The sequence below is a fragment of the Caldovatus sediminis genome (genome assembly GCF_014644455.1).
Classification (GTDB): domain Bacteria; phylum Pseudomonadota; class Alphaproteobacteria; order Acetobacterales; family Acetobacteraceae; genus Caldovatus; species Caldovatus sediminis.
Genome location: NZ_BMKS01000005.1, coordinates 285255 through 340085 on the forward strand (window position 1 = coordinate 285255; position 54831 = coordinate 340085).

The window sequence follows — 54831 nt, forward strand, 5'->3', positions numbered from 1 at the left end:
TGCTTTGGCAGTGCCTGACGCCGTGATCCTGGCATGCCAGGATCACGGCGCGGCGGCGGCGCCGGGATGGTTCTCATGCCTGCGGTCTCGCCCCTTTTCCGGCCGGGCACGGATCCGACGGGCTGCCGGGCGGCGGGAGGCGCCGCCTCGCGCGCCGGTCGCGGCGCCTGCGCGGGCGGACGGCCACTGTTCGCTTTACGCTTGCGGGATGTTTGCGCGATTATCGCCATGGTGGAACGAGGAGATCGGGATGCGCATCCCGGCTTTCACGATGGCGGCGGCGATGCTGGGCGTGGCCGGGGCGGTGCAGGCGCAACCCGGCCAGGCGGACACCCAGGCGATCATACCGGGCGTCTGCCAGTCGGTCGTGGTGTCCGGCCGCGGCGCCGCCTGCATGCCGAGTCCCCGCGTCCTCTACGTCTCGCTCGCCGGAGGCGGCATCACCTACCACATCGGCCTCGCCGACGGGCGGATCCTCTCCTTCATCGGCGACATCGAGGAGCAGCGCACGCTGAACGAGTACTGGCTCCACCTCGCGCTGGTCCGGGTGGGGACGCATGCGCGCTACCAGTCCGCGGAAGCCGAGGGCACCTGCAGGATCAACCTGACGACGACCGGCACGGTGGTGAACCGCATCCTGTGCGACGCCACCGACGTGGGCGGCAACCGGTTCGTGCTCGACTTCCGCGGCACCGGCGAGCGGGTGGTCTTCTCCCGCTCGCGGTAGGGCGGCGTCCCGGCCGGGCGTGGCGGCGCCGCCCCGCTCAGTTCAGCCGCAGCGCCTTGATGTGGCGCGGATCGGGCGCCAGCTCGCCCCGCTCGACCTTCCTGACGATCTCCGTCAGGGCGGCGTTGGCCGGGGTCGCGACGCCGACCTCCCTCGCCTTCTCCACGACGAAGCCGTTGAGGAACTCGATCTCGGTCCGCCGCCCCTTCACCATGTCCTGGCCCATCGAGGGCCGGTGGGCGCCGCCGCCCGGCCTGCGCGCCTCGGCCAGGCGGTGCTCGTCGTAGGCGCGCCTCGCCTCCGGGTCGCCCTCGCCGGCGCGGGCGATGATCTCGGGGTCGAGGTGGTGGATCTCCTCCAGCGCGTAGCCCAGCGCCTGGCCGGTGCGGATCGCCTCCGACCCCAGCCGCGCGGTGAAGTGGCGCAGCGCGTCGTCGAGCAGGATGTCGCGGCTGATCAGCCCGGTGCAGGCGGACAGGCCGTTGGCCATGGCGTTGGTCACCAGCTTCGACCAGCGCTCGCCCCACAGGTTCTCCGTCACCCTGGCGGAGTCCGAGAGGCCGACGAGCCGCGCCACCTCGCGCGCGCGGTCGGTGACGCGGCCGTGCACCTCGCCGACGCGGAACACGGTGTGCGCCGCGCCCCCCTTGCCCGCCGCGCGCCGCACGTGGCCGGGCCCGACCAGCTCGACCGTGATCGAGCTCGCGATCGCGCCGAGCGTCCGGCCCCAGCCGACGATGCCGGCGATGGTCTCCTCGTTGATGCAGTTCTGCAGCGAGACGACGAAGCCGCCGGGCGAGAGGTACTGCTTCATCATCATGGTCGCCCAGGCGGTGTCGTAGCTCTTCATGCACAGGAAGAGGATGTCCACCGGCGCCTGCTTCGCGAGGCCCTGCACCTCGGTCAGGTGCAGCGCCCGCACCGGGACGGTGAACTCCGGCACGTCGCGCAGGTGTGTGATGCGCAGGCCCCCGGCGCGCATCGCCTCAACGTGCTCGGGCCAGGCGTCGATGAAGGTCACGTCCTCGCCGGCCTGGACCATGTGCGCGCCGGCGTAGCCGCCGACCGCGCCGGCGCCGAAGATTGCGATGCGGGGCTTCATGCGACGTCTCCTGCGCGGCTTGCGGACGGGCCGCCCGGCCGGCCCTTCGCGTGCCCGGCCGGCGCCCTCGCCCCGAAGCTTTCCACGCCGGCGGCCGGACCGCAAACGGGCCTGCCCTCTCCGCCGCGCACGGATTCCGGCATTTTTTCGATGGGGCGGACCGGCCCCATGGCGTAGACTGCCCGCTGGCCGGCGCGGCGGGTCCGCCACGCCAGGCCACCAGGGCGCCGATGCGCCTCGATCCGCACGGTGCCCCACAGCAGTTGCGCGCGACGCGACGATCCAAGGGAGGCTACCGGCCATGCAGCAGCAAGCGCGTACCGACTGGCGTCTTCAGGGTGAGTGGGTCAAGAACTGCAGCTGCGCTTTCGGCTGCCCCTGCGACTTCAACGCCCGCCCGACCAACGGCTGGTGCAAGGGCATGCTCGGCATGCGCATCGAGCGCGGCCATTTCGGGCAGACGCGGCTCGACGGCCTCAGCTTCTTCGTCACGGTGGACTTCCCGGGGCCGCTGCACGAGGGCAACGGCACGGCGCAACCGATCGTGGACGAGCGGGCGACGCCCGAGCAACGCGACGCGCTGTTCCAGATCATGTCCGGCAAGCACTCGGACGAGGGCACGCTGTTCCACATCTTCGGCCTGATCTGCCCGAAGATCCTCGATCCGATCTTCGCGCCGATCGACGTGGAGTTCGACATGGACGCGCGCACCGCCCGCGTCGCGATCCCGGGCGTGCTCGTCACCGAGACGCAGCCGATCCGCAACCCAGTGACCGGCGCCCCGCACCGCATCCAGGTCGTGATGCCGGACGGCTTCGAGCACATCAAGGCGGAGGTCGCGAGCTCGCGCATCGAGAGCACGGGCGGCATCCCCTTCTCGGTGGCGGAGGGGCACAGTTCGCTCGCCATCGTGGAGCAGACGCCGGCGGGCGTCGCCGCCTGACGCGGCGCCGGGACGGGCGCGCAGGGACGCCGCGCCCCTCCGCCCCGCGGAGACCGCGCCTTTCCGGAGGGATGCCATGAGCGAGGCCGCCGGAACGCTCGACTGGGTGCTGCGCCGCGACCGCCGCGTGGCCATCGCGGCGCTCGCGGCCGTGGTCGTCCTGGCCTGGGCCTACCTGTTGCTCGGGGCGGGCATGGACATGGACGCGGCGATGGCCGGCGCGGCCATGGCAATGCCCATGCCCTGGTCGGCCGGCCAGGCCGTGCTGATGGCGCTGATGTGGGTGCTGATGATGGTCGCGATGATGCTGCCGAGCGCGGCGCCCGTGGTCCTCCTGCACGCCACGGTCTCGCGCCGCAGCGATCCCGCGCGCGGCGGCGGCCGCATCCTTCCCTTCGCGCTCGGCTACGTCGCGGTCTGGGGCGCCTTCGCCCTCGTCGCCACCGCGGCGCAGTGGGGGCTCGAGCGCGCGGCGCTGCTGACGCCGGGCATGGCCCTCGGCAGCGCCGTGGCGGCGAGCGTCGTGTTCATCGGCGCCGGGATCTATCAGCTCACGCCGCTCAAGCACGCCTGCCTCGAGCACTGCCGCTCGCCGGTGGAGTACCTCGCCGCCCACTGGCGCCCCGGGGCGCGCGGCGCCTTCGTGATGGGCGCCCATCACGGCGCCTATTGCCTCGGCTGCTGCTGGGCGCTGATGGCGCTGCTGTTCGTCGGCGGCGTGATGAACCTCGCCTGGATCGCGGGGATCGCGCTGCTCGTCCTGGTCGAGAAGCTGCTGCCGGGCGGGCACGCGGTCGGGCGGGTGCTCGGCCTCGGCCTGATCGCCTGGGGCATCGCCGGGCTGGTCGGGCTGGCCATCGCCTGACACTCGTCGCGCGCGGGGCGCGGGCGAGGACCGGGAATCCTCCAGCCATGCATCGGAGCCGCCTCCCGGACGGTCCGTTGCGCCTTCCTGTCCGCCCGGCCACGTTCGGACGGCGGGGCGACCGACGCCCCCGGCGGGCGTTGCGCAGCGGATTCGAGAGGCCGTGTCATGTCCAGCTCTGGGAATACCCCGTCCGCCCCCCGCGCGCCCCGGGGCCGGATCAACGCGACCATGGGCAAGTACCTGCCCGACTTCATCCTCGGGGCGAACGACGGGATCATCACGACGCTCGCGGTCATCTCGGGCGTCGTCGGGGCCTCGCTGTCGCCGCGGATCATCGTCATCCTGGGCTTCGCCAACCTCCTCGCCGACGGCTTCTCGATGGGCGCGAGCAACATCCTGTCGCGCCGATCCGAGACTGAGAACGAGCTGCCGACCATCAAGGCCGCCGGGCATCACGGCACCGCCACCTTCATCGGGTTCGTCGCGATCGGCGTCATCCCGCTGCTCGCCTACCTCCTGCCCTGGTTCGCGGGGGCGCGGTTCGAGGCGGCGGCGGGGCTCGCGCTGGCGACCCTGTTCGCGGTCGGCGCGGGCCGCGCCTTCTTCACGGACCGCGGCTGGCTGGTGTCGGGGATGGAGATGCTGCTGATCGGTACCGTCGCCGCCGTCCTCGCCTACGGCATCGGCGCGCTCGGCGCGGCGATCGTCGGCGAGGCGTATCCCTGAGCGCCCGCCCGCGCGCGGACGCGCGCGGCGGCCCCGCATCACCGCCGCGGCGGCTTGCGCGCCACCAGCATCACGTCCATCGGCCCGGCGCCGCGCGGCAGCGGGCGGACCGCATTGGCGAGCCGGGCGAGCAGATAGGCGCCGGCGAGGCTCAGGTGCCAGCGCCAGCGCGGCCGGAAATACGGTCCCTCGTCCGGCACCCGGACCGGCGAGAGCCGAGCCATCCAGTGGATCGGGCCCTGGTGGGGCGTCGGCGGCAGGCGCTCCACCGCGACGGGTTCGAGGGCAAGGACGCGCGCCAGCGCGGCGAAGGCGCGCTCGTTCCACCAGGTCAGGTGGTGCGGCGGCGCGTTCAGCGCGAAGTTCGGCACCCGCGTGATCGCCGAGGGCCAGAGCGGCGCGACCAGGATCAGCAGCCCGCCGGGCTTCAGGCAGCGCAGCATCGCCTCCGCCAGGGCGCGTGGCTCGGCGACGTGCTCGATCACCTGGAAGGCGCAGGCGACATCGTAGGCCCCGGGGTGGCGCGCGGCATGGTCCTCGACGGTCTCGGCGCGGATGCCCTCGGCGCCCAGGTATTCGCCGGCATGCGGGTCGAGGCCGACGTAGCGCGCGCCCGCAGGCAGGTGCCGGGCGAAGGCGGCGCTGCCCGCGCCCACCTCCAGCACCGCGTCGCCGGGCCGGACGTGTGCGGCGGCGGCGCGGTACTCGACGCGCTCGGCGGCGCTGCGGCCGATCCGCGCGTGCACCTGCCAGTAGCGGTAGAAGCCGCCATAGAAGGCGGCATCACCCTCGACGCGCGGGTGGAAGAACATCAGGCCGCAGGGCGAGCGGTAGAGGCCGGTGCGCGGCCCGTCGCGCCGCAGCGGCGTCGGCGCGACGCCGTGCGAGAAGCGCCAGAGGTCGTGCAGCAGCCGCGCCGAGACCGTCTGCACGCGGGCCTCGGCCGGCTCCCCCGTGATCGGGCAGGCGGGCGGCGGCGGGTCAGCCGGCATGGGCGAAGCGCCGCGCGACGCGCACCGAATCGGGGCCCTCGACCTCGTACTCGACATGGCGCCAGCGGATGCGCCGGGTGCGGAGGCTCGCCCAGAACAGGGCGCAGAGGAAGCCCTCGGCGAGCGGCGGCAGCAGCGCGATCAGCAGTTGCGCCGCGCTCCCGCCCGGCGGGTCCGCGACGCCGATCCGCCGCCCGACCCGCGCCATCACCCCCCAGCGCAGCGCGCCGCAGGCCGAGATCGCCGCGAGCAGCGCCAGCGCCGGCGGCGATCCGGCCGCCGCCAGCGCCGCCAGCCAGAGCCAGGAGGCGAGCGCCGCGTGCACCGAGGCCGCCGTCCCCCACCACCAGGCCGGGCGGTAGAGGTGGATGAGCTGCAACTGCCGCCGCATGAAGGCGAACACGGCGCGCGCCGCGCCCTCGGTCGGCGTCGGCAGCAGCAGGGCGCGCCGGGTCAGCACGCGCAGCCCCAGCGCCGCCGCCCGGGCGCCGATCGAGAGGTCGTCCGACAGCGCCCGGTCGAGCAGCCGCGGCAGGTCGAGCGCGGGCAGCGCGGCCGGCGCGATCGCCAGCGACCCGCCCCAGACGACGCGCAGCCGCCGGAGCTTGGGCATCAGCGCGATCGTCCGGTCGAACCAGGCGACGAGCTGCGGCACCGGCCCCGCCCGGTCGAGCAGGGGCCAGCGATAGCCGGTGACCAGCGCCGCCTCGCCGGCGAGGACGGGGGTGGCGAGGGCCGAGAGCCACCAGGGCTGCGGCCTTATGTCGGCGTCGAGCAGGACGAGGCACGCATCCCGCGCGTCCACCCGCGCCAGCGCGGCGATCAGGTTGGTGTTCTTCTGCGCCCGCCGGTCGCAGCGGCCGGCGAGCACGACCTCGACCGGGAAGGGCAGCGTCGGCGCCAGGGCGCGCGCGCGGGCGGCGGCCGGATCCTCCTCCGACTCGACGGCGACGAGCAGCCGGCGGGGCGCGAGCGTCTGCGCCGCCAGCGCGGCGAACAGCGCCTCGAGCCCCGGCGCGGCGCCGGTGAGCGGCAGGACGAGCGTGACGGGGCCGGACCCGTGCCGCGCGGGCAGGCGCAGGCGGCGGAGGTGCAGCACCGCCTGCGCCGCCCAGAGCAGCGCGTGCAGCAGCGCGACGGCGCCGGCGAGCAGCGCTGCGGGCCAGGCGGACATGCGCGCCGCTACCTGCCGGGCGGGGCGGGGCGCGGGGCGGCGGCGCTCAAGCGGCGCAGCCCTCCTCGCGCAGCAGCGCCTCCACCGCCTCGCGCGGCACGTCGGAGGCGGTGAAGGCGTCGCCGGGGCCGCGCAGCAGGACGAAGCGCAGCCGGCCCTCGCGCGCCTTCTTGTCCTTCGCCATGCGTGCGAGCAGCGCCGCGGCGGAGAAGCGGCGCGGCAGGTCGGCGAGGCGCGCCGGCAGGCCGCAGGCGCGGAGGTGCCCGATCACCCGCCCCGGCAGCGCCTGCGCGCAGTGGCCGAGCCGCGCCGACAGCGCCGCGGCGAGGCCGAGCCCGACGGCCACCGCCTCGCCGTGCAGCAGCGTGCCGTCGTAGCCGCACTCCGCCTCCAGCGCGTGGCCGAAGGTGTGGCCGAGGTTGAGCAGGGCGCGGCCGCCCTCGGCGCTCTCCTCGCGCTCGTCCTCGGCGACGACCGCCGCCTTCAGGCGGCAGGACTCGAGCACCGCGTGGGCCTGCGCGGCGCGGTCGCCCGCGATCACCGCCGCGCCGTGCGCCTCGCACCACGCCCAGAGCGGGCCCTGCAGCAGCCCGTGCTTCGCCACCTCGGCGTAGCCCGCGCGCAGCTCGCGCGGCGGCAGGGTGGCGAGGGTGCCGATGTCGGCCAGCACGATCCGCGGCTGGTGGAAGGCGCCGACCAGGTTCTTGCCCGCGGCGAGGTTCACCCCGGTCTTGCCGCCGACGCTCGAATCCACCTGGGCGAGCAGCGTCGTCGGCACCTGCACGAAGGGCAGGCCGCGCATCGTCACCGCCGCGGCGAAGCCGGCGAGGTCGCCGACCACCCCGCCGCCGAGCGCGACCACCGCCGTGCGCCGGTCCACGCCGGCGGCGAGCAGCCGCTCCAGCACCGCGTGCAGGCGGAAGAAGTCCTTGCTCGCCTCGCCGGGCGGGACCGCGATCTCCGCGGCGACGGCGAAGCCCGCCTCCGCGAGCCCCTCGCGCAGCGCCGGCAGGTGCAGCGCGGCCACCGCCTCGTCGGTGACGATTGCGACGCGGCGCGCCGGCAGCACGGGCGCGATCCGGCCGCCGGCATGGGCGAGCAGGCCCTCGCCGACGAGGATGTCGTAGCCGCGCTCGCCCAGGCCGACGCGCAGGCGCTGCGGCGGGCGGTGCGCCTCCAGCGCCTCGGCGACGCGGCGGGTGGTGGTCTCGGGGCTCTCGTCGGTGCAGTTCACCACGATGTCGGCCTCGGCGTAGAAGGGGTGGCGGCGCGCCATCAGCTCGGCGAGCACCTCGGCGGGGTCGCGGCCGACGAACATGGGCCGGTGCTCGCGGCCGGCGACGCGCCGGACGAGGGTGGGCAGGCGGCACTTCAGCCAGACCGAGACGGCGCCGGAGGCGCGCACCGCCTGGCGGGTGCGCGGATCGTCGAAGGCGCCGCCGCCGGTGGCGAGCACGAGGGGCGGGCCGGCGAGCAGCCGGGCGATCACCCGCCGCTCGCCGTCGCGGAAATGCGGCTCGCCGTAGCGGGCGAAGATCTCGGCGATGCTCTGGCCGGCGGCGGCCTCGATCTCGGAATCGGCGTCCCGGAAGGGCAGGCCCAGCCGGGCCGCGAGTCGCCGGCCGATCGCCGACTTGCCGGCGCCGGGCAGGCCGACGAGCACGACGCTCCGCGGCGGCGCCTGCGCCGCCGGGGGATGCGCCCGGGGGGCGGCGGGGGATGGTAGGATCGCCGGCGACTCGGTTCCTGCCGGGTCGGCAACGATGTCCGGGGCGGTGTTGCTCTGCACGATCGCGGAAGCTAGCACACCCCCTGCCGCGCGCGAGGGAGGCCTGCCGCCCAATGTTCCGCCGCCCCATGCTGTTGCTCGCCGCGATCGTCGGGGGGGTGCTGGCGATCGGGCTGCTGGCGATCGGCGCCTTTCCCCCCTCGGTGACGCCGCAGCCGGTCGAGCGGACCCTGCCGAACGAGCGGTTCCAGACGCGCTGAGCGCCGCGCCGAGGCCGCGCGCGATGGCGGAGCCGCTGCCCCCCGGCCGGCACGTCGAGGCCTTCCTCGAGATGCTCGCCGCCGAGCGCGGCGCGGCGCGCAACACGCTGGCGGCCTACCTGGCCGACCTCACCGACTTCGCCGGCTTCGCCGCGGCGCGCGGGGTCGCGGTGCACGCGGCCGACGCCGCGACGCTGCGCGCCTACCTGGCGCGCCTCACCGATGCCGGGCTTTCCGCCCGCACCGCCGCGCGGCGGCTCTCGGCGCTGCGGCAGTTCCACCGCTTCCTGGTGCGCGAGGGCGTGCGCGAGGACGACCCGACCGAGCTGCTGGAGGGCCCGAAGGCGCCCCGCAGCCTGCCCCGGGCGCTGACCGAGGCGGAGGTCGAGGCGCTGATCGAGGGCGCGGCCCGGCTGCCCGGCCGCCGCGGGCCGCTCGCGGTGGCGGTGATCGAGCTGCTCTACTGCTCCGGCCTGCGCGCGAGCGAGCTGATCGCGCTGCCGGCGGGCGCGCTGCGCCCGGACGCCGACCTGATCGCCGTGCGCGGCAAGGGCGGCCGGGAGCGGCTGGTGCCGATCTCCCGCCGCGCCCGCGAGGCGGCGCTGGCGGCGCGGCCGCAGCCGGGCCCGAAGGCGAAGCCGGGCGGCCGCTGGCTGTTCCCCTCGCGCGCCGCGAGCGGGCACCTGACGCGCCAGGGCCTGGGCCTGCTGCTCAAGGACGCGGCGCTGGCGGCGGGGCTCGATCCGGCGCGGGTGAGCCCGCACGTGCTGCGGCACTCCTTCGCCAGCCACCTGCTCGGCCGCGGCGCCGACCTGCGCAGCCTGCAGGTGCTGCTCGGCCATGCCGACATCGCCACGACGCAGATCTACACCAGGGTGCTGGAGGAGCGGCTGCGCCGCCTGGTGGCGGAGCACCACCCGCTGGGGCGGGAGGGGATGGCGGCCGGCTGAGCGGCGGCGGCCGGCCCGCCTGCCTTCCCCCGCCCCCCGCTTTCCGCTAGTCCCCGGCCCCGCCAAGGGGACCCGGATGCGTCATTTCCTGGACTTCGAGAAGCCGATCGCCGAGCTCGAGGGCAAGATCGAGGAGCTGCGCCGCACCACCGACGCGGGCGGCATAGACGTCGCCGAGGAGGTCGGCCGCCTGCGCGAGAAGGCGCAGGCGCTGCTCAGGTCCACCTACGCGAAGCTCACGCCGTGGCAGAAGACGCTGGTCGCCCGCCACCCGGACCGGCCGCACGCCTCCGCCTACATCGCCGCGCTGGTCGAGGAGTTCACGCCGCTCGCCGGCGACCGCGCCTTCGCCGACGACGCCGCGGTGATCGGCGGCATGGGCCGCTTCCGCGGCCGCGCCGTCATGGTCCTCGGCACCGAGAAGGGCAACGACACCGAGAGCCGGGTGAGGCACAATTTCGGGATGAGCCGGCCGGAGGGCTACCGCAAGGCGCGCCGACTGATCGAGCTCGCCGGCCGCTTCGGCCTGCCGATCCTCTCCTTCGTCGACACCGCCGGCGCCTTCCCCGGCATCGAGGCCGAGGCGCGCGGCCAGGCCGAGGCCATCGCCCGCTCCATCGAGGCCTGCCTGGAGGCGCCGGTGCCCTTCGTCGCCACCATCATCGGCGAGGGCGGCTCGGGCGGCGCCATCGCGCTCGCCGCCGCCGACCGCATCCTGATGCTGGAGCATGCGGTCTATTCGGTGATCTCGCCGGAGGGCTGCGCCTCGATCCTCTGGCGCGACGCGGCGCACGCGGCCCAGGCGGCGGAGGCGCTGAAGCTCACCGCCGAGGACCTGCGCCGGCTGAACCTGGTGGACGCGGTGGTGCCGGAGCCGCTCGGCGGCGCGCACCGCGACCCGGCCACGACCATCGCCGCGGTCGGGCGGCAGATCGCGGAGCTGCTCGCGCCGCTGCTGGCGCTGGACGGCGCGACGCTGCGCGCGCGGCGGCGCGAGAAGTTCCTGGAGATGGGCCGCAGCGGGGTGGTCTGAAGGCGCCCCGCCCGCCGTGTCCGGCACCGCCCCCCTCAGCCCCGCCGAGCTGCGCCGGCGCTTCCTCCGCCACTTTCCTGCCGCCGGCACGGCGATCTTCCTCGCCGCGCTCGACCAGACCATCGTCGCCACGGCGCTGCCCGCGATCGCCGCCGAGCTCGGCGAGGTGGAGCGGCTCTCCTGGGTGGTGGTGGGCTACCTGCTCGCCACCACCCTCGCCGCGCCGGTCTACGGCAAGCTCGGCGACGCCTTCGGGCGGCGGCGGATGATGCTGGTCGCGCTCGGCGTCACCGCGGCGGGGTCGGTGCTCTGCGCGCTGGCGCCGGGCCTGACGCTGCTCGCCGTGGCGCGGCTGGTGCAGGGGTTCGGCGGCGGGGGGCTGATCGCGCTCGCCCAGGCGCTGATCGGCGAGGCGATCCCGCCGCGCGAGCGCATCCGCTTCCAGGCCTGGTTCGGCAGCACCTACGTCGTCGCCAACGCGCTCGGGCCGCTGGTCGGCGGCATGCTGACGCAGCACTTCGGCTGGCGCGCGGTGTTCCTGGTGAACCTGCCGGTGGCCGCGGTCGCGGCGGGGCTGACGCTGCGCCTGCGGCCGCCGCCGGAGGCGGCCGCCGACGACGCGGCGCGGGAGGCGGCGCCGCGCCGGGCCTTCCGCGCCGACTGGGCGGGGCTCGCGCTGTTCGTCGCCTTCGTCGTGCCGACCATGCTGGCGCTCGAGCGGGCGCAGAAGCTCTCGGCGGAGGCGCTGCCCTTCGGCCTCGCCTGCGCGGCGGTGGCGGCGGCGGCGCTGGCGCTGCTGGTCCGCCAGGAGCGGCGCGCGGCCGATCCGCTGCTGCCGCTGAACCTGCTCGCCATCCCGGCGATCTGGCGCGGCGACGCGATCGCCGCCTCTGTCGGCGCGGCGCTGGTCGGGCTGATCACCTTCGTGCCGGTCTATCTGGAGGTGGTGCGCGGCATCGGCCCGGCGCAGATCGGCCTCGCCATGCTGCCGCTCGCCGCGGGCGGCAGCGTCGGGGCGCTGGCGATCGGGCGGCTGGTGGCGTGGAGCGGGCGGACGATGGTGTTCCCGGCGATCGGCATGGGCGTGGCGGCGGCGCTGCTCGCGGTGGTGGCGTTCGCGGTCGGCTCCATCCCGACGGGCGCGCTGCCCTGGGTGCTGGGCGTGGCGGCCTTCGGCCTCGGCACCTCCTTCCCGGTGGTGCAGACGACGGTGCAGGTGGCGGCGGGACGGGAGCGGCTGGGGCAGGCGGCGGCCTCGCTGCAATTCGCCCGCGCGCTCGGTTCGGCGGCGGGCACGGCGCTGATGGGGGTGGCGCTGTTCGCGACGCTCGCGGCGACCGATCCGGGAGCGGCGGCGCTGTTCGCGCGCCGCGTCGGCGGCGGCGCGGCGGCGCTGGCGACGATGACGGAGGCCGAGCGCGCGGCGCTCGCCGGGGCGTTGGCGGGCGGCTTCCGCGCGGCCTTCCTGGTGGCGGCGCTGGTGGCGGCGGCGGGGGCATGGCTGGCGGCGCGGGCACCGGACCGGCGGCTGTGAGGGCGGGCCGGGATCACGGCCGCCGTGCCCGAACGCCGGTCGCCACGAGGCGTCGCCGACTTCGGCGCGTGCCCAGGATTCCGGGGAGGGCGCCGGCAGCGCCTCGCGGAAGCCCGTCCCCGCCGCCCCTCCCTTGCGCCTTCCCCGCCTGCGGCACAGGATGCCCGCGCCGGGTACGATGATACGGGAACATCCGCATGCGCCATGCACTGCGCCAGGCGTCGCCCGGCTTCCTCGACCGGCTCCCGGGCGGCGCAACCGTCACTGCTCAGCGGCCGGCGCCCGCCGCAGGGGGCCGCGGCGCCGGATGAGGCTCGCGACCGCCTCCTTCGCGGCCTTGGCGGCGGGCTTCCGCCCGTGATGGGGGCGGAGGCCCCGAACCGGCCACCATCCGGCGCCGGCGACGGGTAGCCGGTCGCCCTGGCGCGCCCGCGCCTCGGCGCTCGACCTGCCTCCGGCCGGCCCGGCGGTCGGGCGCGCGGCCAATCCTTCTGCGGAGAGTCTTCAATGGATGGCGTCCTGGCGGCCCTGCCGCGATTCACGGAGATCCTCTGGCTGAACGTCGTGCTGTCGGGCGACAACGCGGTGGTGATCGGCCTCGCCGCCGCCGGCCTGCCCCGGCAGCACCGCGCCAAGGCGGTGATGTTCGGCATCCTGGCCGCGGCGCTCCTGCGCATCGGCTTCTCGGTCTTCGCGACCTTCCTTCTGGCGCTGTGGTGGGTCGCCTTCCTCGGCGGCGCGGCGCTGCTCTACATCGCCTGGGGCTTCTTCCGGGAGATGCGCGGCAGGGGGGCCGGCGAGGAAGAGCGGGAGGAGACCCGGCACGAGGCGGGCGACAAGACCCTCGTGCAGGCGCTGTGGCAGATCGTCCTCGCGGACGTGTCGATGAGCCTCGACAACGTGCTGGCGGTGGCGGCGGTGGCACGCGACGACCTGCTGTTGCTGATCTCCGGCCTCGCGCTCTCCGTCGTGCTGATGGGGATGCTCGGCGGCATGCTGGCGCGGATGCTCGACCGCTACCGCCTCATCGCCTATGTCGGCATCGCGCTGATCGCCTATGTCGGCATCGAGCTGATCTGGGACGGCGTCGCCGCCGCGAACGGGGCGCTGCACCTCGGCCTGCCCATCGCGCCGCCGGCGCACCACCACTAGCCCGCGTCGGCCGGGCTCGCGTCATGCCGGCCGGGGGCCGGGGCTTGCCGCGGCGGCGATCCGCGCCCCGGCGAGCGCGCCTTGGGCGCACGGCCGGGCGATCGCGGGCGGGGTTCGGGGCCGGCGCCGGTCATTGGCCCGGCTCCTCCTCGAGCTCCCGCCTCGCCCGCTCCAGCGCCGCCCGCTGCGCCTCGCCCATCCGCGGATAGTGCAGGTCCAGCGCCTCCATCGCCTGCGCCAGCGCGCCCGCCACGATCAGGTGCGTGAACCACTTGCGGTCGGCCGGCACCACGAACCACGGCGCGTGCGGCGCGGCGGTGGCGCGGATCGCCGCCTCGTAGGCCGCCTGGTAGGCGTCCCAGTGGCGCCGCTCCGCCACGTCGCGCGCCTCGAACTTCCAGTTCTTCTCCGGCTCCTCGATGCGCCGGAGGAAGCGCCGGCGCTGCTCCTCCTTCGAGAGATGGAGGAAGAACTTCAGCACCACCACGCCCTGGCGCGCGAGATACCGCTCGAAGGCGGCGATGTCCTCGAGCCGCTCCTGCCAGATCCGCTCCGTGACCAGTCGCGGCGGCAGCCTCTGGCGCTCCAGCAGCTCCGGGTGCACGCGCACCACCAGCACCTCCTCGTACCAGGAGCGGTTGTGGATGCCGATCCGCCCGCGCGCCGGCAGCGCCGCGGCGTGGCGCCAGAGGAAGTCGTGGTCGAGCTCGACCGGCCCCGGGGCCTTGAAGCTCGTCACCTGGCAGCCCTGCGGGTTGACGCCGGAGAAGACGTGCTTGATCGCGCTGTCCTTCCCCGCCGCGTCCATCGCCTGGAACAGGCAGAGCACCGCCCAGCGGTCCTGCGCGTAGAGCATGTCCTGGTCGCGGGCCAGCCGCTCGATGCCCTCGCGCAGCAGCGCCGCGGCCTCGGACTTCCCGAGGTCGAGCCCGCCGGTGTCGGCGGGATCGCGGGCGGCGAGGGAGAAGCCCGCGCCGTCCTCGACCCGGTAGCGCGCCACGAGCCGGCGCATGTCCCTGGCGTTCATCCCGTCCCGCTCCCTGCCCCGTCCGCCGGCCCCGGGCGCGGCGCGACCGCCAGCCATAGCGCGGAGGCGGCCTGCAGGGCTGCCGTCATCAGCAGCGCCCAGGCGTAGCCGGCCGGGTCCCAGCCGCCCGCGGCGGTGCGCGGCCAGAGGTCGAGGATCGCGCCGATCGCCCACTGCAGGGCGAAGACCAGCACCAGCATGGTGGCGTTGATCGCGGTCGCCACCCGGCCGGAGAGATCGGGCGGGAAGTGGTGCCCCACCGCGGCGAAGGAGGCGGGGCCGGTCGCGCTCACATAGGCGAAGGCGGTCCAGAGCAGGGTCAGCAGCAGCGGATCGGCCGGCGGGGCGAGCGCCAGCACGAGCTGCACCGCGATCATGGCGGCGAGGCCGGCATAGGGGACGAGCATCGGGTCGGCCCCGCGCCGCTGCAGCGCCGAGGCGAGGCGGCTGTTCAGCAGGCTGCCCGCCATCAGCCCGAGCGCGAAGCAGAACAGCACGCCCGCCCGCGCCTGGTCGTCGAGGCCGCCCACGTCGCGCAGCCAGGGCCCGGCCCAGAGGCCCTGGTAGGTGAAGGTGAGGCCGGTCATCAGCACCACCGCCGGCACCAGCCGCACGAAGGCGCGATGGGTGAAGATGCGGCCGAACTCCGCGACCTCGACGCCGAGCCTGCGCCGCCGCTGCCGGCGCGGCGGGGCGCCGGGCGGCGCCTCCGGCACCACCAGCCGGATCCACACCGCCACGGCGATCCCCGCCGCGGCGAGCAGCGCGAACAGCCCGCGCCAGCCGACATGGGGCAGCAGCCACTGCGCCGGCAGGGTGGCGAGCATGCCGCCGGCGGCGCCGATGAAGACGCCGGTGCCGGTCACGGCGGCGATGCGGTGGCGCGGATACCACTCGGTCGCGGTCTTGATCATCGCCATGAATCCGGCGGCGACGCCGATGCCGGTGACGAACCGCCCGGCGGCGAGCAGCCACGCCGCCTCCGCCACGGCGGAGAGGGCGAAGCCCGCCCCCGCGACCAGCGCGAGCACGGTCTGCACCCGCCGCGAGCCGTAGAGGTCGAGCGCCAGCCCCACGGGAAGCTGCGTCAGCGCGTAGGAGGCGAAGAAGGCCGCCGCCAGCATGCCGAGCTCGGTCGCGGAGAGGCCGAACTCCAGGGCGAGCAGCGGCCCGATCACCGCCACCAGCGCCCGGCTCGCCTGATTCAGTAGGTTGAGCGCCGCGAGCGGCAGGATGGTCCCGGCGAAGGGGGGCTCCGGCGGCGCGGCCAGGGGCGCGCGGGCGGGATCGCGCGGCGCGGTCATGGGATGCGCAGCCGGACGCTGATCGGACAGTGGTCGGAGAGGCGGTCGCGGTAGCGGCGGTCGCGCTCCTCGTAGACCAGCACGCGCAGGCTGTCCGGCACCACCCAACCGCGCGCCGCGCCGCCGGCGAGGATGTGGCTGACGAAGTGTCCCCTGCCCCAGCACGGATCGGCGAGGCCCTGGGTGGGGCGCAGCAGCGGCGCCGCCTGCTCCAGCGCGCGCATCAGGCCGTCGTCGTTGTCCGCCGGGATGCGGCGGTTGAAGTCGCCGAGGACCACGAAGGGCACGCCCTCGCGCTGCCGCTGCGCGACCCATCCCGCGAGCACCGGCACCTGACGCGCAAGGGTGCCGCATTGCGGCCGCCCCGACGTCTCGAGCGGATCGAAGTGGCAGCCCGCGGCGAGGTGGACCGAGAGCAGCCGCAGCCGCGATCCCCCCGGCACCTCCAGGGTGATGTCGGCGCCGCGGCGCAGCGAGAAGCGGGCCCTGGGGTACAGGTCGAGCCCCACCAGGTCGGGATTGCGGGTGACCTTCAGGCCGCGGCGCCAGGCGAAGCCGGGGCGCTGGACGTCGGTCTCGTCGGTCAGGTGGATCTCGTAGCGGCGGTTGTCGAACACCCGCGCCGCGGCGAGCGGCCCGTCCACCTCCTGCAGCGCCACGATGTCGGCGGCGAGGCGCTCCGCGTAATGGCGCAGCCGGGCGAGGTCCTGCGGGGTCTTGCCGGCGACGCCGCGCGGCAGGGCGGGATGGCCGGCCGGCTTGGTGGTGAGCCAGGCGATGTTCCAGGTGGCGATCTTCAGCTCGGTCTGCGCGCGCGGCGCGGCGGGCGCGACGAGGAGAAGGACCAGGACGAGGAGAAGGCGCATCGGGAGAGGGGCGACTCAGACGAGGGACCGGGCGGGCGCGCGCGCTTCGTGCCCCGGGCCGGGGGCCGCGTCCAGCGGGCGCGCGCCGCAGGCGAGGAGGAACGCGGCGACGGCGTCCATCTCCGCCGCCGGGCGGGTGCGGTCGTGCCAGGGATCCTCCGCCGGCGAGCCGCGCGGCACCCAGATCACCGTCTCGTAGCGCGCGCGGGTCAGCAGCACGCGGTAGGTGTTGCGGATGAAGCGCCGCTCCTCCTCGCCCCGCACCACCTGCCAGCGGTCGCCGGCGAAGCGGCGCGCCTGCCAGCCCGCTTCCGTGCGCAGGAAGTCGCCGCCCCAGGCGAGGCCGACCAGGTCCAGCTCCAGCCCCTGGCAGTCGTACTCGGTGGCGTAGGTCTCCAGCGCCTCCGAACTGCGCACGTCCGGCCAGCGGTTGAGGAACCAGTCCGCCACCTCCGGCACCTGCACGCCGAGCCCCTCGGCGCGCAGCCGCTTCGCCCCGGCCGAGGCGACCAGCCCGGCGCGCCGCAGCCCGCGGGCGAGGGCGCGCAGCCCCGCCCGCGCCGCGGCGAGGTCGCGGGTGAGGAGGAAGGGCACGCCGCCCGCCTCCCGCGCGATCGCGCGCGCCGCCGCCGCGTCGCCCCGCAGCACCGCGTCCACCCAGGGGGCGCCCGCGGCGTCGCGGATGCTGCGCACCGGCACGGCGAGGTCGAGGTCGTCGTCGAAGGTCAGCCACGGCGCCGGCCCGTCCGCCAGACGCTGCGTCGGCTCCGTCGCTTCCGCCACGCGCCGGGCCGCCACCGCCCGCCAGCGCGGGTCGGCGGCGATGACGCGGCCCCATTCGGCGAGGCCGGCCTCGCCGGTGTTGATCTCCTGCCCGTTGCCGATCAGCGCCACGATCACCGCCCATCCCGCGCGCCGCCCCATGATCTCCAGCGTGTGCGCCGGCTCGCTCATGGTCAGCCGGCTCGCGCGGCGCTGCGTGTCGCGCGTCGCCTGGCGCGCGTCCCAGGCCCGCTGCGCCTCGTCGAAGACGATGACGCGCTCCTCGGGGACGTGGTCCGGGCGGACGACGTAGTGCTCCAGGAAGCGGTGCACGTTCTGCAGCGCCGTGCGCGTCCGGCCGCGCGCGGCGGAGAGCGCCCTGCCGCCCTCGGGCGCCGCGTCGCGCGCCAGCGCCTCGCGCAGCACCGCCACCAGGGGCACGTTGCCGGTGAGGAAGGCGGCGCCGTGCTCGCGCAGCGCGCCGAACACGACGTTCAGCCCGCAGAGCGTCTTGCCCGCGCCGGGGATGCCGGTGACGAAGACGATGCTCCGCGCCCCCTCCGCCCGCGCGGCGCCGATGGCGCGGGCGATGGCGGCGGCGGTGCGGGTCAGGTTCGGCGCGTCGGCGCGGGCGGCGGCGATCTCCGCCACCGAGTTGCGGCGCCAGAGCAGCGTCGCCGCCTCCAGCACCGTCGGCACGGGGCGGTAGGGCGCGGCCTCCCAGGCGAGGGGATCGAGCGGGCGCGGGGGCGGGCCGATCGCCGCCTGCACCGCCGCGATCAGCGCGCCGAGCCCGGCGCCGTTCGCGCGCAGCACCGGCGCGACGCCGTGCCAGAGCAGCGGCGGGTCGAAGCGCGGCGGGTCCGGCGCCTCGGTCGCCACCAGCACCGGCACCACGGGATGGGCGCGGCTGCCGGCGTGGAAGTCGTGCAGGTCGAGCGCGTAGTCCTCCGCCTGGCGCAGGTCGGCGGCGGCGAAGCCGCGGGCGCCGTGCTTGAACTCCAGCACGAGGATCGCGCGGTCGGTCAGCAGCACCGCGTCCGCGCGCCTCTCCAGGCGCAGCAGGTCGTATTCCAGCAGCACGCGCCAGCCTTCGGGCGCCCCGGCGAGGGCGGCCTGCAGCAGCCGCGCCCCGGCCTCCCAGGCGTTGCGCTGCGCCAGCTCCAGCGTGGCGTGGCGCGCGGCCTGCGCGAAGGCGAGCCGCGCCGCCACGTCCCGCGGCGGCAGGGCCAGCAGTTCCGGCACGGACAGCGAGAGCCACGCCCTCATCTCCGCCGCGTCTCCCCCCTCCGCGGCCAGGTCGCCAGCAGCACGCTCCCCAGCATCAGCGCGAACCCCGCCGCGTGCACGCCCGTGAACGCCTCCCCGAGCAGCGTGACCGCCACCGCCGCCGCCGTCGCCGGCAGGAAGGCGGTGAACACCCCCGCGACGCTCGCCGGCGCCCGCCGCAGCCCCGCATACCACAGCAGCAGGCAGAGCACGCTCGCCGTCAGCGAATGGAACGCCAGCAGGCCGGCGAGGCGCGGCTCCGCCAGCGCCGCCACGGCCTCGACCCCGGGCAGGGCCAGCGGCAGCAGCATCGCCGCGCTCAGCGCCTGCATCCAGAGCGAGGCGGTCACCACCGGCAGCCGCCCGGCGAGGCGCTTGGCCAGCAGCACGTAGACCGCCTCGCCGCACACGCCGGCGAAGACGAGCGCGTTGCCGAGGACCGAGCCCGCCGTCCCCGCCGTCCCGACCCGCGCCAGCGTGATTGCCGCCATGCCGCCGGCGGCGAGCGCCACCGCCGCCCATTGCCGCGGCGACAGCCGCTCGCGCAGCCAGAGCGCCGAGCCGATGCCGACCACCGCCGGCAGCGTCGCCAGCACCAGGCCGCCCTCGAGCGCCGTCGTCAGCCGCAGCCCCGCGAGCAGGCCGACATTGTAGAGCACCGTGCCGAAGGCCGCCTGCAGCGCGAGGTTGCGCAGCGCCGCCCGGTCCGGCCGCACCGGCCCGTCCATCGCCCGCGCCAGCGGCCACAGCACGAGGCAGGCGAGCGCGCAGCGCAGGCAGGCGATCAGCGGGATCGGCAGCGCCTCCGCCAGCAGCTTCGCCACCGCGACGTTGGCGCCGACCAGCGCCATCGCCGCGGCGAGCTGGAGGTAGGCGGGAAGGAGCGGCACGACCTCAGGCGTCGCCGCGCCCGCTCTCCTCCTCGTCCCGCGCGGGGTAGTGCGGCGGCGCCGCGCCGGCGCGGGCGACGATCCTCGGATGCCGGGTCCGGGGCGCCCCTCGGCCGCTCCCGGTCATCGCGGGGCGGCACAGCCACGCGTCGCCGCAGTCGCAGGGGAAGGCCATGCGGTGGCCGATCCTCGGGAACGCCTCGGCGACCGTGGTCTTCCCCGCGCTTCCCGCGTCGCCGTCGCCGCCCTCCCCGTCGGCGAACAGCGCGTATGTCGGCCGCGCCCTCGTCAGCGTGCGCACCGTCCGCCCGCTGGAGAAGCCGAAGGCGTGGTCGCAATCGCAGCCGAAGGCGCGGCTGACGGCCTCGGCCGGCCGGTGGAGCGAGCGGTCGCCGGGAATCGCGATCTCCCGGAAGATCCCCGGATCGTCGGCGAGCGCCACACGAAGACTCTGCGTGCCGGTTCCCGCCATCCCGCTGTCCTCCTCCTGCCCGCGCCCATCAGAGCAGGCGGCGGCGATCCGGGCCAGCCGGTTCCGCTACGCCGCCTCCTCGCCCTCCCTGCGGAAGGGCGAGAGGGTCGCGAGGGCGGCGATCTCCTCCTCCATCGCCGGCCGCTCGCGGGCGAGGAACTCGGCCACGCCGCGCCGCAGCCCCGGATGCGCGATCCAGTGCGCGGACCAGGTCGGCACCGGCAGGTAGCCGCGCTGGATCTTGTGCTCGCCCTGCGCCCCGGCCTCGACGCGCGGGATGCGGTGCGCGATCGCGAACTCGATGGCGCGGTAGTAGCAGAGCTCGAAGTGCAGGAAGGGCAGCTCCACGAGGCTGCCCCAGTTGCGCCCGTAGAGCGCCTCGCGCCCGAGCAGGTTGAGCGCGCCGGCGACCGGCTCGCCGTCCCGCTCGGCCACCATCAGCACCACGGCGTCGCCCAGGCGCTCGCCGAGCATCGGCCAGAACTGCGGCGTCAGGTAGGCGCTGCGGCCCCACTTCCTGTCCGTGGTGCTGCGGTAGAAGCGGTGGAAGGCGGCCCAGTGCCGCGGCGTGATCTCGTGCCCGCGCAGGGTGCGCAGGACGAGGCCGGAAGCCGCCGCTTCGCGCCGCTCGCGCCGGATCGCCTTGCGCTTGCGGCTGGAGAGCGCGCCGAGGAAGTCGTCGAAGCTGGCGTAGCCGGCGTTGTGCCAGTGGAACTGCACGCCGATCCGGCGCAGCCACCCGGCCTCGCCGAGCGCGGTCCACTCGCCCTCCGTGCAGAAGGTCACGTGCACGGAGGAGGTGCCGAGCCCGCGGCAGGCCTGCACCAGCCCCTCGGCCAGGGCGGCGACCGGCACGCCGCAGCCGGGCCGCACCAGCAGCCGGGGCCCGGGGACCGGGCTGAAGGGCACGCAGACCTGGAGTTTCGGATAGTAGCGGCCGCCCGCGCGCTCCAGCGCCTCCGCCCAGGCGTAGTCGAAGACGTATTCGCCGCGGGAATGGCTCTTCGCGTAGCAGGGCGCGCAGGCGACGAGCCGGCCCGTCGCGTCGCGCAGCGCCGCGTGCTGCGGCATCCAGCCGGCGCGCGCGGTGGCCGAGCCGGAGTCCTCGAGCGCGGCGAGGAACGCATGGGAGACGAACGGGTTGTCCCCGCCGGCGCAGGCATCCCACTCGGCGGCGGGGATGTCGGCGATGCGGGGGTGCAGCGAGAGCGACAGGGCGGCGGCGCCGTCGGGCATCGGCCCAGCATGTCGGCCCGGCCGGGCGGCGCGCAAGCGCCCGGCCCCGCCGTCCCGCGCGGCCCTGCTATTCGATCCGCCCCGGCAGCGTCAGCCCGCCCGAGGCCACGTCGAACACCCGCGCCACGCAGAGCAGCGGGGCGTGCAGGTTGGCGTTCACGCGCAGCCCGGCGGTGACGCCGTCGAAGGCGACGCCGCGCGTCTCCGCCGCGACGCTCGCGCGCGGCACCCGCACCTCCACGCTGCGCCCGCCGATGGCCGGCCGATGCCCCGGGCTGTCGAGCAGGATGGGGAGCCCCGGCCAGGTCGGCGGCAGGCGCGGCCGCGTCCCCTCCGGGATGTCGCGCACCTTCAGCGCGCCGGGGCCGCAGGCCTCGTCGGGCACCAGGACGACCCAGTGGCTGTGCCACACGCCGCCGTCGTTGTTCGGATCGCCGTCGCCGTTCTCGTCGTCGCGCGGCGTGTCGTCGAAATCGGGATGCGAGGTGGCGGCGAGGGCGAGGATGCCCTGGCCCGGCTCGAATCCCGCCGCGGCGCTGTCGAGCCGCGTCGGCCAGACATAGGCGAAGACCTCGGCGCCCTGCAGGCGGCCGGTCGGGGTCGGCGCGACGGCGCCGGCGCGGTCGGCGACCCGCATGCGGAAGACGAGGTGGTCGCGCTCGGTGCGGATCTCGGTGCGGACGATGTCGAAGGCGGGCTCGACCCGGGCGCCGCCCGGCCCGCCGGGCGGGCTCTCGATGCGGCCGGCGCCGTGCGCCTGCGCGGCGCCGGCGCCTGCCAGGCAGGCCAGGGCGAGGACGGTGGTGCGGAAGGGGCCGGTCATGGGTCGTGGTCGCTCCTCGCGCGCGCGGCGGATGGGCGGGGCCGCGACGTTCCGCCCTCCGCCGCGAGGCGGGGCGTCGCGCTGCCGTGCGGGGCGCCGCCGGCGTCGAAGCGGCGCCAGGTCTGCCCGGCGAGTTCGGGCGGCGCCGCGGCATGATCGGCGCAGTCCACGCGCAGCGCGGCGTCGCCGAAGGGCGCGCCGACGAGGTCGCAGCGGTGCGGCGCCGCGGGATCGTCGTAGAGGTGCGGGCGGAAGTAGCGGCAGGTGACGCAGACGCGCGCCGGCGCGATCGCGCCGCGGAGCTGGAGCCCGCGGATCATCTTGACCACCAGGCGCAGCAGCGCCGCCTGGTCGGCGGGCGACAGCGCCGCCGCCGCCTCGGCCAGCAGCGCCGGGGCATCGCCGGCGGCGCGCGCGGCCTCCGCCCCCTCCGCCGTGAGGGCGAGGCCGAGGGCGCGGCCGTCGCGCGGATCGGGCCGCTTGGCGACCAGCCCCTTGCGCGCGAGCGCCGAGAGCGCGTCCGAGGCGGTGGCGCGGGTGATGCCGAGCTGCTCCGCCACCTCGCCGGGCCGGAGCCGGGCGGGCTCCGCCGCCCGCGCGGCGAGCAGGCCGAGGATCTGCGCCTGGGTCGCGGTCAGCCCATGCGCCTCGGCCAGGCGCCACTGCCCCGCGCGCAGGGCGACGGAGAGCCGGGCGAGGCCGGCGGCGATCCGGGTGGGCAGCGGCTCCGGGGCGGCGGCGGGCATGGGGCGATTATACGTAGGACTCCTAATCACTCAAGCGCGAAAGGCGGCGCGCGGCGGAGGCCGCGCGCCTCCGCGCCGTCCGCCGGCGCTCAGCCGATCTCGAACATCCCCTCGACCTCGACCGCCGCGTCGAGCGGCAGGGAGGGCACGCCGACCGTCGTGCGGGCGTGCCGCCCCACGGCCTCGCCGAAGATCTCCACCGCCGCGTCCGAGGCGCCGTTCATCACCTGCGCGTGCTGCGTGAATTCCGCCGTGCAGGCGATGAAGCCGCCGAGCCGCACCACGCGGCGCACCCGGTCGAGATCGCCGCCGCAGGCCGCCCTGAGCTGGGCGACGAGGTTGAGGAAGCTGGCCCGCGCCGCCTCGCGCCCCTGTTCGAGCGTGACGCCGGCGCCGAGCTTGCCGGTCGCGACCAGCGCGCCGCCGCGCAGCGGGAGCTGGCCGGAGATCACGACCAGGTTCCCGGTCACGCCGTAGGGCACGTAGTTGGCGATCGGCGCCGCCGCCTCGGGCAGGCTGATGCCGAGCTCGCGCAGGCGGGCCTCGATGCGTCCGGCGGCCATGGGTCGTCCTCCTCCCGTTCGCGGCGACAGGCGGCGAGGAGTGGATCAGCCCCCGACGACGCGCAACCCCCGCGCGGGCCGCCGCCGCCCCGTCCGCGCCGGCGCGGACCGCGCCGGCAGCTCCAGCGGCAGCAGCGGCAGGGTCTGCTGCGCGGCGCTGCCGAGCGCGTCGGGCGCGCAGTCCTCCTCGCTCGGCTGCGGCAGGTCGCGCCGGCCGAGATAGTCCATCGCCAGGCGCCGGAAGATCCAGTCGAGGAAGGAGGTCGCGCGCGGGATGTCCGGGTCGCCCTCCACCGCCCCGGCGGGGCCGAAGCGGGTGTAGGCGTAGGCCTCGACATAGTCGGCGAGCGGCACGCCGCGCGCGAGGCCGAGGCTGACCGACTGCGCCAGCGCGTCCATCAGGCTGCGGAAGGCGGCGCCCTCCTTGGAGAGGGTGACGGCGATCTCCACCAGCCCGCCCTCGGCGTCCTCGGTGGTGCGGAGCGCGACGCGGTGGCCGCCGACGCTGACCCGCCAGGTGACGCCGTTGCGGCGGGTCGCGGCGGCGGCCGGGCGCGGCGCGGCTGGCGGCACGGGCAGCGGCGCCGGCTCGGGCCGCGGCACCGCGACGGGCGCCGGCGGATCGGCGTGCAGGAAGGGTCCGACCGCCTCCTCCATCGCCCGCCGCGCCTCCGGCCCGACCGGGGCGAGCAGCGCCGCCGCGCGGGCGGGGCCGATGCGGCGCGCGGCCAGGGTCGGCCGCTCGGCGAGGGCGCCGGTCGCGGGATCCCGGCCGAGCCGGGTGGCGCCGGCGGCGGGGGCCAGCCCGCCGGTCTCGGCGCCGAGCAGCGCCTCGACCGCGTCCGGCGGCGCCAGCGCGACCAGCGCGGCGTGGCGCCGCCCGGGCGCGGCCGCGGCCGCGTCCAGCGCCGCGCGCGCCGCCTCGGCGAGGCCCGGCACGCCCGGCGTCGCCGCGGGCGGGGCCGGCCAGAACAGCGCCACCGGCTCCAGCGCCCCATGCCGCGCGGCGAGCCGGCCCGACTCGGCCTCCGCCGCGCCCCGGGTGAGCGCGGCGACGGCCGCGGCCGCGTTCCGCCCCTCCGCCGAGTCGTAGGCGAGCCCCAGCCCGGCGAGCAGCCCGGCGAGGTCCGCGAAGCCCAGCCGCAGCCGCCGCGCCTTGCCGCCGGCGAGGAGGTCGAGCGCCCGCACCCCGACCGCGACCGCGCCGGCATAGGCGGCGGCGTCGAAGCCCCCGCCCTCCGCGTCGAGGAAGGCGGGCAGGTTCAGCACGAAGCGCGGCTCGGCCCGCGCGTCGTGCCGCCACACCTCGGCGCCGGGCGCGCCGCGGCGGGCGAGCAGCAGGGCACGCAGCGCCTGGGCGAGGGATTCGGCCTCCGCCGCATCGGCCAGCAGGCCGAGGCGGCGGCCGCGCGCGACGAGGCGCCGGATCCACCCCTCCGCCAGCCCGGGCAGCGAGACCGGACCGCCCCCCTCCGGGGCGAGCGCGGCCAGGGCGGCGGCGGCGGTGCCGTCCTCGTCCTGCCAGGCCGCCGGCAGCGCCACCGGGCGCGGCGGCGCGTCCGGATCGGCGCCCGCGCGCACGCGGCGCAGCGCGACCCCCTCCCACAAGGTTCCGGCGATGCGTCGTGCCATGGGGCGATGCTACGGGGCGAATCGGGGGGCGGGGAAGCCGCATCTCGCGTCCGCCTCGCGGCGGGACCGCAATATCTAGTGGATCCGTCCGGCCCGCCCCCGGCTTTGCGCCGGCGTCGCCGGTGTGCGAATGTCCGCCGCCCTCACGAACACCCGATCGGACCCCGGACGCCCTTCCATGTCCCTCCTGCTGCGCCTGACCTCCGCACTCTCCGGGCGGCGGGTCGGCACCGACCGCTTCGGCAACGCCTACTACGAGTCGCGCCGGCTCCATCCCACCGACCGCCTGCCGCGCCGCTGGGTGGTCTATGCCGGCCGCCCGGAGGCCTCGGCGGTGCCGCCCGAGTGGTGGGGCTGGCTGCACCACACGACCGACGCGCCGCTGCCCGAGACGCCGCTCTATCCCTGGCAGAAGGACCACCGGCCGAACCTGACCGGAACGCCGCAGGCCTACCGCCCCTCGGGCCACGACTATGTCGGCGGCCGCCGCCGGCCGACGAGCGGGGACTACGAGGCCTGGACGCCGGGCCAATGAGGCGCCGGCGGTGAGGAGGCGCAACCTCGCGGAGGTCGCGGCCGGCGCGGTCGTGCTGGCGGTGGCGGCGGCCTTCCTCGCCTATGCCGTGCTGCACTCCGGGCGTGCCGGCCCGGTCTTCGGCGGCGAGACGCAGACCCTGCGCGCGCGCTTCGACCGGATCGACGGCGTCGCCCCGGGGACCGACGTGCGCATCGCCGGCGTCAGGATCGGCAGCGTGGCGGACGCCCGGATCGATCCGCAGACCTTCCTTGCCGTGCTGACGCTGCGGATCGACGCGTCGCTGCGCCTGCCGGACGACACCTCGGCGGAGATCACCACCGAGGGGCTGTTCGGAGGCCGCTACGTCGCGCTGGTGCCGGGCGGATCGGAGCGGATCCTCCGCGACGGCGAGGAGATCACGATCACCCAGTCGGCGGTGAACCTGGAATCCCTGCTCGGCCGCTTCATCTTCTCGGCGACGGAGATGAGCCAGGGCAACCGACAGCAGCCGCAGCAGCCGCAGGAGGGGGGTGGCGCGCCGGCGCCGACGCCTTCGCGATGAGCCGCGACGCCCTGCGTCCTCCCGCCGAGTGGCCCGGCGCCGACGGCGCGCCGATCGCCTGCCGCGAGAAGCTCAAGGTGCTCGAGGAGAACCACCGCGAGGCGGCGCAGGTGCTGCGCGACGCCTTCGAGGACGCGGTGCTGATGGGCGTGGACGAGGCGGCGATGCGGCGCATCCTGACCGACCTCGTCGCCGCCCTGCCCAGCCCGAAGCGGCCCGGCCCGGACCGGCGCGGCTGAATGCGGCGCGGCGGCGGCAGGCGGGGAACGTCCCCGGTGGCGCGCGGGCGCGGCGCGCTCCGCATCACGGCGGCCGCGACGCTCGCCCTGGCGGCGGCGCGGGGGGATGCGGCGGCGCAGGACTGGGTGCCCCGCGCCACCGCGCAGCTCCAGGCGCTCGACAAGGTGACGGCGCGCGTCTCGGTGTTCGAGGCGCGGGTCGGCGAGCCGGCGCGCTTCGACACCCTCACCATCGTCGTCCGCGCCTGCCACGCGCGGCCGCCGGAGGAGGTGCCGGACGCCGCCGCCTGGATGGAGATCGCCGACAGCCGCGCGCCCGCGGGCAGCCCGCCCGCCTTCCGCGGCTGGATGTTCGCCAACGCCCCGGGCGTGCACATGCTGGAGCACCCCGTGTACGACATCCGCGTCCTGGCCTGCCGGTAGGCCGCGGGTGCAGCGGCGGCGCACGGTCCGCACCGCGCAGGGGACGACATGGCGTGACAGGGATGATCCGGCCCTGCCGCATCGCGGCCTCCCCCGGCGGCCGGCCCGCCCGGCCGGGCGGCCCGATCGGGGGCCGGCCGGCCGCGGACCAGCCGGCGGAGGATTCCGGCTTCGCGCCGTTCTCGCCCCGGTGGAGGCGATCCTGGCGGGGCCGGTGCGCGGCCGGGCGCGCGCTCCGCGATCGCCGCGGCTGGAGGGTCGGAGCTGCCGCCGCGTGCGGGCGTTCGGCGGGAGCGGGGCATCCGCTCGATGACCCCGACCGTTCCGGGCGGGGGCATGCCGCCCTTCCCGGAGGAAACGAAGGCGCCGCGCCCGTCCCCGGGGCGAGGCGGGTCCTCGATGTGCCCGGCGGCGCGGGCGCGCGCGGGGCGTCCTCAAGAGCGGCGCTGTCCGGCGCGCTCCTCGGTCCGCCGCCCGGCCCGCAGGGCGAGCCAGACGGAGGCCAGCGGCGTGATCACCGCGGCGGCCACGAGCATCGGGGCCGCGGCCCCGGTCCAGACGAACACCGGCACCAGGACCAGCGCGTCGTCCGGGTCGACAACGACGCCGGGCCGGAGCTGGTATCCGCGCGCCTCGGCGAGCCGGAGCCCGTGGATCTCCCAGAACATCACCCCGACCCCCGCGCCGGCGACCGCGCCGAGCAGCGGGCCGAGCGCGCCGAGCGTGTCCCAGAGCCCGATGCCGATCCCGAACAGCGCGAGCATGTTGCACAGGCAGTCGCCGACGATGTCGTACCAGTGCCCGAAGCGACTCGACCGGCCGGTCTGCCGCGCGAGCTCGCCGTCGGCCCGGTCGAGCAGCATGGACAGCACGAAGACGGCGCCGCCGATCGCCGGCCAGGGGCCGCCGGCGGCGAAGGCCGCCGCCGCCGCGAGGCCCGTGGCGACGCGCAGCGTGGTGAGGTGGTTCGGCGTGACGCGGGTGCGGGCGATGCGCCGAACCGCGGGCCGGACGATGCGATGGATGACGGTGTCCGTGCTCACCTGTGCTGCCTGCGCGCCCCCCCTCGGCGTGGCGGTGTCCGCCCGGCGCGCCGGCGCCCGGGGCCGCTGCCGGTCGGCGCGTGATTAGAACGGCGGTGGCCGCATGAGCAATTCGCCCCGGCGCTGCCCCGCCCGGCCGCCCGCTGGCACCCCGTTCCGCGCGTCCCGGGTCGCGGCGTGAGCGCCGGGATGCCCCTCGCCGGCCGGATCGTCGCGGCGAGCTGCCGCCGGCCGTGGCGCGCGCTGCTGCTCGGCCTGCTCCTCGGGGCGGCGGCGCTGCTCCACATCGGGCGCGACTTCGCCATCACCACCGACACGGCGGAGCTGCTCTCCCCCGACCTCGAGTGGCGGCGGCAGCGGGCCGCGTTCAACGCGGCCTTCCCCCGGCAGGCCGACACCATCGTCGCGGTGATCGACGCCGCGACGCCGGAACTGGCCGACGAGGCGGCCTCCGCGCTGGCGGCCCGGCTGCGGCAGGACGCGCGCCACGTCCGCTCCGTGCGGCTGCCGGAGGGCGGCCCCTTCTTCGAGCGCAACGGCCTGCTCCTGCTGCCGCTCGACGAGGTGCAGGCGGCGACCGAGCGGCTCATCGCGGCCCAGCCCGTCCTCGGGACGCTGGCGGCCGACCCCAGCCTCCGCGGCGTCATGACGAGCCTCTCGACCGCGCTCGAGGGCGTCCGCGGCGGCGAGGCGGCGCTGCGCGACCTCGAGCGCGCCATGACGGCCCTCGCGGAGGCCTTCGAGGCGGCGGCCGAGGGCCGGCCCGCCTTCTTCTCCTGGCGCCGGCTGATCGCCGACGCGCCGGCGGAGGCCGGTGACGCGCGCCGCATCCTGATCGTCCAGCCGGTGCTGGACTACGGGGCGCTCGCGCCGGGCGCGGCGGCGAGCGGGGCAATCCGCGCCGCGGCGCGGGAGCTGGGCCTCGGGCCTGCGCACGGCGTCCGCCTGCGCCTGACCGGCCCGGTGCCGCTGGCGGACGAGGAGTTCGCGACGCTCGTGGACGACGCGGCACTCACCATGGGGGCCATGGTCGCGTCGCTGCTGGTCGTGCTGTGGCTGGCGGTGCGCTCGCTGCGCTATCTCGCGGCGATCCTGCTCACGACGGCGCTCGGCCTGGTCGTCACCACGGGGGTGGGCCTGTTCGCCGTGGGCCGCCTCAACCTGATCTCGGTGGCCTTCATCCCGCTGTTCGTCGGGCTGGGCGTGGACTTCGGGATCCAGCTCGGCGTCCGCTGCCGCGCCGAGCGGCGGGCGCTGCCCCGGATCGAGGACGCGCTGGTGGCGAGCGGCATCGGGCTCGGCCGGCCGCTGACCCTGGCCGCGCTGGCGATCGCCGCGGGGTTCTTCGCCTTCCTGCCGACCCGCTTCACCGGCGTGTCGGAGCTCGGCGCGATCGCGGGCCTCGGCATGCTGATCGCGCTGGCGATGAGCCTGACGGTCCTGCCGGCGCTGCTGACGCTGCTCGATCCGCCGCCGGGCCGGCCGCTCGAGGGCGGCGGCCTCGCCCTGGCGGCGCCGGTCGTGGGGTGGCTGTGCCGGCACCGCCGGGCGGTGCTGCGGGCCGGGGCTGCCCTCGCGGCGGCCTCGATCGCGCTGCTGCCGATGCTGCGCTTCGACTCCGACCCGCTGAACCTGCGCAACCCGGAGGCGGAGTCGATGGCGACGCTCGCCGACCTGATGGCGGACCCCGATCGGACCCCGCACACCATCGACGTGCTAGCCCCCTCGCTCGCCGCGGCCGATGCCCTGGCCGGGCGCCTGGCGGCCCTGCCGGAGGTGTCGCGCGCGGTCACGCTGAGCAGCTTCATCCCCGCGCGGCAGGAGGAGAAGCTCGCCCTCATCGAGGACGCCGCCGCGCTGCTCGCCCTCACCCTCGACCCGGTCGAGGTCCGCGCGCCGCCCTCCGACGCCGAGGCGGCGGAGGCGCTCGCGCGGACCGCGGCGGAGCTGCGGCGCACGGCGGCCGCGGCGGACGCGCCGGGCGCCGCAGCGCGCGCGGCCCGCCGCCTCGCGGACGCGCTCGATCGTTTGGCGGAGGGCGCGCCGGAGCGGCGCCAGCGGGCGGCGCACGCGGTGCGCGACCCGCTCATGACGCTCCTGCGGCAGACGCGCACGGCGCTGGAGGCGGCGCCCGTCACCCGGGAGAGCCTGCCGCCCGAGCTGGTCGCGGACTGGGTCGCGGAGGACGGCCGCGCCCGGGTGCAGGTCTTCCCCCGCGAGGCGGGCGGCGGCGACGCCGCGCTGCGGCGCTTCGCCGCCGCCGTGCAGGCGGTCGCGCCCGCGGCGACCGGCACCCCGATCCTGACGCGCGAGGCCGGCGACACCGTCGTGCTCGCCTTCTTGCAGGCGGCGGCGCTGTCCGCCCTGGCGATCGCGGCCCTGTTGTGGGGGGCGCTCCGGCGCGGCCGCGACGTGGCGCTGGCGATGCTGCCGGTGCTGCTGGCCGGCCTGCTCACCCTCGCCACCTGCGTCGTCATCGGCCAGCCGCTGAACTTCGCTAACGTCATCGCGCTGCCGCTGCTGATCGGCATCGGGGTGGCGTTCAGCATCTACTTCGTGCTGGCCTGGCGCGCCGGGGAGACGGACCTGGTGCAGACCAGCCTGATGCGCGCGGTCGTGTTCAGCGCGCTGACGACCGCCACCGCCTTCGGGGCCCTCTGGCTGTCGAGCCATCCCGGCACGGCGAGCATGGGCAGACTGCTGATGATCGCCCTCGGCTGGGAGCTGGCGATCACGATCCTGTTCCGGCCGGTGCTGCTGGCGCGGCCGCGGGCGTGAGGCCGCCCCCCGGGCGCTGTGTCACCGGCCGGCGGCGGAGCCGCCGCTCGCGATGAACCGTTCGAAGGCGGCGAGCGTCTCCTCGCTCACGTGGTGCTCGATCCCCTCGGCGTCCGCCTCCGCCGCCTCCGGCGGGACGCCGATCGCGCGCAGGAAGGCGACCACGGTCTGGTGCCGCACCCGGACCCGCCGCGCCAGGGCGTGGCCGGCCTCGGTCAGGAACACGCCGCGATAGGGCTTGGCGTGGGCGAGGCCGTCCCGCTTCAGCCGGGCGATGGTCTTGATCGCCGTCGCGTGGGTCACGCCGAGGCGGCGCGCGATGTCGGTCGGCCGCGCCTCGCCCTCCCGCTCGAGCAGGTCGGCGATGATCTCGACGTAGTCCTCGGTCAGCGCGCTGGCGCGCGCCGAGCGCGCCGAGGCGTGGCGGGCCGCCTCGTCCGGCCGTCCCTCGGCCGCTTCGGCCGGTGCGGGGTCGGGGAAACTCAGGGCCTGCGGGTTCATGGCGTGAGGATAATGCGTTCGGGCCTCCGGGCCAATCTGTAGCCTATGCTTCATACTCGGGCTTGTGCGCGAGAATGCAGCCCATTAACTAGAACGGCGCCCGTGGCACATCCGTTCTCCGAGCGGACCGATGACGAGACCGATGCCCTGCCCCTCCGTCCCGGATCCCCGCCTTGGCCGCCGTGCGCTCGCCAGGCGCGCCGTCGGACTGCTCGCCGCCGGCGGTGGCCTCGCCGCCGCGGGCGCGTCGGCGCAGCCGTCGCGGCAGCGGCGCGGCCCCCTCGGCGTGCTGACGACGACCGCGATGATCGGCGACGTGGCGAGGGAGATCGGCGGCGAGCGGATCCGCCTCGAGGTGCTGATGGGGCCCGGCGTGGACCCGCACCTCTACCGGGCGACCCGCGAGGACATGGCGCGGATGCTGCGTGCCGACCTGGTCTTCTACAACGGCCTCGGCCTCGAGGGGAAAATGGCCGACGCCTTCGTCCGCATCGCGCGCAGCGGCAAGCCGGTCTATGCCGTCACCGAGCTGCTGCCCGAGGATCAGCTTCTCGAGCCCGAGGGGCTCGGCGGCGCCTACGACCCGCATGTCTGGATGGACCCGCGCGCCTGGTCGCGCGCCGCGGAGCTGATCGCCGACCGCCTCGCCCACCACGACCCGGCCGGCGCGGCGGACTACCGCCGCGGCCTCGCCGCGCTGCAGGAGCGCATGCGCACGCTCGACGCCTATGCCGAGCGCGCCGTCGCGACCATCCCGGAGGCCCAGCGCGTGCTGGTCACCGCGCACGACGCCTTCGGCTACTTCGGCCGCCGCTACGGCATCGAGGTGCTCGGCATCCAGGGCCTGTCCACCGAGTCCGAGGCGGGGGTGCGCCGCATCCAGGAGCTCGTCGCGCTGCTCGTCGAGCGCCGCGTCCCGGCGGTCTTCGTCGAGACCTCGGTTTCGGACCGCAACGTGCGCGCCCTCGTCGAGGGGGCGGCGGCGCGCGGCCACCGCGTCGTCGTCGGCGGCGAGCTGTTCTCCGACGCGATGGGCGAGCCCGGCACCTACGAGGGCACCTACATCGGCATGATCGACCACAACGTCACGACGATCGTGCGCGCCCTCGGCGGCGAGGCGCCGGAGCGCGGCTTCCAGGGCCGGCTGCGCGCACGGTCATGAACGACGCCGCGCCCGCCGCGATGCGCTCCCCGCCGGGGCCGCCGCAGGTCCCCGCGCTGGCGGTGCGGCACCTCTCGGTCGCCTACCACGAGCAGCCGGTGCTTTGGGACGTGTCCTGGGAGTCGCCGTCCTCGGGCCTCGCCGCGATCGTCGGGCCGAACGGCGCCGGCAAGTCCACGCTGCTCAAGGCCGTGCTCGGCCTGGTGCCGCGCCTGTCCGGCGAGGTGCGAGTCTTCGGCCGGCCGATCGCCGAGGCCCGGCGCCGCGTCGGCTACCTGCCGCAGCGCGCGAGCGTGGACTGGGACTTCCCGGCCACCGCGCTGCAGGTCGCGGCCATGGGGCGCTACCCGAGGGTCGGCTGGTTCCGCCCGCTGCCGCGCGCGGAGCGGGAGCGCGCCCGCGCCGCGCTCGCCGAGGTCGGCATGGCCGACTTCGCCGACCGCCAGATCGGCCAGCTCTCGGGCGGCCAGCAGCAGCGCGTCTTCCTCGCCCGCGCGCTGGCGCTCGAGGCCGACCTCTACCTGATGGACGAGCCCTTCGCCGGCGTGGACGCCGCGACCGAGCGCGCCATCGTCGAGGTGCTGCAGCGCCTGGCGGCGGAGGGGCGGATGGTGATCGCCGTCCACCACGACCTCGCCACCGCGCCGCAGTATTTCGGGCACGTCCTGCTGCTGAACGTGCGCGCCATCGCCGCCGGCCCGATGGCGACGACCTTCACGCCGGAGAACCTCGCGCGCACCTATGGCGGCCGGCTGTCGCTGCTGGAGCAGGCGGTGGCGGCGGCGCGGGCCGGCGGGGCGCGCGTCGCGGGACCCGCGGGCCCATGACCGGCGCGCTGCTCGACGCGCTGCTCTTCGCCGGCGGCTACAACGCGACCGTCGTCGCGCTGGGCTGCGCGGCCTTCGGGCTCGCGGCGGGTTCGCTCGGCTGCTTCGTGCTGCTGCGCGGCCGCGCGCTGATCGCCGACGCGGCGGCGCACGCCACCCTGCCCGGCGTGGCCGGGGCGTTCATCCTGGCCGCCCTCGCCGGGTGGGACGCGCGGTCGCTGCCGCTCCTGCTCGCGGGCGGGGCGATCAGCGCCGGCGCGGCGGTGCTGGCCGTCGGGGCGCTGACGCGGGGCGGGCGCATCCGCGACGACGCGGCGATGGCGCTGGTGCTCTCGATCGGCTTCGGCCTCGGCGTGGTGCTGGTCTCGGTGGTGCAGTCGCTGCCCGTGGGCGGGCAGGCCGGGCTGAAGTCGTTCATCCTCGGCCAGGCGGCGGGGATGAGCGCGTTCGACGCGCGGCTGATCGGCGGCCTCGCCGTGCTGTCGCTGCTGCTGGTGGCGCTGCTGTTCCGGCCGCTCGCGGCGCTCTGCTTCGACCGCGACTTCGCCGCCTCGGTCGGGCTGCCGGTGCGCGCCCTGGACCTCGCGCTGCTCGGCCTGATGCTCGCCGTCACCGTCGCCGGGCTGCGCGCGGTCGGGCTGATCCTGGTGGTCGGGCTGATGGTGATCCCGGCGGTGACGGCGCGCCTCGTCACCGAACGGCTCGGCGTGATGGTCGCCCTGGCGGGCGTGCTCGGCGCCGCCGCCGCGTGGCTCGGCGCCGGGCTCTCGGCGGCGGCGCCGAACCTGCCGACCGGCGCGACCATCGTGCTGGTGGCCTGCGCGATGTTCGTCCTGGCGCTGGTCGTCGCGCCGCGGCGCGGCGTGCTGGCCTTCGCATGGCGCCAGTTGCGGCTGTCCCTGGTGGTGGCGCGCGACCACGCGCTGCGCGCCGCCTTCGAGGCGGCCGAGCGGCAGCCGGCGGCCGGCGCCATCGGCTGGCCCGATCTCGGCCGCGGCGCCGGCTGGTCGGCCTGGCAGCGCGCCGTCCTGCCGCGGTGGCTGCGCTGGGCCGGGCTGGTCGCCGAGCGCCCGGAGGGCGGCGTGGCACTGACGCCGGCCGGCCTCGCCATGGCGCGCGAGCTGACGCGGCGGCACCGGCTCTGGGAGCACTACATGCAGTCCGCCGGTGGGCTGCCGCCCGAGGCGGCGCACCGCGCCGCCGACCAGGTGGAGCACACCCTGCCGCCCGAGGTCGCCATGGAGGCCGAGGCCTGGCTCCGCCGCCACGATCCGGCCCGGCTCCCGCCGGCGGGCGGCCTGATCCGACCGGGGGAGCCGGAGACGGAGCGCGGACCGCGATGACCGAGTTCCTGCAGCTCGACCTCGCCCCCCTGCTCGCGGCGACCCTCGCCTGCCTGGTGTGCGGCCTGATCGGCAACCTGCTGCTGCTGACGCGGCAGAGCCTGCTCGGCGACGCCATCAGCCACGCCGTGCTGCCCGGCATCGTCGTCGGCTTCTGGATCAGCGGCACGCGCGCGGCGCCGCCCCTGGTGGCCGGAGCGATGGCGGCCGCGATCGTGGCGGCGCTGCTGATCGCGCTGGTGCGGCGCCTGACGCGCCTCGAGCCCGGGGCGGTGATGGGCCTGGTGTTCTCGGGGATGTTCGCCCTCGGCATCGTGCTGATCGAGGTCACGGGCGCGCACGCCGTGGACCTCGATGTGGACTGCGTGCTGTACGGCCAGCTCGAGGCGCTGATCTGGCCGGCGGCGCAGGGGGCCGGCTCGCTGCTCGACCCCGCGGCGCTGGCGGAGTTCCCGGCCGAGGTGAAGACCCTGGCGGTGGTGCTGGCGCTGACCGTCGCGCTGCTCGCGCTCCTCTGGAAGGAGCTGCGGCTCGCGGCCTTCGATCCGGACTTCGCCCGGTCCATCGGCTTCGCGCCGCGGCCGCTGTCGCTGCTGGTGCTGGTGCTCGTCTCGGTCGCCTGCGTGGCGGCCTTCTGGGCGGTCGGCTCGATCCTGGTGATCGCCGCCCTGGTCGCGCCGGCGGCGATCGCGCGCGCGCTGACCGACAGCTACGCGCGGCAGTTCGCGCTGTCCGCCGCGGCGGCGGCGGTGATGGGCGCCGGCGGCTACTGGGTCGCGGCGCTGGCGCCGGAGGCGCTCGGGCTCGGCCACGGGCTGAACGCGGCCGGGATGATGGCCGTGGTGGCGGGCGTCATGCTCGCCGGCGCCGTCGTGTTCGGCCCGTTCGGGCCGGTGCGGCCGGGCGGACAACGGCGGCGGCGCGCGGCCGCGGCGCCCGTGCCGCGCCTGCCTGCCGCGGCCGGGTAGGGCGATCGCGGACGGCCGGAAACGGCCGGGCGCGCGAACCGGCGCGGCGAACAACGAGCGGGAGCCGGCGCGGCGGGCACGGCCGGTCGGAAACGGCTCTGGCGGCGCCGGGCGCGCGGGGGCGACGGATCGGCGGCCGGGGGCGCCGCGCGGCCCGCGCAGCCCTCCGCCCGGGGCCCCGGCGGGGCACCGCCGGTCCGGCGGGCGAACGGGAACCGCGCAGCGTCCGCAGGGTTCCGGTCCGGTCCGGCCCCACGCCCGGATGCCGCCGCGCCGGGGCGCAGCCGCGAGCCGAGAGGAAGGAAGCGAGGATGACCGCGTCCGGGCGCCCGGAGGTGACGGGCTTCTTCCACGGGGAGACCAACAGCGTTGCCCATGTCTGCGCCGACCAGGACACGCGGCGCTCCGCGCTGATCGGCCCGGCGCTCGACTTCGACCGCAACGCCCGCGCCACCCACACCGACTTCGCCGACCGGATGCTCCGCTTCGTGCGGGAGCGGGGGCGCGAGGTCGAGTGGATCCTCGACACGCACCCGCACGCCGGTCACTTGTCGGCCGCGCCCGACCTCAAGGAGCGGCTTGGCGGCCCGCCGATCGCGATCGGCGCCCGCGTGGTCGCGGTGCAGCGGATCTGGAAGGGGACCTACAACCAACCGGCCCGACTTCCCCGCCGACGGCTCGCAGTGGACCGCCTGTTCGAGGACGGCGAGCGCTTCCGCATAGGCGGCATCGAGGCGGAGGTGATGTTCACGCCCGGCCACACCGCGGCCTCCATCGCCTACCGGATCGGCGACGCCGCCTTCGTGCACGACACGCTGTTCATGCCGGACTCGGGGACCGCCCGCGCGGACTTCCGGCGGCGACGCGCACGCCCTGTGGCGTTCGACCCGCCGGCTGCTCGCGCTGCCGCCCGCGACGCGCATCTTCGCCGGGCACGACTACATGCCGGGCGGGCACCATGGTGGGAATCGACCGTGGCGGAGCAGCGCGCCCGGAACATCCACGTCCGCGACGGCATCACCGAAGAGGAATTCGTGCGGATGCGCGAGGCGCGCGACACCGACCTCCCCCTGCCGGCGCTGATGCTGGACGCATGCGCGGCGGCGGGCGGCCCGATCCGGAAGCGAACGGCACGTCCTGCCTGAGGATCCCCCTCAACCGTTTCCCGCCGCGCAAGGCCCGGCGATGAGGGGCGCGGGCCCTCCGTCCGTGCGGCACAACGTCGGCGGGGCGGATCGGGCGATCCGCGCGGTCCCCGGCGCCCTGTCCGGCCAGGCGGGCAGTGCCTTCGTCGCCTCCTCGCCGGCTGCTGGCGGCTGCGCGCCGCGCTCGGGCCCGACCCGCGCGGGGACCAGCCGGCGGTGCAGGCGGCCATGCGACGGGACGGAGGCGCGCCACGCGACACCTCGCGGCACCCATGCCATGCTGGCCGCTGCGGCGGACCACCGGGCCGGCCGCGTGCTGCGCCGCGGCGCGGGACCGCTGGCGGCGGCCGGCGGGCGCTTGACCTTCCCATGATGGGAAGCCTCATCTCCCCCGTCGCGCGATCCACCCCACGGAACAGACCCGAGATGGCCCCCGACACGAACCTCGCCGCCCGGCCCCCCCGGACTCCCTCGCAGGGGCCCGGCGCGACGCTGTCGCTGCCGATCGCGGGCATGACCTGCGCCTCCTGCGTCCGCCGCATCGAGAAGGCGCTGGCCGCCGTGCCCGGCGTGGCGCAGGCGAGCGTCAACCTCGCCACCGAGCGCGCGGTGCTGCGCTTCGACGGCCCGCCCGACCTCGCGGCGGTGCTCGGCGCCATCGCCCGCGCGGGCTACGCCGTGCCGGAGGAGACGACGGAACTCTCGGTCGAGGGCATGACCTGCGCCTCCTGCGTCGGCCGGGTCGAGCGCGCGCTGCGGGCCGTGCCCGGGGTGCTCGACGCCTCGGTGAACCTGGCCACCGAGCGCGCCGTGGTGCGGCACCTCGGCGGCGGCGCGGTGGAGGTCGCGGCGCTGCAGGCGGCGGTGCGCCGCGCCGGCTACGAGGCCCGGCCGATCGCCGTCGAGGCCGCCGAGGCCCGCGCGGACCGCGAGCGGGAGGGGCGCGAGCGGGAGCTCCGCGCGCTGCGGCGCGCGATGCTGTTCGCCGTCCTGCTGACGCTGCCGCTCGCCGTCCTCGAGATGGGCGGGCACCTGGTGCCGGCGGTGCACCACTGGGTGGAGGCGACGATCGGGACCCGCGCCTCCTGGTACCTGCAGTTCGCGCTCGCCACCCTGGTGCTGTTCGGCCCCGGGCTGCGCTTCCAGCGCACCGGCTGGCCGAACCTGCTGCGCGGCGCGCCCGACATGAACTCGCTGGTGGCGATCGGCACCGGCGCCGCCTGGGCCTACTCGACGGTCGCCACCTTCGCGCCCGCGCTGCTGCCGGCGGACGCGCGCAACGTCTACTTCGAGGCCGCGGCGGTGATCGTCGCGCTGATCCTGCTCGGCCGCTACCTGGAGGCGCGCAGCAAGGGCCGCACCTCGGAGGCGATCCGGCGCCTGATGGGCCTGCAGGCCAGGACCGCGCATGTCGAGCGCGACGGCGCGGCGGTGGAGGTCCCGGTCGCGGAGGTGCGCGTCGGCGACGTCGTCCTCGTCCGCCCCGGCGAGCGGGTGCCGGTGGACGGCGAGGTGATCGAAGGCGCCTCCTTCGTGGACGAGAGCATGGTCACCGGCGAGCCGGTGCCGGTGCGCAAGGAGGCCGGGGCCCGGGTCGTCGGCGGCACGGTGAACAAGACCGGCGCCTTCCGCTTCCGCGCCACCGCCGTCGGCGCCGACACGGTGCTGGCGCAGATCGTGCGCATGGTGGAGCGGGCGCAGGGCGCGAAGCTGCCGATCCAGGCGCTGGTGGACCGGGTGACGATGTGGTTCGTGCCCGCGGTCATCGCCGCCGCCGTCCTCACCTTCGGCGTCTGGCTCGCCTTCGGCCCGCCCCCGGCGCTGACCTTCGCGCTGGTCAACGCGGTCGCGGTGCTGATCATCGCCTGCCCCTGCGCGATGGGCCTCGCCACGCCGACCTCGATCATGGTCGCGACCGGCCGCGCGGCCGAGATCGGCGTGCTGTTCCGCAACGGCGAGGCGCTGCAGACGCTGCGCGAGGCCCGCCTGGTCGCGGTGGACAAGACCGGCACCCTGACCAGGGGCCGGCCCGAGCTGACCGACCTCGTCCCCGCCCCGGGCTTCGACGAGGCCGAGGTGCTGGCCCTGATCGCCGCCGTCGAGGCGCGGTCCGAGCACCCGGTGGGCGAGGCGATCGTCGAGGCGGCGCGCCGCCGCGGCCTGCCGGTGGCGGACGCCGAGGGGTTCGAGGCGATCCCGGGCTACGGCGTGGCCGCCACCGTCAACGGCCGCCGCGTCGCGGTCGGGGCCGACCGCCACATGGCCCGGCTCGGCCTCGACGTCGCTGCCTTCGCCGGGGCCGCGGCGCGGCTCGCCGACGAGGGCAGGACGCCGCTCTACGCCGCGGTGGACGGCAGGCTCGCCGCGGCGGTCGCGGTCGCCGACCCGATCAAGGAGACGACGCCGGCGGCGATCGAGGCCCTGCACCGGCTCGGCCTCCCGGTCGCGATGGTCACGGGCGACAACCGCCGCACGGCGGAGGCGATCGCGCGGCGCCTCGGCATTGACGAGGTCGCGGCGGAGGTGCTGCCGGACGGCAAGGTGGCGGTGGTCGAGCGGCTGAGGCAGGGCGGCCGGCGCACGGTCGCCTTCGTCGGCGACGGCATCAACGACGCGCCGGCGCTCGCGGCGGCGGATGTGGGCCTCGCGGTCGGCACCGGAACCGACATCGCGATCGAGAGCGCCGACGTGGTGCTGATGTCGGGCGACCTGCGCGGGGTGCCGAACGCGATCGCGCTGAGCCGGGCGACGATCCGCAACATCCGGCAGAACCTGTTCTGGGCCTTCGCCTACAACGTGGCGCTGATCCCGGTGGCCGCCGGGGCGCTCTGGCCCGCCTTCGGCGTGCTGCTCTCGCCGATCCTCGCCGCGGCGGCGATGGGGCTGTCGAGCGTGTTCGTGGTCAGCAACGCGCTGCGGCTGCGCGGCTTCCGCCCGCCCGTGCCGGCGGGCGGCGGCGACGGCGCGGCGGCGGAGGCGGCCGCGCCCGGCGCCGTCCGCCCGGCGGCGGCCTGAGCCGCGACGGGGCCCGCGCCATGACCGCCGCCGTCGAGATCTACACCGCCCCCGCCTGCCCGGACTGCCGCGCGCTGAAGGCGTGGCTCGACCGCGAGGGCGTGCGCTATGTCGAGCACGACCTGACCGACCCCGCGGTGGCGGAGGAGGCGAAGCGGCGCACGGGCGTGCGCGTCGCGCCGGTCACGCTGATCGGGGACCGCGTGTTCCACGGCACCTTCCCGGAGCAGCGCCCCGGCATCGCCGCGGCGCTCGGCCTCGCCGCGCGCAGGGGGGCGGGCGAGGCCGGCTGAGCCTCGGGGCCGCGGCGCGCGCGGCCGCGCCGCTTGGCGGCCGGCGCGGGCGGCGGGCCGCATGCGCGGCCCGGCAGCGGTCGGCCACCGATGCCGCCGGCATCACGCCGCCCGGCCGGTCCCGCCCGCCGGCACGAGCCGCCGCGCGCGCTCCAGCAGCTTCGCGTTGACCGCGACGATGATCGTGCTGAGCGACATCAGCGCCGCCCCGACCGCGGGCGAGAGCACCAGGCCCCAGCCGTGCCCGATGCCGGCGGCGAGCGGCCGCCAGCACGCGGTCGCCGGGACGGAGCGCCGCGACCGGCACCTCCTCAGTCCCGCCGCCGGGCGTGATGCGGATGGCCGCGGCCGGCAGCAGCCTGACCAGCGCCTCCAGCGCGCCCGAGGCGCCCATCACCGGGCGCATCTCGATCCAATGGCCGAGCAGCATGACCGCGATCAGCGTCGCCAGCTCCCAGAAGAGGGGCTCGCCGCCGAGGCCGAGGACGACCGCGCTCGAATAGAGGTAGGCGACCGAGGTCGCGAGCGCGACCAGCGTCATCATCCCCGGTCGGCCGCTCCGCACCTCTGCGGCCATGCCGGCGAGGAAGGGCCAGCCGCCGTAGAGGAACGCGACCGAGGCGAGGAGGAAGAGGACGTGGTCCGATCCGGGGAACTCCAGCGCCTCGCGCAGGCCGAGGGCGTGCTGGATCATCGGCGACAGCGCCAGGATCGGGACCGTCAGCGCGAGCGACACCCGGAAGCGGCGGCGGCGGCTGGGTGCCCCTCCGCGCGCCGCGCCGTCCCGTGGTGCGGGTGGGAGGCCACGCCGCGTGCGCTACCCGTCCGCGCCGGCGGCGCGGCCGGCGAGCAGCGCCGGCCGGCGCGCATCCGGCGCCTCTCGGCGGATCTCGCCGCGGGCGGCGCGCTCTTCCGGCGCCTCGGGGGCGACCCCGCGGCGCGACGCGGCCGCCCTGCCCGCGATCCGGCGGACCAGCGGCACGGCGAGGCCGATCATGATGCCCCAGAACAGCACCGTCGCGCTGGCATGCGGCACGGGCATGAGGCCGCCCACGACCACGTGCGCCCAGCCGCCGATTCCCTGCCACATGGCGAGGCGCTCGTCGTGGAACAGCGCCGCCGCGGGGACAAGCGCCGACGGCGCCACGGCGCCGATCGCGATTCCCGACATCCTGTGCTTCCCGGATCCCATGCCGCCCTGCGGCGACCACTGCGACCGGCCGGCGATCTCCCCACCGCGCATCGCCGGACGCCCGGCCTGCCCGCCCGCCCCGCCGCCGGACGCCTCCCGGAACGGGCGGCGTTCGTGGTGCGGTTCCGGTCCGGTCGCCTCGCCGAGCATGCGGGGCCTCCTGTTCCGGCGACGCCGTCGCACCGGGCGGAACGCCCGACGCTACCGCGCCGAAGGGTCGGCGCGACGGCACCGCCGTGGCCATGCCCCCGGTTCCGGCCATGCCGCCTCGCCGGGGAGCCATCGCGATGCCGCAGCCCATCGCGGGCCGCGCCCTCCTCAGCACGGGCGGCGTCGCCGCGCACATCACGAAACGCGGCGCGGGGACGGCTCGCCGTCGCGTCGCGCGCCGCGGATCGGCGACGCCTACCGCCCCGCGGCCGCGGCGGTTCCCTCCTCGCCGCGCAGCTCCTCGAAGCGCGCCGCGAGCGCCAGCAGGTCCATCGCCCGTTGCGCCGGCGGGCCGCGCAGCTGCGACGGCGCGATCCGCTTCAGCGCCTGCGTCGCGAGGTCGCGGCGGCCGATCCGCGCCGCGGCCTCGGCCAGCGCCGGGCCGCCCGTGCCCGCCTCGAGCGCGGCGGCGATCCACGCGGTCGCCGGCCCGGCCTCGCCGCGCGCGGCGTGGAACTCGGCCAGCGCGGCGGCGGTGCGGCCGCGCTGGTCGGGGGCGACCAGGTCCGGCAGGCGCCCCGGAGGGGTGGGCTCCGCCGTCCCGGCGGCGAGCGCGGCCTTGTGGAGCTCGATCCACCCGTTCGCCCGATGCTGGGCGGCGGTTTCCCTCAGCAGGCGCAGCGCGGCCTCCTGCCGGCCGCAGCGGTGCAGCTCCACGGCGATGCGTGCGCGCAGCGCATCGCCGATCGCCGGCAGTCGCTCCTGCGCGCTGCCGAGCTGCGGCAGGACGCGCAGCCCGAAGAGGCGCGTCGCCGGCGCGGACGGCGCGCCGTCCGGGGCGGACCCGCCCGCCGCGCCGCCGGCGGACGGCCCGCGCGCGGGCGCCGGCGCTGCCGCCGCCTCGAGCGCCGCCGCGGCGAGCCGGCACGCCGGCTCGCCATGCCCGATGTCGTTGAACGCGCCCGCCGCCTCGATCAGGTGCAGCGGCCGGGGTGTCGCGTCGGGCGGCTCGGTCACCGCGGCCTGCACCGCCTCCGCCGCGTCCCGCGCCCCCTGCGGGTCGCCCAGCGGGCCGTGCCGCAGGCGGGCGACGCCGCGCAGCACGCGCAGGCGCTCGAGCACGGGGAGCCGCCCGCCCATCGCCGCCTCGACCGCGAGGTCGGCGAGTTCCGCAGCCCGCTCCCGCCGCCCCTCCTCCGCGGCGTGCCACGCCACCGCGAGCAGCCCCGCCGCGCGCTGGTCCGGGCGCCGCAGGTCGAGCGCCGTCGCCTCCGCCTCCCCGGTCTCGCCCAGGGCGAGGAGCGCCCGCACGCGTCCCGGATGGGCGGTGCCCGGGGCGGCGAGGGCGGCGCGGCGCAGCGCCGCGCGCGCGGCTCCGGGGTCGCCCGCGCAGGCGTGCGCCTCCGCCAGCGCCTCCCAGTCGGATGGCTGGCGCCGTGCCGGGCGGGCCTCGATGGCCGCCGGCCAGCGCGCGAGGAGGGCGGCGAAGGTCGCGTTCAGGCGGCGCGCCGCCGGGGCGCCGTCGCCGGCGGGGCCGCCGGGATCCCCCGGCATGGCGGCGGCCCCGCGCAGGCCGCGGGCATGGTCGCGGCAGAGCAGCCCGGCCAGCTCGGCGAGGGCCTCGGCGCGCCGCGCCGGCCCGTCCAGGCCGCGGCGCGGCCGCTCGGCAAGCTCGTCGAGCGCGCCGAGATCGGCGGGGTGCGCCGGATCGTGGCGCGCCGCCCAGAGCAGTTCGGCGACCAGGATCCGATCGGCCGCCTCTTCGCGCCGTGCCCCGTCGCGGCCTGCCGCCCCCTCGCCCCGCAGACGCTGGCGGATCGCCTCGGCGGCATCGAGCCGGCCGGCGCGCGCCAGCGCGCCCGCCAGGGCCGGCAGCAGCCGGTCCTCGTCGCTCGCGGAGAGGCTCGCCGCGACGGCAAGCTCGACCAGACAGGCGGGGTCGGGGGCGGCCAGGCAGACGGCTTCCGGCCGGCCGGAAGGCGGCGTCGCCGCCAGGCCGCCCCGCACGGTGCGCGGCGGGCCGTCCTGCGGCGCCAGCACCAGCGCGAGCGGGGTCGCGACCAGGGCGAGGAGGAGGGCGACGTAGCGCACGGCGGGCGCCAGCATGCCACCGGCCGCGTCGGGCGGCGAGCGTCGCGGCCGGAAGGCGGCGTGCGCCGCCCGGCCGGTCCCGCGCGATGCCGCCGAGGCCTGCCGCCCCCGCCGGGGGCAGGGTCGCCCGGCGGCGGTCCGTTGCGCAGCGGCGCGGCCAGGTGGTCGCGACGGGTGCCGCGGCCGCGCCCGCCGCCGCCCCGGATCCCGCGGAATCCCGCAGCACCCGGCCTCAGGCGAACAGGAAGCCGAGGCGGTCGCCCTCCAGCACGGCGCAGGTCAGCGGCCCGCCGGACCAGGCGGCGGTGTCGAGGTTGATGCGGTTGTCGCGCACCTCCGGCGCGCCGCGCGCGGTGTGGCCGTGCACCACGACGACGCCGTGATCCGCCTCGGACTGCAGGAAGTCGTGGCGGATGCCGAGGAGGTCGTCCTCGCTCTGCGCCTCGAGCGGGATGCCGGGGCGCAGGCCGGCATGGACGAAGAGGTAGCCGCCCTCGCGGTGATGCAGCGCGAGGCCGCGGTCCAGGAACGCGCGGTGCGCGGGCGGCAGGGCCGCGGCCCAGGACTCGCCCGGCGCCTCGGGATCGAGGGCGTAGCTCGCCAGCGTCTCGCGCCCGCCGCACCACAGCCAGTCGGCGCGCGCGCCGCGGTCGCCCGCCAGCGCCTGGCGCATCATCCGCTCGTGGTTGCCGAGCAGGTTGACGGCGCGGACGCCCGGGATCGGATCGCGCAGCAGCAGGCGGATCACGCCGGCGCTGTCCTCGCCCTTGTCCACGTAGTCGCCGATGTGCAGCAGCAGCGGCGCGGCGACGGGGCGGCGCGCGAGGTCGGCGGCGATCATCGCGTGCAGCCGGGCCAGCCGCGCGGCGCAGCCGTGCACGTCGCCCACCGCGTAGACGCGCCGGCCGCGCGGCAGCGTCGCCGGCGCCTCGGTGAAGCGGATGGACGGGGCGGCCATCTCACTCGTCGCCGAGGAAGGTGGCGAATTCGCGCGCCGGCGCCCGCTCCGTGACCAGCGCGTTCTCCGGCGCGTCGGGATCGGCGTAGCCGAGCGACATCCCGCACACCACGGCTTCCGCGTCGGGGATCGGCAGATGCCTGCGGATCGTCCGGTGGCGCCGCGCGAAGGCGGCCTGCGGGCAGGTGTCGAGCCCGTGCGCGCGCGCCGCGACCATGACGTTCTGCAGGAACATGCCGTAGTCGAGCCAGGAGCCGATGGCGAGGCGCCGGTCAATGGTGAAGACGATGCCGACCGGGGCGCCGAAGAACTCGAAATTGCGCGCGTGCTGGCGGCGCATGCGCTCGGTCTCGCCCCGCCTGATGCCGAGCAGGCCGTAGAGGTCCCAGCCGACCTTGCGCCGGCGGGAGAGGTAGGGCTCGAAGAACTCGTGCGGGTAGTAGCGGTATTCCGCTTCCTCCGGCGCGCCCGCCATGTGCTCGGCGACCAGCGCCTCGGACAGGCGCCGCTTCGGCTCGCCGGTCAGCACGTAGGCGCGCCAGGGCTGCATGTTGGTGCCGGAGGGCGCGCGCGCGGCGACGTCGAGCAGGTGTTCGACCAGCGCGCGCGGCACCGGCGTCGGGAGGAAGGCGCGGATCGAACGGCGCGAGGTGATCGCCGCCTCCACCGCGGCGACCGCCTCGCCCCGCGGGGCGGGCGCCGTCGCGGGCAGGTCGGGCGCCATCAGAAGCCCCGCGCCTCGGCGAAGCGCACCAGGCCGCCGCGCGGCGGGCCCAGCACCTCGTCCTCGCGCATCACCACCTGCCCGCGGATGATCGTCATCACCGGCCAGCCCGTGCATTCCTGCCCGGCGAAGGGCGTCCAGCCGCAGGGCGAGACGATCCAGCTCTCCTCGATCACGCGCCTCTTCCCGAGGTCCACGACGGTGAAGTCGGCGTCGTAGCCGGCGGCGAGGCGGCCCTTGCCGACCACGCCGTAGACCCGCGCCGGGCCGGCGCACATCAGGTCCGCCAGCCGCGTCAGCGAGAGCCGGCCGGCGTTCACGTGGTCGAGCATCAGCGGCACCAGCGTCTGCACGCCGGTCAGCCCCGCCGCGGTGTCGGGCCAGGGCCGCTCCTTCGCCGCGCGGCTGTGCGGCGCGTGGTCGGAGCCGACGCAGTCCACCGTGCCGTCGCGCACCGCCGCCCAGGCGGCCTCCCTGTGGCGCGCGTCGCGGATCGGCGGGTTCATCACCGCGTAGCCGCCGAGGCGGTCGTAGGCCTCGTCGGTCTGGCTGAGGTGGTTGACCAGAACCTCGACGGTGGCGATGTCGCGGAAGTCCTTCAGGTACTCGAGCTCCTCCGCCGTGCTGACGTGCAGGATGTGCGCGGGGCGCCCGGTCCTGCGCGCCAGCGCCATCAGCCGGCGGGTGCCGAGGAAGGCGGTCTCGACGTCGCGCCACTCCATGTGGTTGCGGTGCGGCATGCCGGGGGTGAACAGCTTGCGCCGCGCCTGCAGCCGGTACTCGTCCTCGGAGTGGTAGCAGACGCGCCGCCTTCCGGCGCGCATCACGCGCTCCAGGCTCTCGTCGTCCTCGACCAGCAGGTCGCCGGTGGAGGAACCGGCGAAGACCTTGATCGCGCAGACGTTGGGCTGGAGCTCCAGCTCCGCCAGCGCGTTGATGTTGGTCTTGGTGGCGCCGACGTAGAGGCCGACGTCGCACCAGGCGCGGCCCTGGACGTATGCGCGCTTCCAGTCGAGGCGCTCGCGCCGGTCGATCAGCGGCGTGGTGTTCGGCATGTCGAACACCGCGGCGAGGCCGCCGAGCACCGCCGCGCGGGTGCCGTCCGAGACGTTCTCCACCTTCGGGTCGCCGGGGTCGCGCAGGTGGACGTGCGGGTCTATCAGGCCGGGCAGGACGTGCAGGCCGCGGCAGTCGAGCACCTCGGCCGCCGCGGCGGTGCGCAGGTCGCCGAGCGCGGCGATGCGGCCGTCGCGCACGCCGACATCCGCCGCCTCGATCCCCCAGGGCAGCACGCACTGCCCGCCGCGCAGCACAAGGTCGTAGGAGGCCATGCGCCCCTCTCCTCCGGTCGTCCGTCGTCCGGTCCCTGTTTGGCACCGCGGCGCGCCGGCCGGTAGCCCCCGCCCGGCTCAACCCGGCAGTCTGAGGTCGTAGGTGATCCACATCGTGCGGGTGGCGAGCCGGTCGTAGACGCCCCGGCCGCGGTAGTTGTCGTCCGCGGTGATCCAGCGGATCACGGACCAGCCGCGCTGGCGGCCGATCTCCGCCACGGCCCCGATCAGCGCGTCGGCGACGCGCCGGCCGCGGTATTCCGGGTCCACGAAGAGGTCGTCGAGGAAGCCGCCGGTGGTGGCGCTGAGCGGACGGGCGAAGGGGCGGTAGTGCGCGAGGCCGACGGCGCGGCCCTCCGCCGTCTCGGCGACCAGCGCCTCCACCTCGTGCGCCGGGTCGTGGATCCAGGACCAGACGCGCGCGCGCATCTCCGGCGTCTGCGTCACCTTGTAGAAGCCGGCGTAGCCCGCGTAGAGCCGCTCCCAGTCGGCGCGGTGGCGGTGCTCGAGGGGGCGGATGGCGATGCCTTCGGGCATGGGCGCGGTCCTTCCGTTCAGCGCGGCGCCTCGCCGCCTTCGGGGCCGCGGAGGATCACCCGGGCGGCGAGGTCGGGAAAGTCCCCGAAGCGGTGCCCCGCGCCGGCGGGGGCGAAGAGCAGGTCGCCGGGGCCGGAGACGCCGACAGGGACCGCGTCGCGGCCGTGCGGCCCCTGCGGGTGGCGGCCGCGCGGGGCGTACCGGCGCGCCTCGAGCGCGCCGCGGCCGAGGAGGCGCGCGCCGCACCGGCCCGGCCCCGGCGGCGCGAGCGCGGCGGCGGCGAAGGCGAAGCGGGGATCGGCGGCGGCCTCGGGCACGGCGTCCTGCTGCGCGAAACGCCCGGCAGGCTATGCGGCCGGCCGGCGCCCCGGCAATGGCGGGCCGGCAGGCCGCAGGCGCGACGCCGCGTCGCGGGAAGGCGGCAGGCCATGCCGACCGATCCCGGCGCCTCCGCCGCTGCGCCTAGAACGACACCCGCCCCGCGGCGGCCAGCGCGAGCAGGATCGAGGCGACACGCGTCGAAGGCTGCACCGCGCCCTCGCGCAGCCCGCGGAGCAGCGACGGGATCGGCAGCAGCGCCACGCCGATCTCCTCGTCGGGCTCGGGCGACTGCGGCCCTTCCGGCCGGGCGCCGAGGGCGAGGACGGTGGGCACGCGGTTCTCGTGCCGCGCGGGGTTCGGTCGCAGCGCGACCTCCGGGCGGAACTCGGCCGCGCCGTAGCCGGTCTCCTCCCGCAGCTCGTGCCGCGCGGCGTCCAGGGAGAGGCGTCCGCGGCGTCCACCAGGCCGCCGGGGAGCTCGAGATGCGCCTCCCGCGCGGCGGGGCGGTACTGGCGGACCGTCACGACATGGCCGTCGGGCGTGACCGCGACGACAGGGACCCAATCGGGCCCCGCCAGCACCTAGTACGGATCGAGCACCACGCCGGATGGGGTGACGCGGGTGACGGCGCGATCCGACGGTCGCGGAGGGCGACGTGGCTGGCGGCGACGCGCCAGGGCCGCGCCGCCGGGCCGCCGTCGCTCACTCCGCCGCCGCGAGCTGCAGCCGGTGCGCGTATTCCTCGAGCGGCGCGCAGGTGCAGACCAGGTGGCGGTCGCCGTAGGCGTTGTCCACGCGCTTGACCGGCGGCCAGTACTTGTGGCCGCGCACGAAGGGCAGCGGGAAGGCGGCCTGCTCGCGCGTGTAGGGGTGGGTCCACTCGGCGGTGGCGATCTCCTCCGCCGTGTGGGGCGCGTTCTTCAGCGGGTTGTCGGCCTTGTCCATGCGGCCCTGCTCGATCGCGCGGATCTCGGCGCGGATCGCGATCATCGCCTCGATGAAGCGGTCGAGCTCGGCCTTCGGCTCGCTCTCGGTCGGCTCCACCATCAGCGTGCCGGCGACGGGCCAGGACATGGTGGGGGCGTGGAAGCCGTAGTCCTGCAGGCGCTTGGCGATGTCCTCGACCAGCACGCCGCCGCCCTGCTGGAAGCCGCGGCAGTCGAGGATGCACTCGTGCGCCACCATGCCGCGCGCGCCCTTGTAGAGCACGGGGTAGTGGCCCGCGAGCCGCTTGGCGACGTAGTTGGCGCTGAGGATCGCGACCTGCGTCGCGCGCTTGAGCCCCTCCGCGCCCATCAGCCGGATGTAGGCGTAGCTGATCGGCAGGATGGCGGCGCTGCCGTAGGGCGCCGCGCTGACCGGGCCGTAGCCGGTCTCCGGCCCGGCGCCCGGCCGCAGCGGATGGTTCGGCAGGTGCGGCGCGAGGTGCGCGGCGACGCCGATCGGCCCCACGCCGGGCCCGCCGCCGCCATGCGGGATGCAGAAGGTCTTGTGCAGGTTGAGGTGGCACACATCGGCGCCGATCGCGGCCGGCGAGGTCAGGCCGACCTGCGCGTTCATGTTCGCGCCGTCCATGTACACCTGGCCGCCATGCGCGTGCACCAGGTCGCAGATCTCGCGGATCCGCTCCTCGAACACGCCGTGGGTCGAGGGGTAGGTCACCATCAGCGCGGCGAGCCTGCCCGCGTGCTCCTCCGCCTTGGCGCGCAGGTCGGCGAGGTCCACGTTGCCGTCGCGGTCGCAGGCGACGACGACGACGCGCATCCCCGCCATCGCCGCCGAGGCCGGGTTGGTGCCGTGCGCGGAGGAGGGGATGAGGCAGACGTCGCGGTGCCCCTCGCCCCGCGCCTTGTGCCAGGCGCGGATGGCGAGCAGGCCCGCGTACTCGCCCTGGCTGCCCGCGTTGGGCTGCAGCGACACGGCGGCGAAGCCGGTGATGGCGCAGAGCCAGCGCTCCAGCCGCCCGATCAGCTCGGCGTAGCCCGCCGCCTGGTCGGCCGGGGCGAAGGGATGGATGTCGGTGAAGCCCGGGAAGGTGATCGGGATCATCTCCGCCGTCGCGTTCAGCTTCATCGTGCACGACCCGAGCGGGATCATGCTGCGGTTGAGCGCGACGTCCTTGTCCTCCAGCCGCTTGAGGTAGCGGAGCATGGCGTGCTCCGCATGGTGGCTGTTGAACACCTCCGCGGTGAGGAAGGGCGAGCTGCGGGCGAGCGCCTCCGGGATGCCGCCGGCCGGGACGAGCTCGCCGAGGCCGGACGGCGCCGCGCCGGCGGCCTCGGCGATCGCGGCGCAGAGCGCGGCGAGGTCCTCGCGCGTGACGGTCTCGTCGAGGGCGATGCCGACGCAGCCCGCATCCACCCGCCGCAGGTTGAATCCGCGCGCGAGCGCCGCCGCCATCAGCGCCTCCGCCCTGGCGGGGCCGCATTCGAGGGCGAGGGTGTCGAAGAAGGCGTCGTGGCGCGGCGCGAGGCCCGCGCGCCGCGCCGCGTCGGCCAGCAGGCGCGCCTGGAGGTTGACGCGGCGGGCGATGCGCCTGAGCCCCTCCGGCCCGTGCCAGACCGCGTACATGCCCGCCATCACCGCGAGCAGCACCTGCGCCGTGCAGATGTTGGAGGTCGCCTTCTCGCGCCGGATGTGCTGCTCGCGCGTCTGCAGCGCGAGGCGCAGCGCCGGCGCGCCGGCCGCGTCCACCGAGACGCCGACCAGGCGCCCCGGCATCAGCCGCTTGTAGGCGTCCTTCACCGCCATGTAGGCGGCGTGCGGCCCGCCGTAGCCCATCGGCACGCCGAAGCGCTGGGTCGAGCCCACCACCACGTCCGCGCCCATCTCCCCGGGCGGCGTCAGCAGGCAGAGCGCGAGCGGATCGGCGGCGACGATGGCGAGGCCCCCGGCCGCGTGCGCCGCCGCGATCTCGGCGCGCAGGTCGCGCACCTCGCCGGTGGTGCCGGGGTACTGCAGCAGCACGGCGAAGGGCTTCTCCGCCGCGCAGGCGGCCGCCACCTCGGCCGGCGCCGCCACCCGCACCGTGATGCCGAGCGGCTCCGCGCGCACCCGCACCACCGCGAGCGTCTGCGGATGCAGGTCGGAGGCGGCGACCAGCGTGCGCCCCTTGCCGCGCGCGGCGCCGAGCGCGAGGTGCATCGCCTCCGCCGCCGCGGTCGCCTCGTCGAGCAGCGAGGCGTTGGCGACCGGCAGGCCGGTGAGGTCGGCCACCATGGTCTGGAAGTTCACCAGCGCCTCGAGCCGCCCCTGCGCGATCTCCGCCTGGTAGGGGGTGTAGGCGGTGTACCAGCCGGGGTTCTCCAGCACGTTGCGCAGGATCACCGGCGGCACGTGGGTGCCGTGGTAGCCGAGGCCGATCAGCGACTTGACCCGCCGGTTCCTCTCGGAGAGCGCGCGCAGCTCGGCGATCACCTCCGCCTCGGTCGCCGGCGGCGGCAGGGCGGAGAGGTCGGCGCCGCGGATCGCCGCCGGCACGGTGCGCGCGGCGAGGTCGTCGAGGCTCGCCGCGCCCACCACCGCGAGCATCTCCGCGATCTCGGCCTCCGAGGGGCCGATGTGGCGGCGCGCGAAGCCGCCCCGGTCCTCGAGCGCGGAGAGCTCCTCCAGCGCCGCGCTCACGCCTGGCTCTCCAGGAAGGCGGCGTAGGCGGCCTCGTCCATCAGCGCCTCGATCTCCGCCGGGTCGCGCGGCTCGATCCGGAAGAACCAGCCCTCGCCCGTGGGGTCGCGGTTGACCAGGCCGGGATCCTCGGCGAGCGCGCTGTTCACCTCGACGATCCGCCCGGCGATCGGGGCGTAGACGTCGGAGGCGGCCTTCACGCTCTCCACCACCGCCACGGGCTCGCCGGCGGCGACCTCGCGCCCGATCTCGGGCAGGTCCACGAACACCACGTCGCCCAGCGCGTTCTGCGCGTGGTCGGAGATGCCGACGGTGGCGGTGTCGCCGTCCATCCGCAGCCATTCGTGGTCCTTGGTGTAGCGCAGCTCGGACATCGGGGCGGTCCTCATCGGGCGTAGCGGTGGGGGACGAAGGGCAGCGGGACGACGCGCGCGGGCAGGGCCTTGCCGCGCACCATCAGCGCGAGCGCGGTGCCGTCCGCGGCGTGGGCGCGCGCGACGTAGCCCATCGCCATCGGGCCGTTCAGCGTCGGGCCGAAGCCGCCGGAGGTGACCTCGCCGATCGCGGCGCCGCCGTCCGGGGCATGGATCGGCGTGCGGGCGCGCGCGGGCTGGCGCCCCTCCGGCCGGATGCCGACGCGCAGGCGCCTCGGCCCGTCGGCGAGTTCCTGGCGCACGCGCCCGGCGCCCGGGAAGTCCCAGGCCATGCGGCGGCGCTTGCCGATGGTCCAGGTGAGCGCGGCCTCGACCGGGCTCGTGGTCGCGTCGATGTCGTTGCCGTAGAGGCAGAGCCCCGCCTCCAGCCGCAGCGAATCGCGCGCGCCGAGCCCCGCCGGCGCCACGCCGGGCAGGCGCAGCAGGAGGCGTGCGAACTCCTCCGCCCGCTCGTCGGGGACCGAGATCTCGAACCCGTCCTCGCCGGTGTAGCCGGAGCGGCTGACGATCGCGGGCGCGCCGGCGACCGTCATCTCGGCGATCCCCATGAAGGGGAGCGCCGCCACCTCGGGTGCCACGGACGAGAGCGCGCCCGCCGCGCCCGGTCCCTGCAGGGCGAGCAGCGCCCGGTCCTCCCGCCGCGCCAGGCGCAGCCCGGGCGGCAGCGCGGCGGCGATGCGGTCGAAATCGTCCTGCTTGCGGCTGGCGTTGACGACGAGGAACAGCCGGTCGCCGAGATTGGCGACCATGAAGTCGTCCTCGATGCCGCCCGCCTCGTTGGTCAGCAGCCCGTAACGCTGCCGGCCGGGCTTCAGGCCCTGCACGTCGGCCGGGGTCAGCCGCTCCAGCGCCGCGGCGGCGCCCTGGCCGATCAGCTCCGCCTGGCCCATGTGGGAGACGTCGAACAGGGCGGCGGCGGCGCGGCAGTGCAGGTGCTCGGCCACGATGCCGGCCGGGTACTGCACCGGCATGGCGTAGCCGGCGAAGGGCACCATGCGGGCGCCGAGCTCGCGGTGCAGCGCGGCGAGCGGGGTCTCGCGCAGCGGGGTGTCGTCGGTGAATTCGGCCACGGGCCCTCCTGCCGCGGTGGGCGGCGCGGGGTGTTGATCCGTGGCCCCCCTCTGTCCGAAGACCTGAGAGATTCGGCCGGCCGATTCGCCTCGGCCCGGCCTTACTCCGTCGGTGCCGGCGCCGCCGCGCGGAGCCGGGCTTTCCAGAGGCCCCTCCCCCGCGCGGCCCTTCTGCCTGAGCGTTTCCGGGGGCCGGTTGCGCCTTCGGCGGCGGTCCCTCCGGGGCGCCGGCGGACCGCTCTCTCCCGCGCGGGATCAGCGGGATGGGTGCAGGATGGCCCAAGCCCGACCCGGACGCAACGGCGCGCGCGCCACCGTGTCCCGACCGGGAGCGGGTCGCGCGCCGTCGCTCGTCGCGGGGCCGGGCCGCTCCCCCGGGGACGGTGACGGCCCGGCGGGAAGATGGCAGGACGGCCGGCCGGGCGCCGGCGGCAGCGGCAGGAGGAAGCGAGGATGGCAACGGATCTGGCCGGGAACGTGGTCGTGATCACGGGCGCGGCGGGGAATCTCGGGCGGGCGGTCGCCGCCGCCTTCGCGCGCGCGGGCGCCACGCTCGCGCTGCTCGACCGGGACGAGGCCGGGCTCGCCGAGGCGGCGCGCGGCGCGGCGGCGGCGCCCCGGGTGCTGGCCGTGCCGGCGGACGCCCTCGACCCGGCCTCGATGGAGGCGGCGGCGGAACGCGTGGCGCGCGCCTTCGGCCGGCTGGACGTGCTGTGCAACCTGATCGGCGGCTTCCGCATGGGCGATCCGGTGCACGCGACGCCGGCCGAGACCTGGCGGCTGATGCTGGACCTGAACGCGGGCTCGCTGCTGAACGCGGCCCGGGCCTTCGTGCCGCGCATCCTGGCGGCGGGCAACGGCGGCAAGGTGGTCAACGTCGCCGCCGCCGCGGCCGCGCGGGGCGCGGCGGGGATGGGCGCCTACAGCGCCTCCAAGGCCGCGGTGGTGCGGCTGACGGAGAGCATGTCGGCCGAGCTCCGCGGCGCCGGGATCAACGTCAACTGCGTGATGCCGACGACGATGGACACGCCGCAGAACCGCGCCGCCATGCCGGAGGCCGACCCGCGCGAGTGGGTGACGACGGAGGCGGTCGCCGACGTCATCCTCCTCCTCTGCACCGACGCGGCGCGGGCGGTGCACGGCGCGGCGATCCCCGTCTCGGGCCGCGCCTGAGGCGGCGCGTCCCGCCGCCCCGCTCAGAGCGGCCCGCGCCGCCGGTTCGCCGCCAGCTCCTCCGGCGTGAGCTGGAAGCCGATCAGCAGCGCGTAGTCGCCGAGGCGCCGGCCGTCGCCCAGCGGCAACATGATGCTGATCTCCTCGGACCGCGCGCGGGTGCGGCCGACATTGGGCGGGAAGCCGACCCGCGTGGCGAACTCGCGCTTGTTGAGGATCGCCTCGCCCGCGGCGTCGGTGACCGCGACGAACCAGGGCAGCTCCGCGCTGCGCGCCTGCGAGGCCGGGCCGCGTTCGGCCTCCATGTCGACCGTGAGCCGCACCTCGAGCGCCCGGCCGCGGTTGGCGTAGTCGCAGCGCGCATCGAAGCCGGTGACGCGTGCCCCGACCTCGAGCGCCGAGAGGTCCTGCCCGGCGCCCGGGCGGAAGCGCAGCAGGTCCGCCGCCTCGGCGAGGATGCCGATGCGCGGGCAGGTGGCGGGCAGGACCGGCCGGGACCCCTCGCCGCCGCAGCCGGCCGCGAGGGCGAGCACCACGAGGGCGGGGACGAGCGCCGCCGCACGCCGCCGGTGAAACTTTCCGCGCATCCCCGATCTATCCCCCTTGAGCCCTCGCGGGCGACGGCTAGTGTGCCGCCCGGTCCCCGGGGCAGCAACCCGCCCGAGACGATCGCCGCCGCCGGACAACGCCCCCGAGACGCATGCCCCCTCCAGCGACCCATCCCTCCGAGGCGAAGCCCTCCCTCACCGTCCTGCTCGCCGGCCCGCGCGGCTTCTGCGCCGGGGTGGACCGCGCGATCCGGATCGTCGAGGAGGCGCTGCGCCTGCACGGGGCCCCGGTCTACGTGCGCCACGAGATCGTGCACAACCGCTACGTCGTCGAATCGCTCGAGCGCCAGGGCGCGGTCTTCGTCGAGGAGCTGGACGAGATCCCGGACGACGGCCGCCCGGTGGTCTTCAGCGCGCACGGCGTGCCGAAGTCCGTCCCCGCCGAGGCGGCGCGGCGGCGGCTCTTCTACCTCGACGCCACCTGCCCGCTGGTGGGCAAGGTGCACCGCGAGGCGGAGCGGCACTTCGCCGCCGGGCGGCACATCCTGCTGATCGGCCACGCGGGGCACCCGGAGGTGATCGGCACCATGGGCCAGCTCCCGCCCGGCGCGGTGACGCTGGTCGAGGACGCCGCGCAGGCGCGCCGGCTGCGCGCGCCGGAGGGCCGGCCGCTCGCCTACATCACCCAGACGACGCTCAGCGTGGACGACACGGCGGAGATCGTCGCCGCGCTGCGCACGCGCTTCCCCTCGATCGCCGGCCCGGCGAAGGAGGACATCTGCTACGCCACCACCAACCGCCAGGCCGCGGTGAAGGCGATCGCGCCGCGCTGCGACCTGCTGGTCGTGGTGGGCGCGCCCAACTCCTCCAACAGCCTGCGGCTGCGCGAGGTGGCGGAGCGCGCCGGCTGCCCGCGCGCGATCCTGGTGCAGCGCGGCGCCGAGCTCGACCCGGCGGTGGCCGAGGGCTGCGCCACGGTGGGCGTCACCGCCGGCGCCAGCGCGCCGGAGGCGCTGGTCGAGGAGGTGCTGGCGCGGCTGCGCACCCGCTTCGACCTCTGCGTCGAGGAGGTGGTGGTGCGC

53 protein-coding genes and 2 riboswitches (1 of these 55 cut by a window edge) are annotated in these 54831 nt (G+C 76.6%); of the genes, 23 read left to right on the plus strand and 30 right to left on the minus strand.

All coding sequences use genetic code 11. From position 1 onward, the window contains the following. The first annotated feature begins 250 nt into the window (after nt 1-250). On the plus strand, nt 251-727 hold the full coding sequence (locus tag IEX99_RS10760; protein ID WP_188900028.1) for a hypothetical protein: 477 nt from the start codon (nt 251-253) through the stop codon (nt 725-727). 37 nt (nt 728-764) lie between these two features. Here the strand turns inward: IEX99_RS10760 and IEX99_RS10765 are convergent, their stop codons facing one another. After that, complete coding sequence (locus IEX99_RS10765) at nt 765-1829, minus strand: ketopantoate reductase family protein (RefSeq protein ID WP_188900029.1); 1065 nt, start codon at nt 1827-1829, stop codon at nt 765-767. Nucleotides 1830-2130: 301 nt separating this feature from the next. On the opposite strand from IEX99_RS10765, the gene IEX99_RS10770 reads away from it, so the two are divergent. From IEX99_RS10770 to IEX99_RS10780, 3 genes are all read left to right on the plus strand, one after another. After that, nucleotides 2131-2772, plus strand: coding sequence for a DUF1326 domain-containing protein (locus tag IEX99_RS10770; RefSeq protein ID WP_188900030.1), 642 nt, complete (start codon nt 2131-2133; stop codon nt 2770-2772). 76 nt (nt 2773-2848) lie between these two features. Further along, a complete protein-coding gene (locus IEX99_RS10775) occupies nt 2849-3637 on the plus strand; it encodes a DUF2182 domain-containing protein (RefSeq protein WP_188900031.1) in 789 nt (262 codons plus the stop codon). Nucleotides 3638-3868: 231 nt separating this feature from the next. After that, on the plus strand, nt 3869-4366 hold the full coding sequence (locus IEX99_RS10780) for a VIT1/CCC1 transporter family protein (RefSeq protein ID WP_229677939.1): 498 nt from the start codon (nt 3869-3871) through the stop codon (nt 4364-4366). A gap of 38 nt (nt 4367-4404) precedes the next feature. On the opposite strand, the gene IEX99_RS10785 is transcribed toward IEX99_RS10780, so the two are convergent. Genes IEX99_RS10785 through aroB form a run of 3 tightly spaced genes read right to left on the minus strand, consistent with a single transcriptional unit; the run spans nt 4405 to nt 8297 of the window. Next, on the minus strand, nt 4405-5358 hold the full coding sequence (locus tag IEX99_RS10785) for a class I SAM-dependent methyltransferase (protein ID WP_188900033.1): 954 nt from the start codon (nt 5356-5358) through the stop codon (nt 4405-4407). After that, entirely contained in the window at nt 5348-6532 is a 1185-nt protein-coding gene (locus IEX99_RS10790) for a glycosyltransferase (protein ID WP_188900034.1), read from the minus strand. The genes IEX99_RS10785 and IEX99_RS10790 overlap by 11 nt, the downstream gene beginning before the upstream one ends. A 46-nt stretch (nt 6533-6578) precedes the next feature. Next, nucleotides 6579-8297 (minus strand): 3-dehydroquinate synthase, encoded by a 1719-nt coding sequence (gene aroB / locus IEX99_RS10795; RefSeq protein WP_188900186.1) that lies wholly within the window; start codon nt 8295-8297, stop codon nt 6579-6581. 77 nt (nt 8298-8374) lie between these two features. Here aroB and IEX99_RS10800 point away from each other — a divergent pair, with 77 nt between their 5' ends. The 5 genes from IEX99_RS10800 (at nt 8375) to IEX99_RS10820 (ending at nt 13190) form a co-directional block, all read left to right on the plus strand. Further along, nucleotides 8375-8521 carry a hypothetical protein gene (locus IEX99_RS10800; protein ID WP_188900035.1) on the plus strand — a complete coding sequence of 49 codons (147 nt, stop codon included), beginning with the start codon at nt 8375-8377 and terminating at the stop codon, nt 8519-8521. Between the two features lie 23 nt (nt 8522-8544). Beyond that, nucleotides 8545-9471 carry a tyrosine recombinase gene (locus IEX99_RS10805; RefSeq protein WP_188900036.1) on the plus strand — a complete coding sequence of 309 codons (927 nt, stop codon included), beginning with the start codon at nt 8545-8547 and terminating at the stop codon, nt 9469-9471. Between the two features lie 76 nt (nt 9472-9547). After that, nucleotides 9548-10504 carry an acetyl-CoA carboxylase carboxyltransferase subunit alpha gene (locus IEX99_RS10810; RefSeq protein WP_188900037.1) on the plus strand — a complete coding sequence of 319 codons (957 nt, stop codon included), beginning with the start codon at nt 9548-9550 and terminating at the stop codon, nt 10502-10504. A gap of 16 nt (nt 10505-10520) precedes the next feature. Then, entirely contained in the window at nt 10521-12038 is a 1518-nt protein-coding gene (locus IEX99_RS10815; protein ID WP_188900038.1) for an MFS transporter, read from the plus strand. 507 nt (nt 12039-12545) lie between these two features. Next, nucleotides 12546-13190 carry a YjbE family putative metal transport protein gene (locus IEX99_RS10820; RefSeq protein WP_188900039.1) on the plus strand — a complete coding sequence of 215 codons (645 nt, stop codon included), beginning with the start codon at nt 12546-12548 and terminating at the stop codon, nt 13188-13190. Between the two features lie 130 nt (nt 13191-13320). Here IEX99_RS10820 and IEX99_RS10825 read toward each other — a convergent pair whose 3' ends face one another. The 11 genes from IEX99_RS10825 to IEX99_RS10875 form a co-directional block, all read right to left on the minus strand. After that, nucleotides 13321-14217: a polyphosphate kinase 2 family protein gene (locus IEX99_RS10825; RefSeq protein ID WP_188900040.1), complete on the minus strand. Its 897-nt coding sequence runs from the start codon at nt 14215-14217 to the stop codon at nt 13321-13323. Further along, a complete protein-coding gene (locus tag IEX99_RS10830) occupies nt 14214-15521 on the minus strand; it encodes an MFS transporter (protein ID WP_188900041.1) in 1308 nt (435 codons plus the stop codon). The genes IEX99_RS10825 and IEX99_RS10830 overlap by 4 nt, the downstream gene beginning before the upstream one ends. Then, the gene (locus tag IEX99_RS10835; RefSeq protein WP_188900042.1) at nt 15518-16387 is read right to left on the minus strand and encodes an endonuclease/exonuclease/phosphatase family protein; all 870 of its coding nucleotides are present in this window, start codon (nt 16385-16387) and stop codon (nt 15518-15520) included. The genes IEX99_RS10830 and IEX99_RS10835 overlap by 4 nt, the downstream gene beginning before the upstream one ends. A gap of 15 nt (nt 16388-16402) precedes the next feature. Continuing rightward, nucleotides 16403-18418, minus strand: coding sequence for a DNA/RNA helicase domain-containing protein (locus IEX99_RS10840; RefSeq protein ID WP_188900043.1), 2016 nt, complete (start codon nt 18416-18418; stop codon nt 16403-16405). After that, complete coding sequence (locus tag IEX99_RS10845) at nt 18415-19308, minus strand: DMT family transporter (protein WP_229677940.1); 894 nt, start codon at nt 19306-19308, stop codon at nt 18415-18417. The genes IEX99_RS10840 and IEX99_RS10845 overlap by 4 nt, the downstream gene beginning before the upstream one ends. Before the next feature lie 4 nt (nt 19309-19312). Continuing rightward, nucleotides 19313-19780: an IS1096 element passenger TnpR family protein gene (locus IEX99_RS10850; protein WP_188900044.1), complete on the minus strand. Its 468-nt coding sequence runs from the start codon at nt 19778-19780 to the stop codon at nt 19313-19315. A 66-nt stretch (nt 19781-19846) separates the two neighbouring features. Then, nucleotides 19847-21016, minus strand: coding sequence for a GNAT family N-acetyltransferase (locus tag IEX99_RS10855; RefSeq protein WP_188900045.1), 1170 nt, complete (start codon nt 21014-21016; stop codon nt 19847-19849). Nucleotides 21017-21083: 67 nt separating this feature from the next. Continuing rightward, a complete protein-coding gene (locus tag IEX99_RS10860) occupies nt 21084-21839 on the minus strand; it encodes a hypothetical protein (RefSeq protein WP_188900046.1) in 756 nt (251 codons plus the stop codon). Next, on the minus strand, nt 21836-22585 hold the full coding sequence (locus IEX99_RS10865; protein ID WP_188900047.1) for a MarR family winged helix-turn-helix transcriptional regulator: 750 nt from the start codon (nt 22583-22585) through the stop codon (nt 21836-21838). The genes IEX99_RS10860 and IEX99_RS10865 overlap by 4 nt, the downstream gene beginning before the upstream one ends. An 89-nt stretch (nt 22586-22674) precedes the next feature. Beyond that, nucleotides 22675-23148 carry a RidA family protein gene (locus IEX99_RS10870; protein ID WP_188900048.1) on the minus strand — a complete coding sequence of 158 codons (474 nt, stop codon included), beginning with the start codon at nt 23146-23148 and terminating at the stop codon, nt 22675-22677. A gap of 45 nt (nt 23149-23193) precedes the next feature. After that, nucleotides 23194-24780, minus strand: coding sequence for a TSCPD domain-containing protein (locus IEX99_RS10875; RefSeq protein ID WP_188900049.1), 1587 nt, complete (start codon nt 24778-24780; stop codon nt 23194-23196). A gap of 178 nt (nt 24781-24958) precedes the next feature. Here IEX99_RS10875 and IEX99_RS10880 point away from each other — a divergent pair, with 178 nt between their 5' ends. The 4 genes from IEX99_RS10880 to IEX99_RS10895 are packed head-to-tail and all read left to right on the plus strand — an operon-like array spanning nt 24959 to nt 26521. After that, entirely contained in the window at nt 24959-25315 is a 357-nt protein-coding gene (locus IEX99_RS10880; protein ID WP_188900051.1) for an NADH:ubiquinone oxidoreductase subunit NDUFA12, read from the plus strand. Between the two features lie 10 nt (nt 25316-25325). After that, nucleotides 25326-25859, plus strand: a complete 534-nt coding sequence (gene mlaD / locus IEX99_RS10885; RefSeq protein WP_188900052.1) for an outer membrane lipid asymmetry maintenance protein MlaD — start codon at nt 25326-25328, stop codon at nt 25857-25859. After that, a complete protein-coding gene (locus tag IEX99_RS10890) occupies nt 25856-26098 on the plus strand; it encodes a hypothetical protein (RefSeq protein ID WP_188900054.1) in 243 nt (80 codons plus the stop codon). The genes mlaD and IEX99_RS10890 overlap by 4 nt, the downstream gene beginning before the upstream one ends. Before the next feature lie 36 nt (nt 26099-26134). Next, nucleotides 26135-26521 (plus strand): DUF2155 domain-containing protein, encoded by a 387-nt coding sequence (locus IEX99_RS10895; RefSeq protein WP_229677941.1) that lies wholly within the window; start codon nt 26135-26137, stop codon nt 26519-26521. Between the two features lie 434 nt (nt 26522-26955). Here the strand turns inward: IEX99_RS10895 and IEX99_RS10900 are convergent, their stop codons facing one another. Next, nucleotides 26956-27564 carry a CDP-alcohol phosphatidyltransferase family protein gene (locus tag IEX99_RS10900; protein WP_188900058.1) on the minus strand — a complete coding sequence of 203 codons (609 nt, stop codon included), beginning with the start codon at nt 27562-27564 and terminating at the stop codon, nt 26956-26958. 189 nt (nt 27565-27753) lie between these two features. On the opposite strand from IEX99_RS10900, the gene IEX99_RS10905 reads away from it, so the two are divergent. Next, nucleotides 27754-30342, plus strand: coding sequence for an MMPL family transporter (locus IEX99_RS10905; RefSeq protein ID WP_188900060.1), 2589 nt, complete (start codon nt 27754-27756; stop codon nt 30340-30342). A 21-nt stretch (nt 30343-30363) separates the two neighbouring features. Here IEX99_RS10905 and mntR read toward each other — a convergent pair whose 3' ends face one another. Then, nucleotides 30364-30843, minus strand: coding sequence for a manganese-binding transcriptional regulator MntR (mntR, locus tag IEX99_RS10910; protein WP_188900062.1), 480 nt, complete (start codon nt 30841-30843; stop codon nt 30364-30366). 286 nt (nt 30844-31129) lie between these two features. On the opposite strand from mntR, the gene IEX99_RS10915 reads away from it, so the two are divergent. The 7 genes from IEX99_RS10915 (at nt 31130) to IEX99_RS10945 (ending at nt 39596) form a co-directional block, all read left to right on the plus strand. Next, entirely contained in the window at nt 31130-32005 is an 876-nt protein-coding gene (locus tag IEX99_RS10915) for a metal ABC transporter solute-binding protein, Zn/Mn family (RefSeq protein ID WP_229677942.1), read from the plus strand. Further along, entirely contained in the window at nt 32002-32832 is an 831-nt protein-coding gene (locus IEX99_RS10920) for a metal ABC transporter ATP-binding protein (RefSeq protein ID WP_229677943.1), read from the plus strand. Before IEX99_RS10915 ends, IEX99_RS10920 begins: the two co-directional genes overlap by 4 nt. Beyond that, entirely contained in the window at nt 32829-34175 is a 1347-nt protein-coding gene (locus IEX99_RS10925) for a metal ABC transporter permease (protein WP_188900064.1), read from the plus strand. The genes IEX99_RS10920 and IEX99_RS10925 overlap by 4 nt, the downstream gene beginning before the upstream one ends. Continuing rightward, nucleotides 34172-35143 (plus strand): metal ABC transporter permease, encoded by a 972-nt coding sequence (locus IEX99_RS10930; RefSeq protein ID WP_188900066.1) that lies wholly within the window; start codon nt 34172-34174, stop codon nt 35141-35143. The genes IEX99_RS10925 and IEX99_RS10930 overlap by 4 nt, the downstream gene beginning before the upstream one ends. A 311-nt stretch (nt 35144-35454) precedes the next feature. Beyond that, a complete protein-coding gene (locus IEX99_RS10935) occupies nt 35455-36288 on the plus strand; it encodes an MBL fold metallo-hydrolase (RefSeq protein ID WP_229677944.1) in 834 nt (277 codons plus the stop codon). 426 nt (nt 36289-36714) lie between these two features. Next, nucleotides 36715-39303: a heavy metal translocating P-type ATPase gene (locus IEX99_RS10940; protein ID WP_188900068.1), complete on the plus strand. Its 2589-nt coding sequence runs from the start codon at nt 36715-36717 to the stop codon at nt 39301-39303. Between the two features lie 20 nt (nt 39304-39323). Then, on the plus strand, nt 39324-39596 hold the full coding sequence (locus IEX99_RS10945; protein WP_188900070.1) for a glutaredoxin family protein: 273 nt from the start codon (nt 39324-39326) through the stop codon (nt 39594-39596). Nucleotides 39597-39698: 102 nt separating this feature from the next. Here the strand turns inward: IEX99_RS10945 and IEX99_RS22695 are convergent, their stop codons facing one another. The 12 genes from IEX99_RS22695 to gcvT all read right to left on the minus strand — a co-directional run bounded on the left by IEX99_RS22695 (nt 39699) and on the right by gcvT (nt 52028). Further along, entirely contained in the window at nt 39699-39824 is a 126-nt protein-coding gene (locus tag IEX99_RS22695) for a hypothetical protein (RefSeq protein WP_268237472.1), read from the minus strand. 589 nt (nt 39825-40413) lie between these two features. Next, nucleotides 40414-40767, minus strand: a complete 354-nt coding sequence (locus IEX99_RS10950) for a hypothetical protein (RefSeq protein WP_188900072.1) — start codon at nt 40765-40767, stop codon at nt 40414-40416. Between the two features lie 426 nt (nt 40768-41193). Then, on the minus strand, nt 41194-43044 hold the full coding sequence (locus tag IEX99_RS10955) for a hypothetical protein (protein ID WP_188900074.1): 1851 nt from the start codon (nt 43042-43044) through the stop codon (nt 41194-41196). 217 nt (nt 43045-43261) lie between these two features. Beyond that, nucleotides 43262-43987 carry a metallophosphoesterase gene (locus tag IEX99_RS10960; RefSeq protein WP_188900076.1) on the minus strand — a complete coding sequence of 242 codons (726 nt, stop codon included), beginning with the start codon at nt 43985-43987 and terminating at the stop codon, nt 43262-43264. 1 nt (nt 43988) lies between these two features. After that, complete coding sequence (locus tag IEX99_RS10965) at nt 43989-44711, minus strand: nitroreductase family protein (protein WP_188900078.1); 723 nt, start codon at nt 44709-44711, stop codon at nt 43989-43991. After that, the gene (locus IEX99_RS10970) at nt 44711-46042 is read right to left on the minus strand and encodes a dihydroorotase (protein WP_188900080.1); all 1332 of its coding nucleotides are present in this window, start codon (nt 46040-46042) and stop codon (nt 44711-44713) included. The genes IEX99_RS10965 and IEX99_RS10970 overlap by 1 nt, the downstream gene beginning before the upstream one ends. A gap of 78 nt (nt 46043-46120) precedes the next feature. After that, complete coding sequence (locus tag IEX99_RS10975) at nt 46121-46579, minus strand: GNAT family N-acetyltransferase (protein ID WP_188900082.1); 459 nt, start codon at nt 46577-46579, stop codon at nt 46121-46123. A 17-nt stretch (nt 46580-46596) separates the two neighbouring features. After that, the gene (locus tag IEX99_RS10980) at nt 46597-46896 is read right to left on the minus strand and encodes a cupin domain-containing protein (RefSeq protein ID WP_188900084.1); all 300 of its coding nucleotides are present in this window, start codon (nt 46894-46896) and stop codon (nt 46597-46599) included. A 145-nt stretch (nt 46897-47041) separates the two neighbouring features. Further along, nucleotides 47042-47233 (minus strand): NUDIX hydrolase, encoded by a 192-nt coding sequence (locus IEX99_RS10985; RefSeq protein ID WP_188900085.1) that lies wholly within the window; start codon nt 47231-47233, stop codon nt 47042-47044. Nucleotides 47234-47602: 369 nt separating this feature from the next. Next, entirely contained in the window at nt 47603-50524 is a 2922-nt protein-coding gene (gene gcvP, locus IEX99_RS10990; protein ID WP_188900086.1) for an aminomethyl-transferring glycine dehydrogenase, read from the minus strand. Beyond that, nucleotides 50521-50898: a glycine cleavage system protein GcvH gene (gene gcvH, locus IEX99_RS10995; protein WP_188900087.1), complete on the minus strand. Its 378-nt coding sequence runs from the start codon at nt 50896-50898 to the stop codon at nt 50521-50523. Before gcvH ends, gcvP begins: the two co-directional genes overlap by 4 nt. 11 nt (nt 50899-50909) lie before the next feature. After that, a complete protein-coding gene (gene gcvT, locus IEX99_RS11000; protein ID WP_229677945.1) occupies nt 50910-52028 on the minus strand; it encodes a glycine cleavage system aminomethyltransferase GcvT in 1119 nt (372 codons plus the stop codon). Nucleotides 52029-52076: 48 nt separating this feature from the next. Further along, a riboswitch (glycine riboswitch) is annotated at nt 52077-52178 on the minus strand. 3 nt (nt 52179-52181) lie between these two features. Next, a riboswitch (glycine riboswitch) is annotated at nt 52182-52286 on the minus strand. Nucleotides 52287-52481: 195 nt separating this feature from the next. On the opposite strand from gcvT, the gene IEX99_RS11005 reads away from it, so the two are divergent. Further along, complete coding sequence (locus IEX99_RS11005; protein ID WP_188900088.1) at nt 52482-53201, plus strand: SDR family NAD(P)-dependent oxidoreductase; 720 nt, start codon at nt 52482-52484, stop codon at nt 53199-53201. Between the two features lie 23 nt (nt 53202-53224). Here the strand turns inward: IEX99_RS11005 and IEX99_RS11010 are convergent, their stop codons facing one another. After that, nucleotides 53225-53788, minus strand: coding sequence for a hypothetical protein (locus IEX99_RS11010; RefSeq protein WP_188900089.1), 564 nt, complete (start codon nt 53786-53788; stop codon nt 53225-53227). A gap of 113 nt (nt 53789-53901) precedes the next feature. On the opposite strand from IEX99_RS11010, the gene ispH reads away from it, so the two are divergent. Next, on the plus strand, nt 53902-54831 hold the 5' portion of the coding sequence (gene ispH, locus IEX99_RS11015; protein WP_188900091.1) for a 4-hydroxy-3-methylbut-2-enyl diphosphate reductase. 87 nt of this gene lie beyond the right edge of the window; 930 of the gene's 1017 nt are visible here — the first part of the coding sequence; it begins with the start codon at nt 53902-53904; its stop codon lies off the right edge, out of view.

Excerpts from the sequence above, each read along its gene's own strand:
- IEX99_RS10965 (WP_188900078.1), bottom strand. The coding sequence starts at position 44,711 with ATGGCGCCCGACCTGCCCGCGACGGCGCCCGCCCCGCGGGGCGAGGCG.
- IEX99_RS10830 (WP_188900041.1), bottom strand. The coding sequence starts at position 15,521 with ATGACCGCGCCGCGCGATCCCGCCCGCGCGCCCCTGGCCGCGCCGCCG.
- IEX99_RS10945 (WP_188900070.1), top strand. The coding sequence starts at position 39,324 with ATGACCGCCGCCGTCGAGATCTACACCGCCCCCGCCTGCCCGGACTGC.
- IEX99_RS10970 (WP_188900080.1), bottom strand. The coding sequence starts at position 46,042 with ATGGCCTCCTACGACCTTGTGCTGCGCGGCGGGCAGTGCGTGCTGCCC.
- IEX99_RS10870 (WP_188900048.1), bottom strand. The coding sequence starts at position 23,148 with ATGGCCGCCGGACGCATCGAGGCCCGCCTGCGCGAGCTCGGCATCAGC.
- IEX99_RS11010 (WP_188900089.1), bottom strand. The coding sequence starts at position 53,788 with ATGCGCGGAAAGTTTCACCGGCGGCGTGCGGCGGCGCTCGTCCCCGCC.
- IEX99_RS10890 (WP_188900054.1), top strand. The coding sequence starts at position 25,856 with ATGAGCCGCGACGCCCTGCGTCCTCCCGCCGAGTGGCCCGGCGCCGAC.
- IEX99_RS10975 (WP_188900082.1), bottom strand. The coding sequence starts at position 46,579 with ATGCCCGAAGGCATCGCCATCCGCCCCCTCGAGCACCGCCACCGCGCC.
- IEX99_RS10955 (WP_188900074.1), bottom strand. The coding sequence starts at position 43,044 with ATGCTGGCGCCCGCCGTGCGCTACGTCGCCCTCCTCCTCGCCCTGGTC.
- IEX99_RS10855 (WP_188900045.1), bottom strand. The coding sequence starts at position 21,016 with ATGCCCGACGGCGCCGCCGCCCTGTCGCTCTCGCTGCACCCCCGCATC.
- gcvH (WP_188900087.1), bottom strand. The coding sequence starts at position 50,898 with ATGTCCGAGCTGCGCTACACCAAGGACCACGAATGGCTGCGGATGGAC.
- IEX99_RS10825 (WP_188900040.1), bottom strand. The coding sequence starts at position 14,217 with ATGAACGCCAGGGACATGCGCCGGCTCGTGGCGCGCTACCGGGTCGAG.
- IEX99_RS10860 (WP_188900046.1), bottom strand. The coding sequence starts at position 21,839 with ATGACCGGCCCCTTCCGCACCACCGTCCTCGCCCTGGCCTGCCTGGCA.
- IEX99_RS10960 (WP_188900076.1), bottom strand. The coding sequence starts at position 43,987 with ATGGCCGCCCCGTCCATCCGCTTCACCGAGGCGCCGGCGACGCTGCCG.
- IEX99_RS10765 (WP_188900029.1), bottom strand. The coding sequence starts at position 1,829 with ATGAAGCCCCGCATCGCAATCTTCGGCGCCGGCGCGGTCGGCGGCTAC.
- IEX99_RS10780 (WP_229677939.1), top strand. The coding sequence starts at position 3,869 with ATGGGCAAGTACCTGCCCGACTTCATCCTCGGGGCGAACGACGGGATC.
- IEX99_RS10935 (WP_229677944.1), top strand. The coding sequence starts at position 35,455 with ATGACCGCGTCCGGGCGCCCGGAGGTGACGGGCTTCTTCCACGGGGAG.
- IEX99_RS10775 (WP_188900031.1), top strand. The coding sequence starts at position 2,849 with ATGAGCGAGGCCGCCGGAACGCTCGACTGGGTGCTGCGCCGCGACCGC.
- IEX99_RS10850 (WP_188900044.1), bottom strand. The coding sequence starts at position 19,780 with ATGGCGGGAACCGGCACGCAGAGTCTTCGTGTGGCGCTCGCCGACGAT.
- IEX99_RS11005 (WP_188900088.1), top strand. The coding sequence starts at position 52,482 with ATGGCAACGGATCTGGCCGGGAACGTGGTCGTGATCACGGGCGCGGCG.
- IEX99_RS10940 (WP_188900068.1), top strand. The coding sequence starts at position 36,715 with ATGGCCCCCGACACGAACCTCGCCGCCCGGCCCCCCCGGACTCCCTCG.
- IEX99_RS10865 (WP_188900047.1), bottom strand. The coding sequence starts at position 22,585 with ATGCCCGCCGCCGCCCCGGAGCCGCTGCCCACCCGGATCGCCGCCGGC.
- IEX99_RS10905 (WP_188900060.1), top strand. The coding sequence starts at position 27,754 with ATGCCCCTCGCCGGCCGGATCGTCGCGGCGAGCTGCCGCCGGCCGTGG.
- IEX99_RS10875 (WP_188900049.1), bottom strand. The coding sequence starts at position 24,780 with ATGGCACGACGCATCGCCGGAACCTTGTGGGAGGGGGTCGCGCTGCGC.
- IEX99_RS10920 (WP_229677943.1), top strand. The coding sequence starts at position 32,002 with ATGAACGACGCCGCGCCCGCCGCGATGCGCTCCCCGCCGGGGCCGCCG.
- IEX99_RS10810 (WP_188900037.1), top strand. The coding sequence starts at position 9,548 with ATGCGTCATTTCCTGGACTTCGAGAAGCCGATCGCCGAGCTCGAGGGC.
- IEX99_RS10805 (WP_188900036.1), top strand. The coding sequence starts at position 8,545 with ATGGCGGAGCCGCTGCCCCCCGGCCGGCACGTCGAGGCCTTCCTCGAG.
- IEX99_RS10785 (WP_188900033.1), bottom strand. The coding sequence starts at position 5,358 with ATGCCGGCTGACCCGCCGCCGCCCGCCTGCCCGATCACGGGGGAGCCG.
- IEX99_RS10820 (WP_188900039.1), top strand. The coding sequence starts at position 12,546 with ATGGATGGCGTCCTGGCGGCCCTGCCGCGATTCACGGAGATCCTCTGG.
- IEX99_RS10925 (WP_188900064.1), top strand. The coding sequence starts at position 32,829 with ATGACCGGCGCGCTGCTCGACGCGCTGCTCTTCGCCGGCGGCTACAAC.
- IEX99_RS10880 (WP_188900051.1), top strand. The coding sequence starts at position 24,959 with ATGTCCCTCCTGCTGCGCCTGACCTCCGCACTCTCCGGGCGGCGGGTC.
- IEX99_RS10840 (WP_188900043.1), bottom strand. The coding sequence starts at position 18,418 with ATGAGGGCGTGGCTCTCGCTGTCCGTGCCGGAACTGCTGGCCCTGCCG.
- IEX99_RS10790 (WP_188900034.1), bottom strand. The coding sequence starts at position 6,532 with ATGTCCGCCTGGCCCGCAGCGCTGCTCGCCGGCGCCGTCGCGCTGCTG.
- IEX99_RS10950 (WP_188900072.1), bottom strand. The coding sequence starts at position 40,767 with ATGTCGGGAATCGCGATCGGCGCCGTGGCGCCGTCGGCGCTTGTCCCC.
- mntR (WP_188900062.1), bottom strand. The coding sequence starts at position 30,843 with ATGAACCCGCAGGCCCTGAGTTTCCCCGACCCCGCACCGGCCGAAGCG.
- IEX99_RS10770 (WP_188900030.1), top strand. The coding sequence starts at position 2,131 with ATGCAGCAGCAAGCGCGTACCGACTGGCGTCTTCAGGGTGAGTGGGTC.
- IEX99_RS10760 (WP_188900028.1), top strand. The coding sequence starts at position 251 with ATGCGCATCCCGGCTTTCACGATGGCGGCGGCGATGCTGGGCGTGGCC.
- IEX99_RS10800 (WP_188900035.1), top strand. The coding sequence starts at position 8,375 with ATGTTCCGCCGCCCCATGCTGTTGCTCGCCGCGATCGTCGGGGGGGTG.
- IEX99_RS10930 (WP_188900066.1), top strand. The coding sequence starts at position 34,172 with ATGACCGAGTTCCTGCAGCTCGACCTCGCCCCCCTGCTCGCGGCGACC.
- IEX99_RS10835 (WP_188900042.1), bottom strand. The coding sequence starts at position 16,387 with ATGCGCCTTCTCCTCGTCCTGGTCCTTCTCCTCGTCGCGCCCGCCGCG.